The organism is Prosthecobacter sp. (assembly GCF_044222345.1).
Classification (GTDB): Bacteria; Verrucomicrobiota; Verrucomicrobiia; order Verrucomicrobiales; family Verrucomicrobiaceae; genus Prosthecobacter.
The window spans coordinates 1-57,015 of sequence record NZ_JBGANL010000029.1 but is presented as its reverse complement, the minus strand read 5'-3'; the positions used below and the strand labels follow the sequence as shown (position 1 = coordinate 57,015).

Annotated in this window: 49 protein-coding genes (1 of these 49 only partly in view); 26 read left to right on the top strand and 23 right to left on the bottom strand. The window is 60.3% G+C overall.

The window, feature by feature from the left end; translation table 11 throughout:
- Both ACILSL_RS16005 and ACILSL_RS16000 read right to left on the bottom strand, forming a co-directional pair.
- A protein-coding gene (locus tag ACILSL_RS16005; RefSeq protein WP_395733055.1) for an ArsR/SmtB family transcription factor crosses the window boundary here: on the bottom strand, positions 1-829 show its 5' portion. 149 nt of this gene lie to the left of the window's left edge; only the first 829 of its 978 coding nucleotides appear in the window; the start codon lies at positions 827-829; its stop codon lies beyond the left edge, outside the window.
- 58 nt (positions 830-887) lie between these two features.
- On the bottom strand, positions 888-1,586 hold the full coding sequence (locus ACILSL_RS16000) for a thermonuclease family protein (RefSeq protein ID WP_395733054.1): 699 nt from the start codon (positions 1,584-1,586) through the stop codon (positions 888-890).
- 158 nt (positions 1,587-1,744) lie between these two features.
- On the opposite strand from ACILSL_RS16000, the gene ACILSL_RS15995 reads away from it, so the two are divergent.
- From ACILSL_RS15995 to ACILSL_RS15965, 7 genes are read left to right on the top strand one after another with little or no spacing between them, the layout of a single operon-like run.
- The gene (locus tag ACILSL_RS15995) at positions 1,745-2,446 is read left to right on the top strand and encodes a FadR/GntR family transcriptional regulator (RefSeq protein ID WP_395733053.1); all 702 of its coding nucleotides are present in this window, start codon (positions 1,745-1,747) and stop codon (positions 2,444-2,446) included.
- On the top strand, positions 2,443-5,376 hold the full coding sequence (locus tag ACILSL_RS15990) for a DUF1553 domain-containing protein (RefSeq protein ID WP_395733052.1): 2,934 nt from the start codon (positions 2,443-2,445) through the stop codon (positions 5,374-5,376). The genes ACILSL_RS15995 and ACILSL_RS15990 overlap by 4 nt, the downstream gene beginning before the upstream one ends.
- 19 nt (positions 5,377-5,395) lie before the next feature.
- The gene (locus ACILSL_RS15985) at positions 5,396-6,754 is read left to right on the top strand and encodes a hypothetical protein (RefSeq protein ID WP_395733051.1); all 1,359 of its coding nucleotides are present in this window, start codon (positions 5,396-5,398) and stop codon (positions 6,752-6,754) included.
- 7 nt (positions 6,755-6,761) lie between these two features.
- Entirely contained in the window at positions 6,762-8,201 is a 1,440-nt protein-coding gene (locus tag ACILSL_RS15980) for a DUF1501 domain-containing protein (protein ID WP_395733050.1), read from the top strand.
- A gap of 19 nt (positions 8,202-8,220) precedes the next feature.
- The gene (locus tag ACILSL_RS15975) at positions 8,221-9,204 is read left to right on the top strand and encodes a C-terminal binding protein (protein ID WP_395733049.1); all 984 of its coding nucleotides are present in this window, start codon (positions 8,221-8,223) and stop codon (positions 9,202-9,204) included.
- 20 nt (positions 9,205-9,224) lie between these two features.
- On the top strand, positions 9,225-9,830 hold the full coding sequence (locus ACILSL_RS15970; protein ID WP_395733048.1) for a hypothetical protein: 606 nt from the start codon (positions 9,225-9,227) through the stop codon (positions 9,828-9,830).
- Positions 9,827-10,423 carry a family 16 glycoside hydrolase gene (locus ACILSL_RS15965; protein WP_395733047.1) on the top strand — a complete coding sequence of 199 codons (597 nt, stop codon included), beginning with the start codon at positions 9,827-9,829 and terminating at the stop codon, positions 10,421-10,423. Before ACILSL_RS15970 ends, ACILSL_RS15965 begins: the two co-directional genes overlap by 4 nt.
- Here the strand turns inward: ACILSL_RS15965 and ACILSL_RS15960 are convergent.
- Positions 10,413-11,036 carry a hypothetical protein gene (locus ACILSL_RS15960; RefSeq protein ID WP_395733046.1) on the bottom strand — a complete coding sequence of 208 codons (624 nt, stop codon included), beginning with the start codon at positions 11,034-11,036 and terminating at the stop codon, positions 10,413-10,415. The two genes, ACILSL_RS15965 and ACILSL_RS15960, sit on opposite strands and share 11 nt — an antisense overlap.
- A 99-nt stretch (positions 11,037-11,135) precedes the next feature.
- Between ACILSL_RS15960 and ACILSL_RS15955 the strand changes: the two genes are divergently transcribed.
- From ACILSL_RS15955 to ACILSL_RS15945, 3 genes are read left to right on the top strand one after another with little or no spacing between them, the layout of a single operon-like run.
- Positions 11,136-12,653 (top strand): glucan biosynthesis protein, encoded by a 1,518-nt coding sequence (locus ACILSL_RS15955; protein ID WP_395733045.1) that lies wholly within the window; start codon positions 11,136-11,138, stop codon positions 12,651-12,653.
- The gene (rsgA, locus tag ACILSL_RS15950; protein ID WP_395733044.1) at positions 12,641-13,765 is read left to right on the top strand and encodes a ribosome small subunit-dependent GTPase A; all 1,125 of its coding nucleotides are present in this window, start codon (positions 12,641-12,643) and stop codon (positions 13,763-13,765) included. Before ACILSL_RS15955 ends, rsgA begins: the two co-directional genes overlap by 13 nt.
- Positions 13,766-13,774: 9 nt before the next feature.
- Positions 13,775-14,527, top strand: a complete 753-nt coding sequence (locus tag ACILSL_RS15945; RefSeq protein ID WP_395733043.1) for a pseudouridine synthase — start codon at positions 13,775-13,777, stop codon at positions 14,525-14,527.
- 9 nt (positions 14,528-14,536) lie between these two features.
- Here the strand turns inward: ACILSL_RS15945 and rtcR are convergent, their stop codons facing one another.
- Entirely contained in the window at positions 14,537-16,141 is a 1,605-nt protein-coding gene (rtcR, locus tag ACILSL_RS15940; protein WP_395733042.1) for an RNA repair transcriptional activator RtcR, read from the bottom strand.
- Between the two features lie 198 nt (positions 16,142-16,339).
- Between rtcR and ACILSL_RS15935 the strand changes: the two genes are divergently transcribed.
- From ACILSL_RS15935 to rtcA, 3 genes are all read left to right on the top strand, one after another.
- Complete coding sequence (locus ACILSL_RS15935) at positions 16,340-17,908, top strand: RNA-binding protein (protein ID WP_395733041.1); 1,569 nt, start codon at positions 16,340-16,342, stop codon at positions 17,906-17,908.
- 540 nt (positions 17,909-18,448) lie between these two features.
- The gene (locus ACILSL_RS15930) at positions 18,449-19,936 is read left to right on the top strand and encodes an RtcB family protein (RefSeq protein ID WP_395733040.1); all 1,488 of its coding nucleotides are present in this window, start codon (positions 18,449-18,451) and stop codon (positions 19,934-19,936) included.
- Between the two features lie 73 nt (positions 19,937-20,009).
- Entirely contained in the window at positions 20,010-21,035 is a 1,026-nt protein-coding gene (gene rtcA / locus ACILSL_RS15925; protein ID WP_395733039.1) for an RNA 3'-terminal phosphate cyclase, read from the top strand.
- A gap of 155 nt (positions 21,036-21,190) precedes the next feature.
- On the opposite strand, the gene ACILSL_RS15920 is transcribed toward rtcA, so the two are convergent.
- The 4 genes from ACILSL_RS15920 to ACILSL_RS15905 form a co-directional block, all read right to left on the bottom strand.
- Complete coding sequence (locus tag ACILSL_RS15920) at positions 21,191-22,267, bottom strand: dipeptidase (RefSeq protein ID WP_395733038.1); 1,077 nt, start codon at positions 22,265-22,267, stop codon at positions 21,191-21,193.
- Between the two features lie 65 nt (positions 22,268-22,332).
- On the bottom strand, positions 22,333-23,016 hold the full coding sequence (locus tag ACILSL_RS15915) for a response regulator transcription factor (RefSeq protein WP_395733037.1): 684 nt from the start codon (positions 23,014-23,016) through the stop codon (positions 22,333-22,335).
- Complete coding sequence (locus ACILSL_RS15910; protein ID WP_395733036.1) at positions 23,013-24,692, bottom strand: ATP-binding protein; 1,680 nt, start codon at positions 24,690-24,692, stop codon at positions 23,013-23,015. The genes ACILSL_RS15915 and ACILSL_RS15910 overlap by 4 nt, the downstream gene beginning before the upstream one ends.
- A 374-nt stretch (positions 24,693-25,066) precedes the next feature.
- On the bottom strand, positions 25,067-26,092 hold the full coding sequence (locus ACILSL_RS15905) for an aspartate-semialdehyde dehydrogenase (protein WP_395733035.1): 1,026 nt from the start codon (positions 26,090-26,092) through the stop codon (positions 25,067-25,069).
- Positions 26,093-26,394: 302 nt separating this feature from the next.
- On the opposite strand from ACILSL_RS15905, the gene ACILSL_RS15900 reads away from it, so the two are divergent.
- From ACILSL_RS15900 to pncA, 8 genes are read left to right on the top strand one after another with little or no spacing between them, the layout of a single operon-like run.
- Positions 26,395-27,090: an NUDIX hydrolase gene (locus ACILSL_RS15900; protein WP_395733034.1), complete on the top strand. Its 696-nt coding sequence runs from the start codon at positions 26,395-26,397 to the stop codon at positions 27,088-27,090.
- Positions 27,087-27,452 carry a hypothetical protein gene (locus ACILSL_RS15895; protein ID WP_395733033.1) on the top strand — a complete coding sequence of 122 codons (366 nt, stop codon included), beginning with the start codon at positions 27,087-27,089 and terminating at the stop codon, positions 27,450-27,452. Before ACILSL_RS15900 ends, ACILSL_RS15895 begins: the two co-directional genes overlap by 4 nt.
- Positions 27,449-28,390: a DUF1152 domain-containing protein gene (locus ACILSL_RS15890; RefSeq protein WP_395733032.1), complete on the top strand. Its 942-nt coding sequence runs from the start codon at positions 27,449-27,451 to the stop codon at positions 28,388-28,390. The genes ACILSL_RS15895 and ACILSL_RS15890 overlap by 4 nt, the downstream gene beginning before the upstream one ends.
- A 3-nt stretch (positions 28,391-28,393) precedes the next feature.
- The gene (locus ACILSL_RS15885; RefSeq protein WP_395733031.1) at positions 28,394-28,900 is read left to right on the top strand and encodes an O-acetyl-ADP-ribose deacetylase; all 507 of its coding nucleotides are present in this window, start codon (positions 28,394-28,396) and stop codon (positions 28,898-28,900) included.
- The gene (locus tag ACILSL_RS15880) at positions 28,897-29,292 is read left to right on the top strand and encodes a hypothetical protein (RefSeq protein WP_395733030.1); all 396 of its coding nucleotides are present in this window, start codon (positions 28,897-28,899) and stop codon (positions 29,290-29,292) included. Before ACILSL_RS15885 ends, ACILSL_RS15880 begins: the two co-directional genes overlap by 4 nt.
- Positions 29,293-29,301: 9 nt before the next feature.
- The gene (locus ACILSL_RS15875) at positions 29,302-30,741 is read left to right on the top strand and encodes a nicotinate phosphoribosyltransferase (RefSeq protein WP_395733029.1); all 1,440 of its coding nucleotides are present in this window, start codon (positions 29,302-29,304) and stop codon (positions 30,739-30,741) included.
- Positions 30,738-31,277, top strand: a complete 540-nt coding sequence (locus ACILSL_RS15870; protein ID WP_395733028.1) for an endonuclease V — start codon at positions 30,738-30,740, stop codon at positions 31,275-31,277. Before ACILSL_RS15875 ends, ACILSL_RS15870 begins: the two co-directional genes overlap by 4 nt.
- Positions 31,274-31,873 (top strand): bifunctional nicotinamidase/pyrazinamidase, encoded by a 600-nt coding sequence (gene pncA / locus ACILSL_RS15865; protein WP_395733027.1) that lies wholly within the window; start codon positions 31,274-31,276, stop codon positions 31,871-31,873. The genes ACILSL_RS15870 and pncA overlap by 4 nt, the downstream gene beginning before the upstream one ends.
- Before the next feature lie 3 nt (positions 31,874-31,876).
- On the opposite strand, the gene ACILSL_RS15860 is transcribed toward pncA, so the two are convergent.
- The 5 genes from ACILSL_RS15860 to ACILSL_RS15840 are packed head-to-tail and all read right to left on the bottom strand — an operon-like array spanning position 31,877 to position 34,526.
- Complete coding sequence (locus ACILSL_RS15860; protein ID WP_395733026.1) at positions 31,877-32,266, bottom strand: nuclear transport factor 2 family protein; 390 nt, start codon at positions 32,264-32,266, stop codon at positions 31,877-31,879.
- A 9-nt stretch (positions 32,267-32,275) separates the two neighbouring features.
- Positions 32,276-33,037 carry a glucose 1-dehydrogenase gene (locus ACILSL_RS15855; RefSeq protein ID WP_395733025.1) on the bottom strand — a complete coding sequence of 254 codons (762 nt, stop codon included), beginning with the start codon at positions 33,035-33,037 and terminating at the stop codon, positions 32,276-32,278.
- A 45-nt stretch (positions 33,038-33,082) separates the two neighbouring features.
- Positions 33,083-33,526, bottom strand: a complete 444-nt coding sequence (locus tag ACILSL_RS15850; RefSeq protein WP_395733024.1) for a DUF5069 domain-containing protein — start codon at positions 33,524-33,526, stop codon at positions 33,083-33,085.
- Positions 33,527-33,565: 39 nt separating this feature from the next.
- Complete coding sequence (trxA, locus tag ACILSL_RS15845; protein ID WP_395733023.1) at positions 33,566-33,880, bottom strand: thioredoxin; 315 nt, start codon at positions 33,878-33,880, stop codon at positions 33,566-33,568.
- A gap of 58 nt (positions 33,881-33,938) precedes the next feature.
- On the bottom strand, positions 33,939-34,526 hold the full coding sequence (locus ACILSL_RS15840; protein WP_395733022.1) for a TetR/AcrR family transcriptional regulator: 588 nt from the start codon (positions 34,524-34,526) through the stop codon (positions 33,939-33,941).
- 119 nt (positions 34,527-34,645) lie between these two features.
- Here ACILSL_RS15840 and ACILSL_RS15835 point away from each other — a divergent pair, with 119 nt between their 5' ends.
- The gene (locus tag ACILSL_RS15835; protein WP_395733021.1) at positions 34,646-35,110 is read left to right on the top strand and encodes a L,D-transpeptidase family protein; all 465 of its coding nucleotides are present in this window, start codon (positions 34,646-34,648) and stop codon (positions 35,108-35,110) included.
- Here the strand turns inward: ACILSL_RS15835 and ACILSL_RS15830 are convergent, their stop codons facing one another.
- The 4 genes from ACILSL_RS15830 to ACILSL_RS15815 all read right to left on the bottom strand — a co-directional run bounded on the left by ACILSL_RS15830 (position 35,111) and on the right by ACILSL_RS15815 (position 39,511).
- The gene (locus tag ACILSL_RS15830) at positions 35,111-35,980 is read right to left on the bottom strand and encodes an alpha/beta hydrolase (RefSeq protein WP_395733020.1); all 870 of its coding nucleotides are present in this window, start codon (positions 35,978-35,980) and stop codon (positions 35,111-35,113) included.
- Positions 35,981-36,009: 29 nt separating this feature from the next.
- The gene (locus ACILSL_RS15825; RefSeq protein ID WP_395733019.1) at positions 36,010-37,272 is read right to left on the bottom strand and encodes a PQQ-binding-like beta-propeller repeat protein; all 1,263 of its coding nucleotides are present in this window, start codon (positions 37,270-37,272) and stop codon (positions 36,010-36,012) included.
- A gap of 138 nt (positions 37,273-37,410) precedes the next feature.
- Positions 37,411-38,769: a sulfatase-like hydrolase/transferase gene (locus ACILSL_RS15820; RefSeq protein WP_395733018.1), complete on the bottom strand. Its 1,359-nt coding sequence runs from the start codon at positions 38,767-38,769 to the stop codon at positions 37,411-37,413.
- Between the two features lie 31 nt (positions 38,770-38,800).
- Entirely contained in the window at positions 38,801-39,511 is a 711-nt protein-coding gene (locus ACILSL_RS15815) for a lysophospholipid acyltransferase family protein (protein ID WP_395733017.1), read from the bottom strand.
- 113 nt (positions 39,512-39,624) lie between these two features.
- On the opposite strand from ACILSL_RS15815, the gene ACILSL_RS15810 reads away from it, so the two are divergent.
- A complete protein-coding gene (locus ACILSL_RS15810) occupies positions 39,625-40,065 on the top strand; it encodes a 3-hydroxyacyl-ACP dehydratase FabZ family protein (protein ID WP_395733016.1) in 441 nt (146 codons plus the stop codon).
- Here the strand turns inward: ACILSL_RS15810 and ACILSL_RS15805 are convergent, their stop codons facing one another.
- The 4 genes from ACILSL_RS15805 to ACILSL_RS15790 are packed head-to-tail and all read right to left on the bottom strand — an operon-like array spanning position 40,066 to position 46,344.
- Complete coding sequence (locus ACILSL_RS15805; protein ID WP_395733015.1) at positions 40,066-42,291, bottom strand: sensor histidine kinase; 2,226 nt, start codon at positions 42,289-42,291, stop codon at positions 40,066-40,068.
- Between the two features lie 9 nt (positions 42,292-42,300).
- Positions 42,301-42,987, bottom strand: coding sequence for a response regulator transcription factor (locus tag ACILSL_RS15800; RefSeq protein ID WP_395733014.1), 687 nt, complete (start codon positions 42,985-42,987; stop codon positions 42,301-42,303).
- A gap of 16 nt (positions 42,988-43,003) precedes the next feature.
- On the bottom strand, positions 43,004-44,167 hold the full coding sequence (locus tag ACILSL_RS15795; RefSeq protein WP_395733013.1) for a VWA domain-containing protein: 1,164 nt from the start codon (positions 44,165-44,167) through the stop codon (positions 43,004-43,006).
- A 32-nt stretch (positions 44,168-44,199) separates the two neighbouring features.
- Entirely contained in the window at positions 44,200-46,344 is a 2,145-nt protein-coding gene (locus ACILSL_RS15790) for a VIT domain-containing protein (protein WP_395733012.1), read from the bottom strand.
- A 158-nt stretch (positions 46,345-46,502) separates the two neighbouring features.
- On the opposite strand from ACILSL_RS15790, the gene secG reads away from it, so the two are divergent.
- Together secG and ACILSL_RS15780 are read left to right on the top strand one after the other, a co-directional pair.
- Positions 46,503-47,114, top strand: a complete 612-nt coding sequence (gene secG / locus ACILSL_RS15785; protein ID WP_395733011.1) for a preprotein translocase subunit SecG — start codon at positions 46,503-46,505, stop codon at positions 47,112-47,114.
- Positions 47,115-47,266: 152 nt separating this feature from the next.
- Positions 47,267-52,093, top strand: coding sequence for a PVC-type heme-binding CxxCH protein (locus ACILSL_RS15780; protein ID WP_395733010.1), 4,827 nt, complete (start codon positions 47,267-47,269; stop codon positions 52,091-52,093).
- A gap of 522 nt (positions 52,094-52,615) precedes the next feature.
- On the opposite strand, the gene ACILSL_RS15775 is transcribed toward ACILSL_RS15780, so the two are convergent.
- On the bottom strand, positions 52,616-53,722 hold the full coding sequence (locus tag ACILSL_RS15775; protein ID WP_395733009.1) for an acyltransferase family protein: 1,107 nt from the start codon (positions 53,720-53,722) through the stop codon (positions 52,616-52,618).
- A 1,031-nt stretch (positions 53,723-54,753) separates the two neighbouring features.
- The gene (locus ACILSL_RS15770) at positions 54,754-55,629 is read right to left on the bottom strand and encodes an FKBP-type peptidyl-prolyl cis-trans isomerase (protein ID WP_395733008.1); all 876 of its coding nucleotides are present in this window, start codon (positions 55,627-55,629) and stop codon (positions 54,754-54,756) included.
- A 126-nt stretch (positions 55,630-55,755) separates the two neighbouring features.
- On the opposite strand from ACILSL_RS15770, the gene ilvC reads away from it, so the two are divergent.
- A complete protein-coding gene (gene ilvC / locus ACILSL_RS15765; protein ID WP_395733007.1) occupies positions 55,756-56,784 on the top strand; it encodes a ketol-acid reductoisomerase in 1,029 nt (342 codons plus the stop codon).
- Positions 56,785-57,015 lie beyond the last annotated feature (231 nt).

Sequence of the window (57,015 nt, the reverse complement as noted above, 5' to 3'; positions counted from 1 at the left end):
GATCGCTCTCGGAAAAGCCGAGCCATACATCGGCATAAAGATCCCGTGCCTGCTCAAACTGATGCTTGAGGAGATCCAGCACCACGATGCGTCCGCCCGGCCGCAGGATGGTCATCGCGGCTTTGAGTGCCTTCTCCGGATTCTGCGCATGGTGCAGCGCCTGACTGAGGAAGACCAGATCCACACTCAGCGGCGGGATTGGCGGTGCCTCGATGTCCCCTTGGCGGAACTCGAGGTTCGTAAAACCGTGCTTCTGGGCCAGCTCCGCACCATAGGCCACCATCTTTTCGCTGTTATCGACGGCGATCACTTTTTTCGCCCGCTCGGCGAGCAGTTGCGAAAGCGTTCCCTCGCCCGCGCCCAGATCGGCAATGACCAGCGGAGGCATGAGTTTGAGCAAAGTCTCGCCCAGGCCCTTCCACGAACGGCCGGGAATGTAGTGGCGGCCAAACTTGCCCGCCAGCGCATCAAAGTAGGCCTTCGCGGTTTGCACCCGTTTGCGCAGCACGATTTGCAGCGCCTCGGTGTCCTTGGTCACCTCCCGCAGTTCAGCCCCCGCCGCCTCCAGCAGCGCGAGGAAATGTTCATGGGTCGGCAGATCTTTGGCTGCGGGCTCGTCGAGCTGATACAGTCGGTTCTTCCCACTGCGGCGGTCAGTTACCAGACCTGCAGCCTTCAGTTTGGCAAGCTGGGCGGAGATATTGGACTGAGGCAGCGACAGCACCTCCTGCAACTCCGCCACACTCAGCTCTTCCTGCTTGAGCAACAAAAGCAGCCTCACCCGCGTGGGGTCGGCAATGAGACTGAGCGATTTAAGTACAGAGGCCAAGGTGAAGCCATCGTATCAACGCATCATGATACATCAATGCCAGAGTTTCGGCCGGTGTTCAGAGCTTTGAGGCCGCCCAGATGCCCGCCTTGCCCTGCTGGGCCCGACGTTTCAACTCTTGTAGCTCCAGCGCGTAGTCATTGATCGAGCGTGAATCCGCTGGCAGGCTCGAAGTCACACCCGCCACGCGGGCAAAGCCCTGCTGCACCAGCAAATCCGCCAGATACACCTGCTTGCCGGGGCTGATCTCCACCAGAATCAGCGCGTAGTAGCGGCTGAGTCCGGTCACCTCCTCCCAGCGTGTCATCACCGTGAACGGCTGCTGCTTGAGCAGCTGCGTCACATACTGCGCCGCCCTCTGCCCCTCTTCGATCACGCGCTGGCTGCTCACGCCAAAGTAGCGCGCCTGCTCCTGCACGCGCTGCGGATGAGTCAGCGAAGTGTCCGGTGCATCCACGAAGTAGAGCACGAAGATGTGCTCGTCCTCCGTGTCACTCACCTTGATGCGCAGGGTGTCCGCCTCATTGGCGCGGCTTTCGATCAGTTTGGCCTTGGGGAAGATCTTGAACTGCTGCAACGGCATACGGCTGGCATCCGACGTCGCCTGCCCCACCGCTACCTGGGCCATTGCCACTGGCAGCGCCTGCAGCGGCGCGGGACGGCTTTCTTTCAGCAATACCGCCACGAGCACGATGATCAGCACCAGCACGCAGGTGATGGCGAGATTCAGCAATGTGTCACGAAAAGGCATGCTCATGCGGTCAGGGCGGGGTCCGCCTACTGTCCAGCGTTCAGGCGGGTGCTCAAGCCGCAAAGTGCTGCGGCGGTGAGAATGCAGCCTGCCGCCACTCATGAAATCAGACACGAAAGATTATGCCATGCATCCCGTAATTGGTATGACCTCCTACCAATTTCATGACAATCACCCCGCTCAAACCCACCCCTTCGCTCGTTGAGCAGGTCTGTTCACGCCTCGCACGCCAGCTGCGTGATGAGGTTGATTCCGGTGATGGCAAGCTGCCGCCTGAGCGCCTGATGGCCGAGCGCCTCGGCGTGAGCCGCACCGTGCTGCGCGAGGCAACGAAGCGGCTCGAACTCCAGGGTCTGCTGGAAATCCGCCACGGCAGCGGTATCCGGGCGGTGAACCGTCTGCACAAGCCGCTCAGCGGTTCCTTGTCGATCCTGCTTCCCGAGTTGCAGGAGCGCCTTCGCCAGTTGAGCGAGGCCCGTGCCGCCATCGAGCCAGAGATAGCACGGCAGGCCGCCCTGAAGGCCAAAGCCTCCGATGTGAAGCAGCTGCGGGGCATTCACGAGCGCCTGCTGGCAGCTGAAGCGCACGACGAAGCCGTGGAGGCAGACATCGACTTTCACCGCACGCTCGCCCGCATCGCTGGTAACGAGATCTTGAAGCTCATGCTCGAATCGCTGGCTGACCTCGGGCGTGAAAGCCGCCGTGTCACGATTGGCCATGTCGGCAGGCAGCGCGCGATCGACCACCACGCCGCCATCCTGAACGCAGTGGCTGCGCATGATGCCAACGCTGCCGCCAAGGCGATGAAGCATCACATGGACGAAGCCGCACACGATCTGGCTGCCAAAGCGAAAACCAAACGATGAAAACCACGATCTTCATCCTCCTAGCGGCGGTTCCTGCAATCGCTGTCGATTTTGACCATGACATCCGCCCGCTGCTGCAGCAGCACTGCGTCGAGTGCCATGGCGAAAAAAAGCAGAAGGGCGAGCTGCGTCTCGATGCCAAAATCTTCGCGTTCAAAAGCGGTCACGAGGGGCAGGCCATCGTGGCGGGTGACACCGCTCAAAGCCTGCTGCTGCAAAGAATCAAATCCACCGATGACGACGAGCGCATGCCGCCGAAAGGCAGGCCTCTTTCACCCGCGCAGATCACCTTGGTGCAGGCGTGGATTCAGGCCGGAGCCGTGTGGCCTGAAAACGCCGCTGACAAGGCTGCCGCTGTGGACAAGCGCCTCCAGCATTGGTCCGTGCAGCCCGTGAGAGCAGTCAAAGGCGCCTCCATTGACTCGCTGATTCATGCGAAGCTTGCCGAGAAAAATCTCTCGATGTCGCCCGCAGCGGACCGTCGCACCTTGATCCGCCGCTTGAGCTTTGATCTGGTCGGCCTGCCTCCGACACCGGAGCGGGTGGAGCAGTTTGTGAAGGACGAGTCACCCAAGGCCTATGAAAAGCTGGTGGATGAACTGCTGCGCTCTCAGCACTACGGCGAGCGCTGGGCACGGCACTGGCTGGACATCGCGCATTACGCCGACACCCATGGCTTTGAGCGCGACCAACTGCGCCCGAATGCATGGCACTATCGCGACTACGTCATCGGTTCGCTCAATGACGACAAGCCCTACGATCAATTCATCCGCGAGCAGATCGCGGGGGATGTGATTGCGCCCAATGATCCGCAGGCCGTCATCGCCACCGGCTTCCTCGCCGCAGGGCCGTGGGACTTTGTGGGGCAGGTGGAGACCAAGAGTGACATGCTCAGGCGTGCCGCACGGGCCGGCGACCTGGATGATATGGTCACTCAGGTCATCACCTCGACCATGGGCGTCACGGTGAACTGCGCGCGCTGTCATGATCACAAGCTCGATCCCATCAAGCAGGAGGAGTACTACAGACTGTGGGCCGTTTTTGCCGGTGTGAAGCGTGGAGATCGCGAGGTGGACAGCGCAGAAGCAAAACGCATCTCTGGAGAGAAAGCGCGTCTTGCCCAGGAGCTGGCAGCAGCGCGTGCCCAGATCGCGAAACTAGCCGGCGAGGGTCTCAATCTTGCCGACATGGTGGGCGGCGGTGTCAAAGGCCGTGGCATCGACCTGCGCACCGGCAATTTGACGACCGCCAAACTTGGCTACCACCGGGACATTCAAACGAACCGCCTGCAACGCATCGAGTGGCCCGCCGAAGTGAAGGATGCAGAGCGCTTCGTCGCCTGGGTTTTCGTGCCGGATGGTCGCAATCCCGTGCCGGTGGCTCCCAAACAAGAAGTCAAAGGGCTGCCCGCCACCAGCGGCCACACCTGGGATGCCATTCGCAACGGGCCGCTGAACGCGCAGCGCAGCACGAAGATCGGCGGCGTGGATTACGCGGAGAAAGATCATTCCATCCTCGGCTTGCACGCCAACAGCGGGATCACCTTTGATCTCGCAAAGATTCGCCAGAGCAGCGGCCTCGGCATGATGCACTTCACCGCCACTCTCGGCTTTGGTGCGGATGCGAGTGCAGCAGCCTCACGCGCCGACTTCACCGTGTATGTGGATGCCGAGCGCAAGTTTCAGAAGCTTAAAATGCGCAAGGATGAGTTCACACATTTGGACATCGCCATTCCTGCCACAGCGAAAACCCTCACCCTCATCGCCACCGACGGTGGTGATGGCATCGGTAGCGACCTTTTGTTCCTCGGAGATGCACGGCTGGTGCCCGATGTGGAGCACAGCCGGCTCACGGACGCTGAGCAGGAGCAGTTGAAACAGCTGCGGATTCAAGCGGTCAAACTCGACGCCTCTCTCAAAGCTCTGCCCGAACCGGCCAAAGTCTATGCCGTCATCAGCGAAGCAAAGCCCCCCGCGATCCAGGTGCAGCGGCGTGGCAATCCTGAAGACCCGCAGCAGGAGGTGCAGCCCGGTGCTTTCGCCTGGGCCCGTCACGCCAGCATGGATTTCGGAACCCATGCGACCCCCGAAGGCGAACGCCGCCGCAAGCTTGCCGAATGGATCACTCATCCTGACAATCCTCTCACACGTCGTGTGATTGCGAACCGTCTCTGGCATCATCATTTCGGCCAGGGCATCGTCACCACACCCAGCGACTTCGGTCTCGGCGGTGACAGGCCTTCGCATCCTGAATTGCTCGACTGGCTGGCCGATGAATTTTCGCAGAGCGGCTGGTCGTTAAAGCACCTGCACAAGCTCATTGTTATGAGCGCCGCCTATCAGCAGCAGTCCGCCTCCCAAAATGAAACAGCAGCTCGTCTGGATGCCCAGAATCGTCTGCTCTGGCGGCAGAACCCCCGCCGCTTGGATGCCGAGTCCGTGCACGATGCCGTGCTGAGTGTCGCAGGCACCTTGAACCCCGCCATGGGCGGCCCCGGCTACCGTGATTTCAATTTCACCGAAGCCTACGCGCCCATCTACGACTACATCACGCCTGACAAGCCCGCACTGCTGCGCCGCAGCATCTACCGCTTTGTGGTGCGCACCACGCCGCATCAGTTCATGTCCACGCTTGACTGCCCTGATCCCGCCAATCTTACCCCAGCCCGTGCGCAAACCACCACCGCACTGCAGGCACTCACACTGAGCAACAACGAATTCATGCTGCAACAGGCCAGAAGCCTCGCCACCCGCATCGAAAATGAAACGGACTCTCGTGAATCGGCCATCCGCCGAGCCTTCGCTCTTTGTTTCCAGCGTCCCCCCACGGACGAAGAGCTCACTGCTTCCACTCGCCTCGTCGCCGAACAAAACCTCTTCGCTCTCTGCCGCATGCTCATCAATGCGAATGAATTCGTCTACCTCGACTGATTTGGTCAGCCCGTTTCCCATGATGAAATCAATCATTCCACTTCTATTCGGACTGCTTGCGCCGCTCGCTGCCGCTGAGGTGGATGCATCGCTGACGCATGCTTCCACCTGGACCGAATCCTGGCCCGACACGGGACCTCTCGAAGTCAAAGGTGCAATTTGGAACGACGCCATTCAGGCCGTCCTCGACAAAGACAACGCCGTCCATCTGCCGAAGCGCGATCAGCCCTACTACCTCGATGGCCCGCTCATCCTGAAGTCCGGTCAGAAACTCACGGCAGATGCAGACGCCGAGATCCGGCTGAAACCCGGCAGCAACACCTGCATGGTGCGCAATGAGCACATGGTCGGTTTTGCGGACCAACCTGTGCCTGAAGACACCAAGCCCGACACCAGCATCACCATCGAAGGCGGCATCTGGACGACACTGGCGAATGGTGTGAAGGACAGTAATGGCAACCAACGTGGCGCATCGTCAAAGAAAGATCCAGTGCCCGGGACGCATGGCGTTATCCTTCTCCACAACGTGCGTCATGTGACGGTGCGTAATATCACCGTGCGCCAGAGCCGCGCCTTCGCGGTGCATTTGGCCAACGTCACTGATTTCACCGTTGATGGCGTCACGCTGGATCGTCACGGACGCGACGGAGTGCACGTGAACGCTCCGGCCAGCCATGGACTCATCCGTCGCGTGAGCGGCGTTTCACATGACGACACCGTCGCTCTGAACGCCTGGGAATGGAAAAACTACGCTCCCAGCTTTGGGGCCATTCATCACATCGTCATCGAAGATGTGCATGGCTCGCCTGAGGGCGTGCCGTCGGCAAATTCCATCCGGCTGCTTCCCGGCGTGAAGCGCTTCAGTGATGGCACCACGCTCGACTGCCCCATCCACGACATCACTTTGCGCCACATTGCCGACATCCGTGACTTCAAGCTCTACGATCAGCCGAATCTCGAAATTGGACGCGACAAAGACGCCAGCGCAGGCATCGGCACGCTGCGCGGTATCGTCTTCGAAAACCTCACCTTCAAACGTCCCGGCAGCATCCAGGTCCACGCCAACGCTGACGGCCTGAGCGTCCGCGCCGTGAAGCTCAACTTCCCGCTCGCAGCAGATTTCCGCCTCATCGAACTCGGCCCCAAATCGCAGACCTACAAACGTAAGGCGGACGATCCGGCCACCTGGACCGAAATCTTTTCCCCCGACCTCAACTGCACGGTGCGCAATCTGAGCGTCTCCGGCGTTCGCCAGCGGGAGGCAACGACCGATTTGCCCGTCGATCAGGTCGTCAAAGTCATCGAGCTGAAGCCCAATCCTGACTATCCCAAGACCACGCCCCAGGGAGGCTCTGGAAAAGGCATTTGGATTCGCTAATTCCCCTATGAGCACTCACTTCACAGGCCCCTCACGCCGCGACTTCCTCCAAAAAATCGGCGGCGGTTTCGGCAGCATCGCCCTCGCTTCCTTGCTGGATCAGGACGCTCAGGCCGCGACAAATCCGCTCTCCGCCAAACGACCTCCCTTGCCAGCCAAGGCTCGTGCGGTGATCCAGATTTTCTGTCCCGGGGGGCTCAGCCATGTGGACTCCTGGGACTACAAGCCTGAGCTGGCAAAGCGCAGCGGCAAGCCCTTCGATCCGGATGGCAAGATGCAGTTTTTCGCCTCCAAGCCCGGCAACTGCCAGGGCAGCTACTGGCCCTTTCGCCAGCACGGCCAGTGCGGCCGCTGGATCAGCGATCTCTTCCCGCAGCTCGCGACCTGTGTCGATGACATGGCCTTCATTCACTCCATGCAGAGCAAAAGCGCGCTGCATGGCCCCGCGATGTTCATGGCCAACACCGGCTTCATCCTGCCCGGCTTCCCCAGCATGGGCGCATGGGTTACCTACGGTCTCGGCAGCGAAAGCGAAAACCTCCCCGCCTTTGTGGTGCTGCCGGATCAGCGCGGCCTGCCGCCCGGGGGCGTGATCAACTGGGGCGCTGGCTTTCTTCCCGCCGTGCATCAGGGCACGACTTTGCAGACCGATGCCGAAAAGCCGCCCATCGCCGATCTGTTTCCGCCCAAAAGCTTCGCGCAACTGCGTGGCGATACCGAGCAGACCAGCCGCGATTTTCTGCAATCCCTCAATCGCGCCCACGCAGCCGAGCGTGCGGGCAACACGGAACTCGAAGCCCGCATCGCTGCGTATGAACTCGCCGCACGCCTGCAGCTCAGCGCTCCCGAAGTCACCGACCTGCGTGGCGAAACGGACGTCACCAAGCAGCTCTACCAGCTCGATCACGAAGACATCGGTCCCTTTGGCCGCCAGTGTCTTCTCGCCCGTCGCCTTGTCGAGCGCGGCGTGCGCTTTGTGCAGATCTACTGCGGCGCAGAAAACACCACGGCCAAAAAAATCCGTCCGAACTGGGACAGCCACGAGGACCTGGTGCGTGACCACGGCTACTGGGGCCAGGTGCTCGACACTGGCGCTGCAGCCTTGCTGCGCGATCTGAAATCACGCGGCATGCTGGACAGCACGCTTGTCATTTGCACCAGCGAATTCGGCCGCCAGCCTGCCGCGCAGGGCAAGGGGCGCGACCACAATCCCGGCGCCTTCACCGCCTGGATGGCCGGGGGAGGCATTCAGGGCGGCACCGCGTATGGCACCACCGACGACCTCGGCTCCAAGGCCGCAGAAAACCCCGCCTACTGCTACGACCTCCACGCCACCGCATTGCATCAGCTCGGCATTGACCACGAAAAACTAACCTTCTACAACAACGGCATCAACCGTCGGCTCACCGACGTGCATGGACACGTCATCAAAGATATTCTCGCATAGGTTCTCACTGCATTTCCACATGTCCCAACCCCACATCGCCATCATTGACTGGACCACCTCTCCACAAGGTGATCCTGAATCCACCATCGAACGCCAGATCATCGGCGGAGCCGCACGCGTCACCCGCACGCTCTGCGAAACCGACGCCGATTTGACCGACGAGGTCTGCGACGCCGACGCCATCATCATCTGGCACAACATGCCGCTCACGGCCCAGGGCATCGCCCGGCTGAAGAACTGCCGCGCCATCATCCGCAACGGTGTCGGCTTCGACAGCGTGGACGTCGCTGCCGCACGAGAGCGTGGCATCGCCGTGTGCAACGTGCCGGATTACGGTACCGAAGAAGTCGCTGATCATGCCATCGCTCTCGCCATGGCGCTTTGTCGGCAAATCCTGCCGCTGGATGCCGAAGCCAAGCAGCTCGGCTGGAACATCCGCGTCACGCCAAAGCTTCGCCGCCTCAGCACTCTCACCTTCGGCATCGTCGGGCTGGGGCGCATCGGCACCGCAACGGCCCTCCGCGCCAAAGCCCTCGGCTTTCGCGTCATCTTCCACGACCCCTATCTTCCCAATGGAGCTGACAAAGCTGTCGGCATCACTCGCGTGCGCACCCTCGACGAACTTCTCACGCAAACGGATGTTCTCTCGCTGCACTGCCCGTTGAATGAGGAAACACGGCACCTCATTGCCGAGCGTGAACTCGCCCTGCTCAAACCCTCCGCTTTTGTCGTGAACACCGCCCGTGGTGGCGTCATCAAAAAAACCGCCATCCTCGCTGCGCTGCGCGAAAATCGCATCGCTGGTGCAGGTCTCGATGTCATCGAAGACGAGCCCCTCCGCACTGCAGACGAAGCCGCCACGCCCAATCTCATCGCCACTTGCCACGCCGCGTTTTGCAGCGTGGAGAGCAAGATCGAAATGCGCAGCACCTCCGCCCGAATCGCCCTCGCAGCTGTGCGCAATGAGGCGCTAGAAAATGTGGTGAATGGCGTTTGCTCCTGAGTAGTCCCCCCCGAACCCTTATGAATCTCCGCTCCTTTCTCGCTGCTTCACTTGCGCTGTCCATGGCTTCAGCCGCTCTGGCCCAGGAAACCAAATCGCTGCTGCACGATCACGTCCTGCCAGTCCTCGCCACGCCTGATTTCAAAGGTCCGCTGGACTCCAGTTTCAGCATTGCCAAAGGCAAATGGACACCCGAAGGCGGCGTGCTGAGCGTGCTGGATCTGCCCGAGCAGAAGCACATTCCCGTGCTTCATCACAAAGTGGGCCTCGCCAGCGCCACCATCGAGGTGGAGTTCCTGATCGAAGGCCCGGGCAGCTTTCTCGTGGGCTGTGATTCCAGCAAACATGTGGGCCGTGTGGTTGTCGGTGCCGCAGGTTTGAGCATCGCGGAAGACTCCGTGGCGCCCTCGCACACCATTGCCAAGCTCCCCATGGCGGTGAAGCCAAACGAATGGCACAAGCTGCGCGTCGAATGGCAGGGCGATCAAATGGCCGCCAATCTCGATGGCCAGGAACTCAAGGCACAGCATCCGTATTTTGCGACATCGAAGGCCCGAAGCTGGCTGGCCGCCGGTAAGTCCGTGAAGGTGCGCAATCTCAAAATCAGCGGAGAGACGAAGCCATGAGGCAGCTTGTGTGTTTGATGCTTTTGCTGGGCATTCAGCTCCATGGGGCCGAAGTGAAGACTTTGCTCGAAGAGAGCTTTGCTGATGGCCTGTCCAAAGACTGGTACTGGGGCCTGGGCACCTGGACGGCCAAGGGTGGCATCCTGCGCGGTTTTGAGTCAGGCCCGCGCCGCCATGGACCTCTGAAGGTGCGCAAATTTCCGCTCAAGGATGGCATCGTCGAGTGCGAGTTCCGCCTGGAGGGAAAAGCCCAGTTTGCCGGCATCATCTTCAATGGTGCCCAGGACCGTGGGCACATCGTGCACCTGGTCATGAGCATCCGTGAGCTGCGCATCCTGGCGCACCCGAAGAAAGGTGAGAGCACCGAGCTGCTGAAGCAGTCCAATGCTCTGGCTGCTGGCGTGTGGCATCAGGTGAAAATCGTGTTCAAAGGGGAAACCATCACCGCCACGGTCGATGGCAAGACCATCACCGCAGCCCATCCCTGCATCGCCGAGGAAAAGTTGACCTTTGGCCTGGGTGGCGAGTCTGGCGGTCCTGAGGGCGAAAAAGCCGGGGCCTTGGAGTTTCGCGGGCTCAAGATCAGCGGCTGATTCGGTAGCGGCAGCGGATGATCACCGCCGCGATCGTGGCCCCCACCAAGTTTGAAACAAGGTCCCAGCCCGTGTTTTCATAGCCGCCGACATTGGTGTTGGGAATCGTCAGCACGGCGATGAACTCGATCACTTCGTTCAGCGCGCCAAAGCCCATGCCCGCTGCCGCGCAAAGAGTGAGGATGCCGAACGTTGGGCGCACAGCCCCGCCATCTGGCTGCCGCAGCGCATGGCTCAAAATGTGCCAGCAGGCCCAGGTGGTGATGCCAAAGCCGTAGGCATGTACGATCTGGTCGTATTTCAGCAGGTTGGGGATGAGCCACGCACTGTAGAGCACCTCATTGTCGCCATTGTAGGGCCAGCCGGAGGGCAGGGGGCACAGGCCTCCGGCCATGTGGGCCAGACCCCACAGCGAAAAGGCCCACAGCAGGGGCGTGGTCAGCCTCACGCTGCGGTGGACGGCGCCGATGACGCTGATCAGCACAAGCATGACCACGATGTAAAAAATGAACTCGCGGTTGCCTTGAACCACGGCTCCCACAACGGCGGCGAGCATGTAGGCGGCGTTGAAAAGGATGACTGGCAGCAGCTTCACTTGGGCGGCGGAGGACATGCAGTAAAGATGCAAGACTGGCCCGGCCTTTGGCAAGACCTTCCTGCTACACAGGTTGACTGGCACTCTGTGTGCTGCATCCTAGCGCACCCCTCCCGCATGAAATTCATCCTTCCGTTTGCCGCCTTGGTTCTTTCCGCTTCGCCGAGCCAGGCTCAAACCACTCTGGAATCCGTCAAAAGCTTTGCCGACCTCGAAAAAGTGGCCGCACAGCTGGCTCTGCAGCCCTATCAGGCGCCCACGCAGCAGCTTGATCCGTTTTTCGAAGGGCTGAAATACGATGGTCACCGGCAGATCCGGTTCCTGCGTGACAAAGCCTTGTTTGCCGAGCAGGGCGATGCATTCCGTGTCGAGTTCTTCCACCCAGGCTGGATGTTCAAAAAGCCGGTCGTCTTTTACAACATCAAGGAACCCCAGACCGTGGGTGTGCCGTTTGATGGCAGCCACTTCGACTATGGGGACCTCAAGGTGCCTGCAGGTGCGAAGAATCCCGTCGGCTATGCCGGCTTCCGCGTGCTGGCGCCCGACTCCCTGGTGAAGCGGCCCTTCGAGTTCATGGTGTTCATGGGGGCCAGTTACTACCGTGCTGTCACGACGCAGCTTGGTTACGGCATCTCCGCGCGCGGCGTGGCGGTGAACACGATCGGCGGCGAACCCGAAGAATTCCCCGACTTCACCCATTTCTGGTTCAAGGAGCCCAAGGCTGGGGAGAAGTCGTTCAAACTGCTCGCGCTGCTCAATGGCCCGAGCATCACCGGCGCTTATGAATTTGAATCCACGCCCGGAATCAGCACCGAGATGAGGATCAAAGCCGCGTTGCACCTGCGCAAGCCGGTCAAGATGCTGGGCATCGCACCCTTTTCGAGCATGTTCTGGTTCGGCGAGAACTCGCATCCAAAGCCCTACGACTTCCGTCCCGAGGTGCATGATTCGGACGGTTTGCAGGTCGAGATCAAGGACGGACCGTCCATCTGGCGTCCGCTGGATGTCAGCCGTGACATGCGCCTGAGCATTTTTGAAACGGACAACCTCAAGGGCTTTGGCCTCGCTGAGCGGGATCGTGACTTCAACAACTTCCAGGATCTCGAAGCCAACTACCATCGCCGTCCGGCGGTGTGGGTGGAACCGGTGAGCGGATTTGGCAAAGGTGCCGTGACGCTCGTCGAACTCTCCAGCGGTGAAGAGACTTGGGACAACATCGTCGCCATGTGGAAGCCCGCGCACCTGCCCGCGACACCTGCAGAGCCGCTCAAAGTCGAGTACAAGCTCCATTGGCTCGATCAGCATTTACCGGGCGCGCTGTGCAGAGTTATCAGCTCACGCCGTGGCTTTGTGATGGACTCAGACGATCATCTTTACGTCGTGGATTTTGCCAAAGGTGCCGAGAATGGCACGGCCAAACCCAAGGACTGGACGCCTGACATTGATGTCGTGCTCAGTGCCGGCGAGGGCAAGGTCCTGGACAAGCGTGTGATGCGCAACAACGAGACCGGCGGCTGGCGTGCCTTTTTCAAGCTCGACATCCCCGAGACCACCAACCTGCTGGAAATCATGATGGAGCTGAAAAACGAGAAGCAGGTCATTTCTGAACGCTGGATGTACCAATGGCGTCGCTAAGTCTCATTGACCTCGGCTGGAACGAGTTCTTCGCGAAACACTTTGAGCCGTTTCGTGCGCAGGGCTGGAAACCCGCGCGCCTGATCCGTGACAACAAGATCAGCTACGGCGCACTGCTTGAAGATGGCACGAATGGCTTCGATGAATTCGAGGTCATCCTCGGTGGCAAAGTTTATCACGAAGCCGAAACCGACGCCGATCTGCCCGCCGTAGGCGACTGGGTGGCTCTGGAAGTCGGTGGCGAGGACGGTGACAACATCATTCGCGCCCGCCTGCCAAGGCAGACCTGCTTCTCACGCAAAGCCTCCGGCTTCAGTGCCGAGGAGCAGGTCATCGCCGCGAATGTGGATGCCGTGATCGTCGTCACCGATTCCGGCCCGGACTACAGCCTGCGCCGCATGGAGCGCTACTTCACCCTCATCTCCCGCAGTGGTGCGAAGGCGGTCGTGCTGGTGAACAAGGCCGATCTCTATCCCGACAAGCAGAACCAGGAGGCCGCCGAGGCCATTCGTGCGCTCAATGCCGATGCCGACGTGCATGTGACCAGCGTGAAGAAGCGCAAAGGCCTCAAGGTGCTGAAAGACTACCTCAAGCGTGGCCAAAGCGTGGCCGTGATCGGCTCCAGTGGTGTGGGCAAGTCCGCGCTCGTCAATCTCCTGCTAGGTGAAGACTGGCAGTGGGTGGATGAGGTGAACGAAGTCACCGGCAAAGGCCGCCACACCACCACCGCACGCGAACTGCTCGTGCTCGACAGGGGCGGCATCCTCATCGACAACCCTGGCATCAAAGAGGTGCAGATGTGGACGAATGAAACCACGCTGCGTGAACGCTTTGCCGACATCGAAGAACTCGCCCAGCGCTGCAAATACGGTGACTGCAAACACGGCACCGATGCCGGCTGCGCCATCCGCACCGCCGTGGAGTCCGGAGCCCTGGATGCAGAGCGCTACGAAGGCTATCTAAAGCTGGAGGATGAAATCGCCAAGCTGCGCAAACAGCGCAAAAAGCGCCAGATGACCGTCGAACGCCGCAACAAGCGCGATCACAAAATCAAGGCGCGCAATCGCGTCGATCGCGAGGATATCGAGCGCGATTTGAAGCCACGCAAGTAATCTGCACCCATGCCTCCCCAGCCCCCTCCCACCCGCACCGGACTCGCACGCGCCATGTCCAAGCTCGGCTTCTGCTCACGCAGCCGCGCCACCGAGTTGATTCGCATGGGCAAGGTGAAGGTGAACCTCGTCGTGCGGAAAAATCCCGAGTTCCCTGTGATCCTCAAAAAGGACGTCATCATCATGGACGACGTCAGCATCAATCAGGCACCTCGCCTCTACGTCATGCTCAACAAGCCGCGTGGTCTCGTCACCAGCGCCTCGGACGAGCTCGGCCGTGAGACTGTCTTCTCCTGCTTTGAAAATTCCAAGCTCCCCCATCTCTCTCCCGTGGGCCGGCTCGACAAGGCCAGCGAAGGCATGCTGCTCTTCACCAATGACAACGTCTGGGCGGACACCATCACCAATCCCGACACCCACCTCGACAAAACCTACCACGTCCAAATCAGCGGCACCATCGATGAAAAACGTCTCGCGCAGATCAGAGAAGGCGTCGTCGATGAGGAGCTGGGCGATCACCTCTCCGCCAAGGTCATCAAAATCCTCCGCCGCGGTGAGAAGAACATGTGGCTGGAAGTCGTCCTCGATGAAGGCCGCAACCGCCACATCCGCCGCCTTCTCGAAGCCTTCAACATCGAAGTCCTGCGTCTGGTGCGTGTCAAAATCGGCATGCTCGTTCTCGGAAATCTGCCCAAAGGCCAGTGGCGTGAGCTCACGAAGTACGAAGTCCTGAAATCACGCGAGCCGCAGGAACTGCGGTAAGCCGCAGCATCACTTCGCCAGCAGATCCCAGCTTAGTTTAAAGCGTGCCAGATATTTTTTGAGACGGTCGGCATCGTTCATTTTGCTGCGCTTCGTGCGTGAGACAGCGAAGAGCTTCCGTCCCGCATCAGAGAGCGTCTTGCTTTCCCGGCACACCTGCAAAACAAACTCCAGCTGCGCCAGATCAAAGGGATCTATCTCCTCCCTCTGCGCCTTGGTGAGCACGTCGCTCCCTTGGCTGGATGCTTGGTCACCAGCATCCCGCCAGCCTTCACGCAGTCGCGCCGCCTCCGTCTCCACGCACGCCACCGTGATCCTGCCTCGGGGCGCCAGCGTGGCCATGCGCGTCACCGCCGCATTCAGGTCACGGAAATTGGCGCTCCATTTCGCCTCCGGACTCCGGGCAAATTTGAGGAAAGCCTCGCGCGCTTCCTTGTTCATCCGCACCTGACGCCGGTGCGACTTCGCGAAGCGTTCCAGCTCGAAATCAAGATTCGCGGCGATGTCTTCCCGCCGCTCCGCCAGACTCGGCAGCGTGAAGGTCCACAAATTGATGCGCGCCAGCAGATCATCGCGAAACTTGCCCGCTGCGACTTGTGTTCGCAGATCGCGGTTCGTTCCCGCCACAAGCTGGAAATCGCTCTGGACCGCCTTGTCAGCCCCGAGCGGCAGGAAGGTCTTGTCTTCGAGCGCCCGCAGCAGCATCGCCTGCTCGTCGAGCCCAAGCTCGCCGATTTCATCCAGAAAGATAAGTCCCTTGTCCGCCTCCTTCAGCAATCCTGGTCTGTCCGACTGCGCACCCGTGAAGGATCCGCGTTTGTGCCCAAAGAGTGCGGACATCGCATGATCCCCGCGCAGCGTGGCGCAGTTCACTTCCACAAACTTGCCGCCAAGCCCCGCGCGCGAACGCCGCAGATCATAGATGCGGCTCGCCAGCATCGATTTTCCAGCGCCCGTCGGACCCATGATGAGGATCGGCGCTTTGGAGTTAACGGCCACCAGTTCAATCTGCTCGATGAGTTTGTTGAAGCCCTTGCTCTTCGTCGCGATGCCGCTCTTCAGAAAGTCCAGCGTGCGCTCCTGCTCCTGCGCAAAGCGCGTGGAAAGCCGGTCATACTTCGAGAGATCTATATCGATGATCTCATACCTCCCCGATGCTGTCGCATCGCGCCCGCCTTCGCGTGAGGGCGAGGTTTGAAGCAGCCGCGCCGGAATGAAGTTCGCCTCGTTCAGCAGGAACCAGCAGATCTGCGCCACATGCGTTCCAGTCGTGAGATGGATCAAGTAGTCCGCCTTCTCAGGATCAAAGCTGTACCCTCGCACGAAGTCATAGAGCCTCTCATACACCTCCTGGAAATCCCACGGATCAAGCAGCGCAAACTCATGCACCACCACCGTTGTCTCCGGCGATACCTTCTCGATGTCCGCCTTCACCTGCCGCGCCAGCTCCGCAAACTTCGGCTCCACCAGCAGTTCCAGCCGCGCAATCAGCAAGTCCTCCTGCTGACACATCGCCACCGTAGGCCGCCATTTCGACCATCTTTCCGGCCCTGAAGCGCGGTCCAAGTTCGAACCGAGGAATCCGAAAGTGATGATTGGCTTGGTGGCTGGCATTAGAGATAAAAAGCTATCCAAAAAGATAAACAAATAGAATTTAATGATTGAGCCAAATCGAGGGCTAAAAATACGAAAAAACTTTCTTTGCCTGATTCTACAAGGCCTCCAGCCTCATCGGAACCTGCCATTCCAGATCTTGGCACGCTGCTAGCAATAGGTATTGGCACACACAAACGACCAACCCAAACCAACACCATGGCTAGCAAATCTCTCTTTTCGACCCTCCGCGGCGCTCTGGCTCCCAAGGCTGACAGCTTCAATGAAGCCGGTGGCCAGGCCTATCAGCTCACGCCACGTCATGCGCTGGCTCAGTATGCGGCCACGGGTTGCCTGAACCGCACCTATTACGCCACGGCGGAAGATCAGCTCCAGCAGGTGCTGAAGCTGTGCGAGAAAGTCCCGACCGACTTCATCGCCCGCACGGCGCTTCATTGCCGCCAGAAGGGTTTCATGAAGGATGTGCCGGCGCTGCTATGCGCCGTGCTGGCCGCCCGTGATGCCGAACGTCTGGAACTCATCTTTGATCGTGTGATCGATGACGCCAAGATGCTGCGCAACTTCGTGCAGATCCTTCGCTCCGGGGTGACCGGCCGCAAATCGCTCGGCTCTCTGCCAAAGCGCCTCGTGCGCCGCTGGTTCGAGACTCGTTCGGATGAGGCCATCTTCCGTGCAGACGTGGGTCAGTCGCCTTCGCTGGCGGACATCGTGAAAATGGTGCATCCGCATCCTGCCACGAAAAGCCGCGAGGCGCTGTATGGCTACCTCATCGGTCGCCAGCATGATGCCTCGGCTCTGCCACGCATCGTGCGTGAGTTCGAAGCTTGGAAGGCCGATCCTCAGGGAGCTCCTCCCGACGTGCCGTTCCAGATGCTCACCGCACTGCCTTTGACGGCGGAGCATTGGCAGGCCATCGCCCGTCGTGCTCCATGGCAGATGACGCGCATGAACCTGAACACCTTCGCCCGCCACGGCGTGTTCTCCATCAAGGAGATCACCCGCCTGGTGGCCAGCCGTCTGCGCCATGAGGATCAGGTGCGCCGTGCCAAGGTGTTCCCATATCAGCTCCTGGCCGCCTATTTGAACGTCGGCGCGGAAGTCCCGCACGAAGTGAAGGATGCCCTGCAGGATGCCATGGAGATTTCGATCTCCAATGTGCCCGTGGTCTCTGGAAAAGTGATCGTAGCTCCGGACGTCTCCGGGTCCATGCACTCCGCTGTGACCGGTGTCCGCAAGGGGGCCACCAGCAAAGTGCGCTGCATTGATGTCGCCGCCCTGGTGGCCGCCGCCTTCCTGCGTCAGAACCGTGATGCCGAAGTGCTGCCGTTTGAGACCAACGTGGTTCGTGTATCGCTCAATCCCCGTGATTCCGTGATGACGAACGCGCAGAAGCTCATGGCCCTGCCTTGCGGTGGCACAAACTGCAGCGCCGTGCTCATCGATCTCAATGCCCGCAAGGTGCAGGCGGATCTGGTGATCTACGTCTCCGACAACGAATCGTGGATCGACACTCCCTATCACGGCCACTTCGGTGGTTCGTCCACTCGCACAATGAGCGAATGGACGATCTTCAAACAGCGCAATCCGAAAGCCCGTCTCGTGTGCCTGGACATCCAGCCCTACGCGACGACTCAGGCCAAAGAGCGCGAGGACATCCTCAACATCGGTGGTTTCTCGGATGCCGTGTTCAACGTCATCGCCGCCTTTGCCCGTGGCGAACTCACCAGCGCCCACTGGCTCGGCGAGATCGAAAAAACACCCCTATAAACAACCCACACTTTGGAGCCTGGTGAATGCTGGAGCGGACTACATTTCCAACTGTCACGTCTCTCCGACTTCTTGTCACCAGGCTCCATCCCACCTCTTTCTCAAATGATGGCGAATGCCCTGAGGAACTACATTGAATCAATCGGTCGCAGGTTCGATCCCTGCCTGTCATGCGCGAGCGTGGCAGTAGCTCAGTCTCGGTAGAGCAATTGAAATGTTTCTCACCCACCTTGTCGCCGTCACCCTTTTAACCCCTCATCTCAAATCTTGGCGAATGCCGGAGCGGACTACATCGGTAACCAGCGGGTTCGATTCCCGCCCCGCAGCAATGCGGAGAAGTCTCTCCACCCTTGTCGTCACTCTCTTTCATAACCCAATCACTCAAATGGTGACGAATGCCGATGGAACTACATGGCTATTCACCCTCCGGTCGTGGGTTCGAATCCCACCGGTCCCACATTTACGGGACCGTAGCTCAGCCTGGTAGAGCAGAGAACGTTTCATCACACCCTTGTCGTCACCACCTTTTTAAACACAACCATGACATCCCCATTCCACATCACCAACGAAGCCGAAGCCTTCCTTCCCGCCCGCAACAACGCCGGTAAACCGATCACCGTGATCGGTACAGAAGCCATCCGTTCCGGCTTTGACCAGACCTGCATCGACCAAGCTCTCAACTCGCGCTCCGCTCCGGGCGTGACCGATCTCGTGCTCAATCCTGATGCGCATGCCGGTTACGGCGCTCCGGTCGGCTGCGTGATGGTTTCGCCAACCCACATCTACCCAGGTCCTGTGGGCGTGGACATCAAGTGCTCCATGTCCCTCCTGCAGATGAACGTCCCTGCCGATGCGATTGTGGACAAAGCGGTTCGTCGTCAGCTCATCGACGCCATCTTGCTCCGCACCCCCACCGGCGCAGGTCGTGGTCAGCGCGAGGCAAAAAAATCGCGCCGCGTGTCCGAGGCTCTCGGTGTGCAGGTGTGCACTGAAGGTGCCAGCAAAAGCGTGTGCGAAGCCCTCGGCATCCCGCCCGAGTGGGCGCTGCGCTGCGAGGACAGCGCGCACCTCGGCCACGATGGAAACGTCTCCACGCTCCACGAGCGCCTGGACAAGATGCGCTCGTTCAACGGCTTCGCCGGTTTCGAAAACAAAATGATGCAGCTCGGCTCCTACGGTGGTGGAAACCACTTCGGTGAGTGCGAGGTCGTGCAGCTTGCCGATGACGCTGCGATGCGCTCCACCGCCGAGGTCTTCGGTCTGCAGGACAACCACGTCGCCTTCCTCAGCCACTGCGGATCGCGCGGTTTCGGCAACATCCTGGCGCAGCGCCAGTTCAAGGCGCTGGAAGGCTTCTTCCGCACCTGGGGCCTGTCCTTTCCTGCCGAAGACAAACAGCTCGTCTATGCCCCACTCGGCACTCCCGAGGCGGACGCCTATCTCGATGACATGGCTCTCGGGGCCAACTTCGCCACCGTGAATCACATGCTCATCAACGCCCTCGTGCTGGAGGCCTTCCAGGAAGTGCTGCCAGGAACGACAGGCCAGCTCGTGTACTTCATCAGCCACAATATTGCCCGTCAAGAGGTCGTGGACAACCAGCTCGCCTGGGTCCACCGCAAAGGCGCCACCCGTGCCTTTCCAGGTGGCCACCACGCCCTCAAAGACACCCCTTTCGCCGACACCGGGCACCCAATCCTGCTGCCCGGAAATCCGCGCGATGGCTCCGTGGTGATGGTCGCCAAACCCGATGCTGTGAAAAGCTGCTACAGCGTGAACCACGGCGCCGGCCGCTGCATGGGCCGCAAAGCCGCTGCTCGCACGCTCGATCAAAAGAGCGTCGATGCCGATTTCGAAACCCACGACATCCTCTACAACGCCCGCCAGTACCCGATCGACGAAGCCCCCAACGCCTACAAGGATTTCAAAGAAGTCCTCCGCAGCGTCGAAGCCGCCGGTCTCGCCCAGCAGGTCTGCAAACTCAAAGCCCGCTTCGTCATCAAAGACGCCGCGGAGGCCGATGATTAAGCGCTCTCGCATGCCCATTGCTACCCGTGGGGTATGCATCTCTTTATGACCTAGTACCTTTTGTTTACTCTTTGTGAAATCCTCCCCCCTCCTCCAAATCTCCGGCGACTCCGGCGGCGGCCAGCTCCTGCGTTCCTCTCTCTCCCTGTCACTTGCCACCGGTCAGCCCTTCCGTATGACCAACATCCGCGGCAAGCGACCCAAGCCCGGCCTCATGCGCCAGCACCTCACCTGCGTGAAAGCAGCGGCAGCAGTCTGCGACGCCAGCGTCGATGGCGCAGAACTTGGCTCAGTGGAGCTTGTGTTCCGCCCCGGCAAAGTCATGAGCGGCGACTACTCCTTCGCCATCGGCTCCGGCGGCAGCACCACCCTCGTCTTGCAGACCCTGCTTCCCGCACTTTTGCACGCAGAAAAGCCCAGTACCCTGCGCATCGAAGGAGGCACGCACAATCCCATGGCCCCACCCTTCGAGTTCATCGAGCAGTGCTACCTGCCCGTGATTCAAAGCATGGGCGTGAAAGCCACCGCAATTTTGGAGCGCCCTGGATTCATGCAGGCAGGCGGCGGCGTGATCACCGCCGAGATTCATCCCATCAAGAAATGGAAAAAGCTCAAACTCACTGAGCGCGGCGATGCCATGGAAACCTTTGGCCGCGTCCTCCACGCCCATCTGCATCGCGACATCGCGGAGCGCGAAATTGCCACCGCCACCCATCTCCTGGAATGGCCGGCAAATCACATCGAACTGCGCTACGCCAATGACAGCACCGGCCCCGGCAATGCGATCCTGCTCGGCGCTCGTTTCGCCAACGTCTGTGAAATCACCAGCGGCATCGCGCAGCAGGGCAAATCCTCTGAGTCCGTGGCCACAGGCGCGGCGAAAAGCCTGCACTCCTACCTGGCGTCGTCCGCGCCCGTGGGCGCTCATCTCGCGGATCAACTCCTCCTGCCAATGGCCTTGGCAGGCGGTGGCCTCTTTCACACCCTCACCATCACCGACCACACCCGCACAAACATTGCCCTCATCGAGCAGTTCCTGCCCGTGAAGTTCACCGTCGAAGAACTACACCCCGGCGTGAAGCAAATCCGCTGCGGCTGATGCTTGCGAAATCATTGGGTGGTCGATAAATCCAAGGCCGCCAAAAGCGGCCTTCCCTCGCCCCGCCCCTGAGATGCGCTGACAACAAACACTGTCCTTCAGGGAGAGGGGCGGGAGTATGCTTCGTCAGCATTTCCCCGTAGCGACACACACCATCACTCCGCCCACGCCTCACGCAGCAGGCGCAGGTAGTTGCCATGCATGATGTTGGCGATGTCCGCCTCCTTATACCCACGCTTCTGCAGCATCGCAGGAATACGCGAGAGATCCGCGATGGTGTCCAGATCCTCCGGCGTCTGCTCGGTGCCGTAGCCACCATCCAGATCCGTGCCGATGCCGCTGTGCAAAGCATTCCCCGCGAGCTGGCAGACGTGGTCAATGTGATCACAAATGACTTCGAGTTTGAGGCCGGCTTCTTTCGGCGTGGTTTTGCCGCGCACCCAGCCCGGGACCATCATCCACGCATCCAGCGCCGCACCCATGACCCCACCGCGCTCGATCAGGGCCTTGATCTGGTCATCCGAAAACTGGCGTGGATCAGGCACCAGCGCACGGCAGTTGCTGTGGCTGGCCCAGACTGTGCCTTGGTGAATCTCCAGCGCCTGCCAGAAGCATCCGTCGCTGAGATGCGTGACGTCGAGGATCATGCCCAGACGGTCCATCTCCTGGATCAATTCTTTGCCACCCGCAGGCAGGGGTCCCACCTGATCATGGCCCAGCGCGTAACGGCACACGCCATAATGAGCCGGCCCCATCGCACGCAGTCCCTGCTCCCAGGCCTTTTCCAAATGGCCGACGGTGCGGATCGAGTCAGCCCCTTCGAGGCTGAGAATGTAGCCAATGGCTTTTTCGTCATCAGGAATCGAGGTGTCGTTCCAGAGCGCGATCATCTCATCCAGCTCGCGCACATTCGTGATCTGCCGCATCTCACCCGCCTCCTCCATGGCCCGGTACCACGAAAGCTGCCCCTGCGTTTCCGCCCAGGCCTGCTCCGCAGACATCCATCCTGCGATAGGCGATGGCCCCGGCATGCAACCCGCAAGCTGCGTGGCCACGCAGAGCCCCACCTTGCCACGCCGCATGTCCGGAAAGGCGGTAGTGCCACGCGCACGGCCTTTTCCTGTCATCCCTTCCTCGCGCCGGCGAATCTCATGCACAGGCAGGCGCAGGTCGCGATTGAATCCGCCGAGGGCGTTGAGGCTGAGGTCTAGGTGGGCGTCGAAGGTGAGCATGGGAATGGGTGACGAATGATGGAATGACGATGGAGAGAGGCATTCTACGCAGGCGAAATCACATGTCATTCAAAGCGATAGCCTGCACCGTGCACAGTGCGAATAATTCTCGGCTGAGCCGGGTCTTTTTCGATCCGCTTGCGCAGCTGTGAGATGTGCTGGTCCAGCGCGCGGCTTTCCGGGAAATAATCCACCCCCCACACCTCGTCCGCGAGAGTATTGCGATCAATGACCTTCCCACGGCGGTCATAGAGCAGCCGCAGCACCTTCACATCCCGCGGGCTCAGGGCCAGTTCCACCTTGTCCCGGTAGGCCCGCAGCTCCGTCGGGACGATGCGCAGGTCATCCATCGTGAAGTCATCATCGATTCTGCCGCCGCCACGAGACGCCGTGCGGCGAAGAATGGCGCGGATGCGGGCGATGATCTCCTTCACTCCGAAAGGCTTGGTCATGTAGTCATCCGCCCCCAGCTCCAGACCGAGAACTGTGTCGATCTCCTCGGCTTTGGCAGTGAGGAAAAGAATGGGCACTTTTTCATCCTGACGGCGGATCTGTTTGCACACCTCATAGCCGTTGAGGCCGGGCATCATCACATCCAGGCAGACAAAGTCGGGGTTTTCAGCGCGGAAAAAATCGACCGCCTGCAGACCATCGCTGGCGGGGATGACTTGGTAGCCCTCCATGGTCAGCACTTCGCGCAGGGCATCACGCGTATGGTCGTCGTCTTCGGCGATGAGTATTTTGGTCATGACTGGTTGGGGAGGGTGAGAATGAAACGTGCGCCGTCGCGATAATTAGGACATACCGTAAGAGAACCGCCATGCAATTGTGCCAGTTCGCGTGAGATGGTCAATCCGATGCCGGTCCCGCTCACGCCTTCAGCAAGGTCGGAGCGCAGACGTTCAAAAGGCTCGAAAACCGTGCGGCGTTTGCCGGATGGGATGCCGGGCCCATGATCCTCCACAATGATCCGGGTATTGCGCTCATCATGCTCGGTATGAATGGCGATCCACTTGCCGGCATTGGCGTATTTGTCGACATTCGAAATCAGGTTGCCGAGGATCTGTTCGATGGCGTCGGGGTCAGCCATGATGGTTTCCGGCCCGTTAAAGGAGGTGACGATTTCAAACCCCTTCGTCTCCAGCAGCGGCTTCCAAAATTCGGCAATGCGCGAAACGTTTTGGTCCAGTGCCAGCGCCTTGGGCTGAATGGTCAGCTTGTCACGCTGCTGCCTCGCGTAGTTCAGTACGTTTTGGATCAGACGGTCAAGCCGGCACGTTTCAGCCTCCACCACACCGAGCTGCCGTTTCGCGATGCTGTCTCCCTGCGATTCCGCACGATGCGCCGCCATCTCCGCATAGAGGCGGATGTTCGTCAGCGGCGTCTTCAGCTCATGAGAGATCTGATTCACGAACGTCACGCGCTGCTGCGCCACCCGGATCTCACTGGCGCTCTCATGGAAATAGAGCCATCCGACCACAAAGACGAGCACAATGCCGGAACTGACACCGAGCAGAATCGGGAAAAGGTAGGGCTTAGGAAACTCCTCATTCGCGGGCGTGTAGGCCATCTCCCACTGCGAGAGCGGCTCCGAACAGGCCCGGTGAGCCGCTGGCGGGCGCTCAGACCCGGGCAAACGCTTGCCCCATTCGTGCAGCGGGATGCCTTTCACCGTTGTCAGCATCATGCGGCCGGGCGGGATGGCCAGCCCAGGCTGCGGCAGGCGCTGAAACAAGGAGTTCATCAGCATCTGCGGGTTCAGCAAGGCACAGCTCAGGCTGCCGTCGGCAAACCGGTGCCAGTACATGAAAACGGAGTCGCCCACATGCCAGCCGCTCCAGGACATGGGGGCCTCGGCCTGCACCGGACGGTCGTCGATGTGGTAGCCAAATAGTTTGAGGTAGGTCATCCACTCAGATGAGCGCCGATGAAGGGCTGAAGGCTTGCTGGGAACAAAGACACGCTGAAACGGCGGGCCGCCATCCTCCAGGACTGACACAAACTGCGGCATGCTGTCGGGGTTCCGCGTGGACTCTAGAATGGCTTTGATACGGTCTCCGGCTTTGAAAATCTCTCCCGGCTGATAACCGGCCAGGCCCTCGAAAGACTCCACAGGCGCGGTTTCATCTTCGCTAGTCACGGACCAAGTCTGGGCAATCCATGGGTGCTTGGCCAGCCGCTGGGACATCAGACGGGCGGATCCAATGCTCTGCGCCCCCCAGATATCCAGCCGGTCGGTAAGCTGTCGCATGTCATGCAGAAGGTGCTGGTCTGCGGAGCTAAGGCGCTCAGCCAGAATGGCCTGCATGGAGGCGTCGGTGCGCTTTTCTGCATCGCGAATGAGATACGTCCCCAGCCATGCCAGCAGAGCTAGCGGCAGGATCACCAGGATGATGAATAGGATCGTGGAACGGCGTTGAAGCATGCGCGAGACGTTTAATTTAGCCTCACGATTTATCCGGTCATCTAAAATTTATAAAAACCATAAAAAGAACCGGGGCGGACCTTTGGAGTCCGCCCCGGTGATTCGTAGAGTTTCCAACAGCCAGAAGGATAACCACACTTGAGAAAAGGGTGATCATGAGGTCCGGGCCCCTGCCGCGTTCCTTAGATCTGGTGCCACATTCCCACGAACGGGAAAAATTGAGTCAGCCGCTTGTGAGTACGTTGTAAGGAAATTGTAAGGCGTTTTTTTCGTCGGCCCAAATCAGAAAAAATGGCTTTAATTCCGCCGCAAAAAAAGAGCGGGACCTCAGCGGCCCCGCTCTCCTTAAATTTCGCGCATTTTCCCCGGTGGAATTACAGCAGGCACTCCGCGATCTGCACCGCGTTCAGCGCCGCCCCTTTGAGGAGCTGATCACCCACGACCCAGAAGGCCAGCCCATTGTCCAGCGCGCAGTCCATGCGGATGCGGCCCACGGCGCAGTTGTCGCGTCCCGCGATGTCCAGGGCCAGCGGATACTGCTTGGCGGCAGGATCATCCAGCACATCCAGGCCCGGCGCTTTGCTCAGCACTGCACGTGCAGCTTCCACCGTCACAGGCTTTTCAAACTCCGCGCTGATCGCGATGCTGTGCGCGCGGAAGACCGGGATGCGCACGCAGGTCACGGACGCACGGAACTTGTCGTGGTGCATGATCTTGCGGCCCTCGTTCTCCATCTTCATCTCTTCCTTGGTGTAACCGGATTCGAGGAAGGAATCCACGTGCGGGATCGCGTTGAAGGCGATCTGGTGCGGGTACACGTGCGGCTTGCTGTCCAGCTTCGCTGCGTCCCACGCACGGTTTTCACTCGCCCATTCACGGGACTGGTTCGCCAGTTCTTCAATCGCCTGCGCGCCCGTGCCGGACACCGCCTGGTAGCTGGAGGCAAAGATGCGCTTCACTCCAAAGGCCTGGTGCAGCGGATACAGCGCCATCAAGGAGATCGCCGTCGTGCAGTTCGGGTTCGCGATGATGCCCTTGTGGTTCTTCACATCGGCCGCATTGATCTCCGGCACCACCAGCGGCACGGTTGGGTCCTGGCGGAAGAAGGAGGAGTTGTCCACCACCACGGCACCGGCTTTCACCGCATGCGGGGCAAAATCACGCGAGATGCCGCCACCCGCGCTGAACAGCGCGATGTCGATGCCCTTGAAGGAATCCGGCGTCAGCTCCTGAATGGTGATGTCCTCACCCTTGAACTTCAGCTTCTTCCCGGCGCTGCGTGCGGAGGCGAGGAGGGTCAGCTGGCCCACGGGAAACTTGCGCTCTTCCAGGCAGCGGATCATCTCCGCGCCCACAGCGCCTGTGGCTCCGACGATGGCGACATTCTTCAGGGTGCTCATGGTATTCTGACGGTTCTAACGAGGGGGTTGGTTCAAAGGGGGCTGCGATACTACCCCCTCCAGCCGGGGATGCAAGGACCGGGTAAAGAGGGCAACTGCCCTCCCCAATCCTGCTCCTCCTCCCGGGTCCCCAAGAATCGTCCTCGATCCTTCCGCTCCGCTATTTCCAAAATCGCCGCAACGCCCTCAGCCCTCTGCTTTGACGCACAACAGCGCACCCTGACGCACCTGCGCCGTCTTTGACTGTCCCTCACCCAAATTCCCACCTTGACTTCGTGTCAAAAACACACATTACTTCGTGTGTGAAACACACTTACGAATACCCGCGCGCCGCGCTCACCGTGGACTGCGTCGTCTTCGGTTTCGACAGCGCGCAGGCCGCCCTCCAGGTCCTCTTGATCCGCCGTGGCCTCGCCCCCTTCAAAGACCACTGGGCCCTCCCCGGCGGCTTCGTCCGCGTCGAAGAAACCCTCGATGAAGCCGCCCGCCGCGAGCTCGAAGAAGAAACCGGCCTCAAGGACCTCTTCCTCGAACAGCTCTACACCTTCGGCACCGTCAACCGCGATCCCCGCGAGCGTGTCGTCAGCGTCGCCTATTACGCATTAACCAAACCCACCGACCACACCACCACCGCCTCCACAGACGCCGCCGAGGCCCGCTGGTTCCCCGTCACCACCCTCCCCGCACTCGCCTTCGACCACGCCACCATCCTCGACACCGCCCTCGCCCGCTTGCGCGGAAAGCTCACCTACCAGCCCATCGGCTTTGAGCTCCTGCCACCGAAGTTCACCCTCACCCAGCTCCAGCGCCTTTACGAGAGCGTCCTCGGCACCCCGCTCGACAAGCGCAACTTCCGCAAAAAAGTCCTCAGCCACGACCTCCTCCTCCCCCTCAAAGAAACCCACCGCGAAGGCACCCACCGCCCCGCCCAGCTCTTCCGCTTCGATCCCGTGCGGTACGAGAAGCTCAGGAAAAAGGGATTTTTGTTTGAGATATGAAAACCACGACCCTCTACCGCCCTGTTGGCCCTAAAGAGCTGGCCCTGATTGAAGCTTCCGACTGGAAAGCGTTTCCGCCGCGTCTGCCAGAGCAGCCCATTTTTTATCCGGTGATGAACGAAGAATACGCCATCCAGATCGCACGCGACTGGAATGTGCCAGCTTCGGGCTCGGGCTATGTCACCCGCTTTGAGGTGGAGACAGAGTTCCTTACCCGCTATCAAGAGCAGGTCGTCGGTGGTGCCATGCATCGCGAACTGTGGGTGCCTGCAGAGGAGCTGGAGGAGTTCAACAAGCACATTGTGGGTCAGATCAAAGTCACTCAGAGTTTTGGAGCCATTCAGAAACCAAAAATGACATGAACCTGCCTTTCTTCCAAAAGTTGGCGGATTCACGTTCGGTGCTCATCGCTGGTGCTGGAGGTGGGTTTGATGTCTTTGCAGGACTGCCTCTCTATTTCTGGCTCAAACAACAGGGTAAAGCGGTTCATCTCGCCAACTGGTCTTTCGCTGATCTGTCATATTGTGAAGACAGGCCCATGCCCGAAATCGCGCGGGTGAGCCCCAATACATCAGGTTCTACTTCATATTTTCCTGAGCTCTATTTAGCACAATGGCTCGATTCACAGGGCTACGACTCTTCTGTGCATGCTATCCAGCCTGGCGGTGTGCGCCCGGTGAAGTCAGCCTATGCTTGGCTGGCCAAGTCTTTGGCTTTTGACACAATCATTCTCGTGGACGGTGGAACTGACATTCTCATGCGCGGAGATGAAAGTGGTCTCGGAACGCCGCAGGAGGATATCGCATCGCTGGCGGCTGCTCATTCGCTGCCTGCCGAGATTCGTAAATTCGTCGTATGTCTTGGGTTGGGAGTGGACACTTATCACGGTGTCTGCCACGCGCATTTTCTGGAAAATGCGGCGGCTCTTTCGGCCAAGGGTGCTCATTTCGGCACCTGGAGTCTGCTGTGGGAAATGGAGGAGGCGCGGAAGTATGCAGCCGCAGTGGAATATGCCCACGAGCGCATGCCGCGCCGTAGCAGCATTGTAAACAGCAGCATCGTTAATGCGGTGAAGGGGCTGTTCGGAGATGTCCATGCGAGTGATCGCACCCGAGGCTCAAGGCTCTTCATCAATCCACTGATGAGCCAGTACTGGGCCTTTGACCTTGATGCTGTGGCTAAAAACAACCGCTACCTTGATCGCATTCAGACCACGGACACTTACGCCGAGCTGACCCATCGGATTGCCAACTACCACAATCAGCAAAAGCTCCGTCCATGGACGGACATCCCCATCTGAATCATGAAAACCACCCTCGAAGCCCTCCAGGCCGACATCACCACCCTTGACGTGGATGCCATCGTCAACGCCGCCAATTCCTCCCTTCTCGGTGGCGGCGGTGTGGACGGCGCGATCCATCGTGCGGCGGGCGAGGAACTGACCCGTGAATGCATGGGCCTCGATGGCTGCGAAACCGGGCAGGCCAAGATGACTCAGGGCTATCACTTGAAAGCCCGGCACGTCATTCACACCGTTGGCCCTGTCTGGCATGGGGGCAGCCATGGCGAGCCGGAGCTGCTGCGGGCGTGCTATGCGAACTCGCTGAAACTCGCTGCGAAACACGGCCTGAAAAGCATCGCCTTCCCCTGCATTTCCACCGGTGTGTATCGCTTCCCACCAGATCAGGCCGCGCAGATCGCGGTGCAGGCAGTGCGGGAATTCCTCGCCGATCCTTCCTCAATTGAGCGCGTGATCTTCTGCTGCTTTGGCCGGGACGATCTGACACGTTATCAAACCCTGCTCGCATGAAACAAGCGCTCCGCACAGCTCGACACCACGGCTTCCGGCTCTCATTCGTTGACGCCCTGGTGTTGGTGACAGGCGCGGTCTTGAGCGGGTGGCTGGCGAAAATGGATTTTCCTCTCTGGTGGATCGTCCCTGCTGCAGTTGGTCACTTCTTCCTCTTCTGCAATGTCTTCCTCGTCTGGCGACGCTGGGAACTGCTCTGGGCCGCTGCGTTTATCTTCAATGTGGCGGGGCATTTCTCTTTGGAGACATACACTGCCACCCCGGTGCTTCTCTGGCAGGCTCCTGCGACAATCTTGGTGATTGTGTTTCAGATGCGCTCGCCGTGGTATCACGGAATTTTCGCGCGCCAGATCAACCCCCGCCTTGCCGACTACCTCAACGACACTCTTTAATCATTTCCCATGACCACCAGCCCCCTCCTCACCGACCTCTATCAGCTCACCATGGCCGCCGGATACTGGAAATGCGGCAAGGCGGAGCAGGAGGCGGTGTTTCATTTGTTCTTTCGCAAGCTGCCCTTCTCCGGCGGCTACGCCATCGCGGCGGGGTTGGGGGATGTGGTCAAGTGGCTGCAAGGTTTCCACTTCAGCACTGCAGAGCTGGACTATCTCGCCACGCTGCCAGGACGGGATGGAAAGCCGCTCTTCGAGCGCGGCTTTCTCGACTACCTTGCCACCCTCGAATGGCGCTGTGATGTCGATGCCATGCCAGAGGGCACGGTGGTTTTTCCGCACGAGCCGCTGCTGCGCATTCGCGGCCCCCTCATTCATGCCCAGCTCGTGGAAACGGCCTTGCTGAACATGATCAATTTCCAAACGCTCATCGCCACCAAGTCAGCACGTGTGTGTCTGGCAGCACAAGGCGAGCCCGTGCTGGAGTTCGGCCTGCGCCGAGCCCAAGGCCCCGATGGTGCAGTCATGGCCAGCCGCGCCGCCTTCATCGGCGGTTGCGCCTCCACCTCGAATGTCCTCGCAGGCATGACCCACGGCATCCCCGTACGCGGCACGCATGCCCACTCATGGGTCATGTCCTTCGACACCGAACTCGAAGCTTTTGAGGCCTACGCCGAAGCATTGCCCAACAACTGCGTCTTCCTCGTGGACACCTACGACACCCTCGAAGGCGTGCGCCATGCCGTGGCAGTTGGCAAACGTCTTCGCGAGCGCGGCCATGAACTCGCTGGCATCCGCCTCGACTCCGGCGATCTCGCCTGGCTCAGCGTCGAGGCGCGTCGCATTCTGGACGAAGGCGGATTCCCAGACGCCCTCATCGTCGCCAGCAACGACCTCGACGAGCACCTCATTGAAAGCCTCAAGCATCAGGGCGCAAAGATCGGCGTGTGGGGTGTCGGCACGCAAATGGTCACCGGCGGTGCACAGCCGGCGCTGGGCGGCGTGTACAAGCTCGGTGCCATCCGCAACGAGCACGGTGAATGGGAGCCCAAGATCAAGCTCAGCGAGAATGCGGTGAAGGTGAGCAATCCCGGCATCCAGCAGGTGCGCCGCTTCAGCCTGAATGGCGAATTTCGCGGAGATGCCATCTACGATGAGGAGCACGGCTGCCCCGCCCAGGTGGAGATCGTGCATCCCAGCGATGCCTCGCGCAGCAAGCACCCGCCGCAGGGGGCCACGTACGAAGACCTGCTGCAGCCCGTCTTCCGCGCCGGGGCGCTCGTGGCATCTCTCCCCACGCTGCCGCAGATCCAAAACCGTTGCCGCGCGCAGCTCGCCCATCTGCATGCCACGGTGAAACGTCTTCAGCATCCGCATGAGTACCCGGCAGGTGTGGAGAGAACACTGCATGACCGGAAGGTGCAGCTTATTCAAAAAGCGAAATCGTGAATGCTTCCACCGCATTGATCGCCGCCGTGGACGTGTGCTACCACGACCATGGGGCGACCGCCGCCGCCATCCTGTTTGCGGACTGGGCGGACGATCATGCCTTGGCGCAGCATCTCTGCCACATCCCACAAGTGGCCGAGTATCAGCCCGGGCAGTTTTACCGCAGGGAGCTGCCATGCGTGCTGGCGATTTTAAAGCAATTACCGCAGCAGCCTTCACTGATTGTCATCGACGGCCATGTCTGGCTTCGGCCCGGCGAGCCAGGTCTGGGGTGGCATCTTCATGAAGCCACAGGAATCCCGGTGATCGGCGTGGCAAAGACTTCCTTCGACCAGTCCCCGCATGCGGCGCATGTGTTTCGTGGCGAGAGCATGAAGCCCCTCTTTGTCACCGCCATCGGCTTGGATCAGCAGGATGCCGCACGCCAAATCGAATCCATGCACGGCGCGTTTCGTCTGCCCACCTTGCTGAAGCTGGTCGATCACCTCTGCCGCAGCGGCGCTCCAGCGACACCCTCTGACCATCCTCCCGCATGAAAACGCTTCTGCTCATCGACATCCAAAACGACTTCATGCCCGGCGGCGCGCTGGCCGTCTCAGGCGGGGATAAAATCATTCCGCTCGTCAATGCCCTCATTCCACAGTTTGAGCTGATCGTTGCCACGCAGGACTGGCATCCCGCAGAGCATGGCAGTTTCGCGGCGAATCATGCAGGTAAAAGTCCTTTTGAGCCAATCGATCTAGACGGCCTGCCGCAGACACTGTGGCCGGTGCATTGCGTGCAAAATACAGGCGGCGCGCTTTTTGCACCCGGCCTCGACACCCGGCGCATCGATCGTGTGTTCACCAAGGGCATGAATCCGCGCATCGACAGCTACAGCGGCTTTTACGACAACGGCCATCGCGCCTCCACCGGCATGGGAGAGTGGCTGAAAGTCCAGGGCATTATTGAACTCAGCATCGCCGGAGTGGCAACGGACTACTGCGTGAAGTTCACCGTCTTAGACGCCTTGAAAGAAGGCTTCCGTGTGAATCTGATCGCATCTGCCTGTCGCGGAGTGAATCTCCAGCTCGGCGATGTGGATCGTGCCCTGGCAGAGATGCAGGCGGCGGGTGCGGTTATTCAGTCCTGAAGACTACGCAGACAGCGCCTCCCACATCGGGTGGGTGTCCGCAAACATGCGGAAGCGGCAGATTTTGCCTTCCCTCAGATCATACACATGCGCCACAGCGGCGCGCATGGCCTTGCCGGTGGCGGGGGAGGTGCCGCTGTAGTGGCCCAGCACGACCACGCGGCTGCTGGTGCCAAAGATTTCCTCCTCGGTAAAACTGAAGCCGGTCCAGCGCTTGGCATTGGCACGGAAGACATTCTCAATCACCGCGGTGGCCCCTTGCCAGGTGGAGCCGCCGGGAAACCCCGCGCTCTGCTGCCAGACGAGATCGTCGGTGCAGAGCGCGGTGAAGCCTGCATCATCTCCCGCGCGCATGGCGCGATACACTTCGCGGACGGTTTCGAGCGGGGTCATGAAAGCCTGTTACTGTGCCAGCAGACCGCCGTCAATGTTCAGCGAGACGCCGGTAATGAAGGACGCTGCATCGCTGGCCAGGAAGAGCACCGGATTGGCGATTTCCTCCGAGCGCCCCAAACGGCCCACGGGATGCAGTGAGCGCATGTAGTTCAGCGCCTCCTCATTTCCGCCGCCAGTGAAGCGGTTCATCATGTCCGTCTCGATGGCCGCTGGCGCCACCGCGTTTACACGGATGCCGTGCTTGGCATACTCCAGCGCAGCGGCTTTCGTGAGACCTTCCACCGCATGCTTGCTGGCGACATACACGCTCGCGCCGCCCATGCCCACGTGTCCTGCCACGCTGCTCGTATTGATGATCACCCCGCCGCCCTGCTTGAGCATCACCGGAATCTCATGCTTCATGGAGGTCAGCACACCCCAGACGTTGATGTCAAAGACGCGTCGGTAATCAGCCTCGTTGGCATCCACGATGGACCCGGTCAGTTCGACGCCCGCGTTGTTAAAAGCGACGTCGAGTCGGCCATACGTGGCCACAGTCTTCGCCACCAGCGCCGCCACGTCAGCCTCCACGGCCACGTCCGCTTTCACAAAAGTGGCCTCGCCACCGGTGGCTTTGATTTCAGCCACCACCGCCTGGCCTTCGGTTCCACGTCGGCCGCTGACGATGACCTTGGCTCCGGCTTTGGCGAATGCGAGAGCACTGACTTTGCCGATGCCGCTGGTGGCTCCGGTGATGAGTACGACTTTGTTTTGGAATGAGGTTTGCATAGGGATTGGGTCTTGAGGGATGGAGTGTGGGAGAGAGATATGAGGTCAAGCTTTGCCGCCGAAGGAGACGTAGTCGTCGAAATCGAGGAAATCGAACCAAGTGCCGATGTCTTCACGAGCAGACCCGCCCGCCTTGGCAATCTGCGCGCTGATGTACTCGCGGCTTTCGTTGTCAGCAGGCACGGCGGCTTCACGGTACTCGCTCCAGTGGGCGATTTCGTAGTCGCTGCGTTTATGCAGAGCGGTCTTCTCGATCCAGGAGAACATGTCGCCGTCTCCCAGGCCCTTGGCGGCCTCGGCCTTCAGCGCCTCATGGTCGATGCCGGTGAAGCTCAGAAAGCGCTGATCGAGCGGGCAGTTGTAGTGGTACTCTCCGTTCTTGCCGGCGATTTCCGCGCGGCATTTGTCGAGCAGGCGGGGCAGGATCACATAACCGCCGAGGCGGACACGGGGACTGCGCGGGGGGCGTTGAGTGAGGTCGATGGACATGGGCGGGGGTTTTGGTTTGATTTAGGTTTTGGGGATAAATCAGGCGGTCAGGGCGGCTTCGAGGAAGCCCTTGCTCTTCACGCCGGTGATCGTGTTCACGGGCTGACCGTTTTTGAAGACGATCAGCGTGGGGATTGCGCGGATGCCAAAGCGCGCCTGGAGGTCAGGGAAGGCGTCCACATCCACCTTGGCGATGGTGGCACGTCCGGCCTGTTCAGCGGCCAGCTGGTCGAGGATGGGCGACATCATTTTACAGGGGCCGCACCACTCCGCCCAGAAGTCCACGAGGACGGGCTGGTCGGTGCCGGAGAGAGTGGCATCAAAAGTTTCAGAGGTGAGGGCGATGGGTTTCATAGGGTGTGTATGCGGGTTTAGATTAGACCGGTCGGTTTATTTGCGATCAAAAAGAAAATCAGGGTTCAAGAAGTGCGCGGAAAAATTCCAGAGCCTCGCGCGGCGGGCTGACGTCACGACACACGATGGAGCGCTGCATGGCCCCATTCCACAGGTCGTGGATGATCCGGGCCGTTTCGGCAGGACGGACGGACTTGGAGATCTTGTTTTTCTCGATCCCCTCCTGCAGCACCTGCTCCAGAATGGCGATGGCTTCGCGATTTCCTTCCGCCAGCACCTCGCGCATCGGCTCGCTCATGTCAGAGACTTCGGCCGACAGCTTGAGCACCAGGCAGGGGCATTTGCCCTTGGTTTCCAGCACACGGCAGATCGTTCCCTCGCACATGCTCAGCAGCCTGCGCAGCGGATCCGGCTCGGGTGTGGGGGAGAGCAGCATCTGCCTCTTGTAGGCTGTGGAGTTGGCCACGTAGTGCTTCAGCATCTCCACGCCAAATTGCTCCTTGGATTTGAAGTGGTGATAAAAAGACCCCTTGGGCACCTTCACGGCATCAAGGATCTCTGTCAGCCCGACCGAATGAAAGCTCTTCTCAAGCATCAGCCCTTCGGCTGCGTCGAGAATGCGCTCTTTGGTCGTGCGTTCGCTCATGATAATGGAATGATTAGACCAATCGGTCTAATGAGTCAAGTGTATTTTTTGCCCCATGCATTTCCGTTCGCAGCTGTTAAGAAACGTAGTCCTCACGTACCGTCGATCATTCCATCCCCATGAATCTCACCCACCCCCATCTCGAAGTCAGCATTGGCACTCAGCGGCTGCGCTTGTTTGACGACAGGCGCTTGATTCGCGAGTGGGCGTGCAGCACGTCAAAATTTGGCATCGGCTTCACCGAAGGCAGCAACAAGACCCCGCTGGGCCGTTTTGTGGTGAAGGAAAAGCACGGCGATGGCTCGGCCAGCGGCACCATTTTCAAGTCACGTCAGCCTGTGGGGCATTGGCAGCCTGGCATGGAGACAAAGTCCGATCTCGTGCTCACACGCATTCTCTGGCTGCATGGCACCGAGCCACGCAATGCCAACACCTACCAGCGCTACATCTACATTCACGGCACCAACGACGAAAAATCCATCGGCCGCCCCGCCAGCCACGGCTGCGTGCGCCTGCGCAATCGCGAAGTGATCGAGTTGTTTGATCTCGTGCCGGTGGGGACGCCGGTATGGATCGAGGAATGATCAGTTCAGCAGCCCGAGCGACTTCAGAAACACATTCGTCTTCTGCAGGGTGTCGTCAAAGAGCACCTTGCTGCGCATGAGGTAGCCATGGGCGCCGCCTTCGTTGATGTCGAGTTCGCAGCGGTTGCCCGCCTTGAGCATGGCTTTATGAAAGGCATTGGCTCCTGCAAAGGGCGTGACCGTGTCCCCTGTGCCGTGGAAGATGATCGTGGGTGGCAGGCCTGCGCGCACGTGGTGGACAGGAGACAGCTCCTCCCAGTGCTCGCCGATCTTCGCATTCCCATAACCCTCCTTGGAAGTGTCGATCACAGGAAACAGCAGCACCAGCGCGTTCGGGGCAGGTGAGACTTTGAGGTCGTCGCTGTCTTCGTTCACGTTGTCAAAAAGGGCCGTGGCCGCGGCGAGGTGGCCGCCTGCCGAACCTCCGCTGACGATGATCTTCTGCGGATTGATGCCCAGCTCAGGCGCATGGGCGCGGATGTAGCGCACGGCAGAGCGCGCATCCTTCACGCAGTCAAAGACGCTAACGCCCGTTTTCGCGCTGTGCAGCCGGTACTGCATGCTGATGCTCACGAGGCCGAGCTTGGCGTAATGCGCTGCAAAAGGGTACATGCGCTGCGGTATGCCGCCTGTCCAGCCACCGCCGTGAATGATCAGGTAGCAGGCGCGCTGATCACCGTCTTTGAGACCTTCCGGCTCAAACACGTGCATCTCCAGTTCACGGCCTGCGACCTTTTTGTAAACGAGGGTGCGCGAGGGTTTGAGGTTCGCTCCGAGCTTGTCCACCGCATCAGGCGCTTTCGTTTGAGCGGGAGTCTGCGCGTGAAGCGTTGCTGCAAGGAGCAGGGAAAGGAGGACGAAGCATTTCATGAGAGGAAGGAAACAGAAGATCAGGGTTTTTACTGCCTCCCGAAGCAATAGGCGTACTGATTTGAGCGCAGAAAAATCTGGCCATCGCTGACGCCGGGACTGGCGTTGGTGATGCTGGTGTCGTCTGCGATAACGTTGGTGGCGAGAAGTTCGAACCGGGGCTTCGCGGCGAGGACGTAGGTGCCGGTTTCGCGGCCCACGCAGTACAGCCGGTCTCCCGCGAGCAATGGGGTGGAATACCAGCGGTCACGTTTCTGGCGCGACGCGAGCGGCTGCTCGTAAACTACGGCACCGGTCTTCGCGTCGAGGCAGGTGGCGACGCCGCGTGAGTCGTTGATGAAGTAGAGATGCCCGTCTTTATAAACGGGCGAGCCGACGTTGCTGCCCTTTTGCGCCTGCCATAGCAGGTGAGTGGCGCTGACATCGCCCGAGCCACCGGCGCGCACGGCCTGGCTTTGACCTCCGGGATGGCCGAGCACAAAGATGATGCCGTCATGCGCGACGATGCTGGGGCAAAGCTCGGCTGCCTTGATGCTGCTGCAGAACCAGAGTTCCCGGCCGTTCGCAGGATCAAAGGCGCGGAGCTTGCCGTTCGAGTTCACGACGAGTTCGTCATGCCCATTGACCTTGACGAGCGCCGGCGTGTTCCAGGACGCGGGAAAGCCGCTGACGCTCCACACGGTCTTTCCGGTTTTGCGATCAAGCGCGAGAAGCTGATTGCTTTCGTGTGCCGCATTCACGATGAGCAGATCTCCATAAAGAATGGGCGAAGAACCGGCACCCCAATCGTGCGCCTTTTCACCGACGCTGACATTCCAGACGGGTTTGCCATCGACGGTGTAGGCAAACACGCCAGCGTTTCCCATGAAAAAGAACACGCTTTTGCCATCCGTGACAGCCGAGCTCGATGCGTAGCCGTGCGTGGTGATGTAGGTGCCGGTGAAGGGTTTGTTCGGCAAATCCGTCGCAATCTCATGATTCCAAAGAATCTTGCCCGACTGTCTGTCCAGGCACAATGCGTGGCGCCTCAGGTTCTTCATGTCGCCAGGATTCTTCACGTCGATGCCGTAGCCGCTGTAACAGGTGAGGAAGACCTTGCCGCTGCTGATGACCGGGCTCGATGAACCTGGCCCCGGCAGTTTCGTGCGCCAGACGAGATTCTCCTTCTCACTCCACGTCAGCGGCAGATTGGTGTCCGTGGTGACGCCGTCGGCGGTGAGACCTCGAAACTGCGGCCAGTCAGAGGCGTGAATGGAAACAACAGCTGCGGCGAGGAAAATGAGCGGCTTCATGGATGTCAGCAAACGCCACCAGACAGCACCTCATTGCATGTAGGCAGGTATCGAGCGCATTGAAGGCGGTAATCTGGCCTTGTCGTAAGTACAACAGAAGCGGACAAGGATCCAGGCGCACGGGGAGATGATGCCGGATCATAAATCCGGATCACCCTGCTCTCGCCGCCAGGTCTCCAGCCGGGCTTTCAAGTCGTTCCTTGTCGTTTTGTGAGCAGGCTCTCCGCTGAGGTCGTGCATCTCGTCGGGGTCGGTCTGCAAATCAAAGAGCTGCTCCCTTCCCGCCTTCGGGTACAGCACCAGCTTCCAGCGCTCATCACAGATCATGCGCTGAGTATCCGTGAAAGCACCGGTGACAAAATCATGCACCCGCCCGGTTTGATGCCGCAGCAGCGGCGCAAGACTCTTCGAGTGCACCGTGGAAGGAACCGCAATGCCCGCGAGATCACAAAGCGTGGGGAAAAGATCGCTCAGGTTCACCAGAGCGGCGCAGCGCTCGTTTTTCGGCAGCCCGGGCCCGCAGATGATCAGCGGGCTGCGGATGCTGTGCTCATACTCGTTCTGTTTGCCGATCAGGCCATGGCTGCCGAGTGCCAGCCCTTGGTCGCTGGTGAAAATGATGATCGTCTCATCACACGCTGGCAGCGCATCCAGGATGCGCCCGAGCTGCGCATCAAGATCCGTGATCATGGCGTAGTAAATCGCCAGCTCCTCGCTTGCAATGCGCGGCGTCGGCAGCAACAGCTCATCGCGCCCGCCGAGGTTGCCATGATCAAAAGGATGCTGCGGTGCGAAGTTGGCTGGCAGTGGCATTTTCGCGGCAGTGTAGCGGTCCTTCATGCCCGCCGGCCACTGGCGCGGATCATGCGGAAAGGCAAAATTCACATGCAGAAACAGCGGTTTTCCTTTCGGTGCCGTTTGAATCACACGAATGGCCCCATCAGCGATGTGCCGGCTGTTGTCAGGCTGAAGGCCCACGCCTTTGTCCAGTTCTGCCTGGTTGTTTTCATCCTTGAAGGTCCAGCCGCGATACCCCGTGAGCGGGCGGCCACGATCATCGCTGTCAGGCTGTGTCACGCCCTTGCCGCCACCGCTCGAATACAGACCGCTCGTGGTGGTGTAGCCGCGCTGTTTAGGGTGGCCGTCGTTGTGCCATTTGCCGGTGTAGCAGGTGTGGTAGCCAGCCTTCTGCAGCGTGCCGCCCAGCGTCGCCAGGGTGGGATCAATCGCTCCTCCGGGATACTTGGGCAGCGCCCTGAAGGCTGGGTTGCCGGTCAGGATCTGCGCCCGGCTCACATGGCAGATGGGATACCCCGCATACGCACGGGAAAAAGCTGTGCCACGGGCGGCGAGCCGGTCCAGATTCGGTGTGTCGATCACGGCATTCCCCAGCGCGCGGATCGTGTCCGGCCGCTGGTCATCCGCGACAATGAGAAGAATGTTCGGTGCGGCGTAAAGACGGGTGCCGAGCGTCAGAATGATGAGCAGAAGGCGCATGCGATGATAACGCTGCGAATCCTGCCGCCCATCAAGCTTTTGGGCGGTTGCCCAGCGCTGCCAGAAATACCTCGTGCAGGCGTTTGGTGAACTCTGTCGCACTCTCATCCGGCGGGCTGGCCAGCGGTTCACCCAGCGTGATGCGCATACGGATCTTTTTGTCCGGCAGATGCCACAGCGGCCAGCCCTTGGAGAGGTAGTCGCTGTTGGTTTCGATGAACACCGGCCACACCGGCGCGCTCGACTGCGTGGCGATGATCCCCAGGCCGCCCTGAAGCGTATTGATGCAGCTTTCCAGCTTCCGTGTGCGTGTTCCTTCCGGGAAAAACAGCAGCCGGTCGCCCTGGCGCAGCGCTTCGATGGAGTTTTGTAGCATCTTGTGAGCGGGCTTGTTGGGAATGAAGCCCGCCAGTTTGGATGCGCCCCGCAGAAACGGATTGTGCATCAATGACGCCTTCAAAATGCAGCGCAGGCCGTGAATCTTGGAGAGGATAAAGACGGCATCCCACAGCGCCGGATGGTTGGGCGCGATGATCAGCCCGCCTTTGACATCCTTCAGCGCATCGAAACCGATGTATTCGCACTCATACACACCGCACAAGCGCAGGAAGGTGAGGAAGGCTCGGAAGGCCAAGCTCAGCAGCCATTGGCCCAGAGAGCGGGATTTTTCCACCGGCAGCACCGGCACCAGCACAGCACCTGCCAGCACAAACAGAATGCCACCGACGGCCCAATAAATCATGCTCAGCAGAAGCACGAATACATGCCATATCTGAATGAGCACACGACAGATCATCGGCGCTCGCGCGCATCTTGGTGTTTGCTCTGTGGGTGAATCGTGAATAAGACCGCAGCATGTCATCTCCCACAGACCTAATTCAAGCGCTTTCCTCCCTGCCGCACGGTTCTGAGTTTCGTTTTATTGACGAACTTGTTGAACTGAATCCTGGGGTGTCTGCCAAAGCGGTATGGAAGCTCAAGGGGGATGAGGAATTTCTGCGCGGCCATTTTCCCGGTGCCCCGCTCATGCCCGGGGTGCTGATGATCGAGGCGCTGGCCCAGCTCGGCGGCATTCTCGTTCAAACCCGCCCTGGGGAGGCTCCGCTCAAAAACCTCCGCCTCACTGCGGTGCGGCAGATCAAAATTCTCGGCAGCATCACCCCCGGTCAGTCGCTTCACCTCAGTGGCGCGCTGCAGGGCATGCTCGGCACCCTCGGGCAGGTCAGCGGTGAAATCCGCGATGATGTGGGCCAGGTCATCCTCACAGGGGCTGTCACCCTTGCCGGAGAGAACTGATTACTTGGGCAGGCGCAGCATGAAGCAGGCGCCGTCCTTGTGCGTGGCATCCAGTGTGATCGCGCCGCCCAGCGCCGTGGCCAGTCTGCGGCACAGCGCCAGACCCAGCCCCACGCCGGGAGCCGAATGCGCGGCCTGATCGGCGCTTTTGTGAAAGGGGTGGAAAATCCGCCGCCGCTCGCCGCGGGAGATGCCACCGCCGTGGTCACGCACGCGCAGCATGGCAAACTTGCCGCTGGTGTCCGCCTCCACATGGATCACCGGCTCTGCGGAGCGCGGGGCCGCGTATTTGCAGGCGTTGTCCACGAGGTTGAAAAGGATCTGCTCCACCGCTCCGGCGTCCACATGCAGCTGCGTTTTGCGGTCTGTTTCCGTGGCTTGCACACGCACCGTCATGCCGCAGTCATCCGCACGCTGCTGCAGGCGCGGCAGGATGCGGTCCAGCAGCTCGCCAATGGTGATGTTCTCGGCTCGCGCTTTCGCACTGCCACGCTCAAGCCGGGCATAGGCCAGTACGTTTTCGACGAGATGGCTCAATCGGCCCGCTTCACCGGTCAGGGTGTCCAGATAGGTCTTCCGCTGCGCCTCATCGGTCACCATGCCGTCCGCCAGCATTTCGGAGTAGAGGCGAAAAGTCGTCAGCGGTGTGCGCAGCTCATGCGTCACGGCGGAAACGAAATCGGCCCGGCGCTCGCTAAGGGCGACTGTGCCAAACAGCACCACCCCCACCGCCATGGCTGCGAGCAGCACGCAGGTCAGCGCGATTCCCAGAGATCGGCGCAGCGGCGTCCAGAACGGCAGGGGGGGGAGCTGGATGGCTCCCGGCACCAGCCGTACCGGCAGCGCGGCAAAGCGCAGCGGATCGTCATTCGGCCGTGTGCCTGCGGAGGCATTCGCTGCGGGCTCCAGTTTCGCATCAGGGAACAAATCCGTGATCTCACGCAGCAGAGATTCGCGCAGCGCGGGCCAGTCCAGCCACACTCCCTGGACCATGCGCACCCCATCCACGAAAGCTTCCCGCGTCAGCATCAGGTGGCTGCCGATCCACACGCCTTGAAAGGGCCGCGAGCTGTTCGCCGTGGAGGCATTTTTGAGTGGTCGCTGCACACTAGAAGGAATGGCTGGAGTGGTGGATGATTGATTGCCCAAGGCCACGGCAGCACCATCCGCTTTGGAATCCAAAGGCACCGGTGCGGGAGCTGCCGCAGGGGCCGGATCCTGTGGTTGCTGGCGGGATGACATGGGCTTGGCATCCATCTCCTTTGCCGCTGGTTCTGAGGCGGCAGCGAGGCTGGATCCATTGCTGCTGCCTGCCGGTTGCGCGGATTCTTTTTTCAGAGCCTTCGCTGGTGCCGGCTTGGCCTCGGCCATTTTTTCCTTGGAATACACCAGCGTGCCGGATCCTGCCTTCAGCTTGATCTGCGGCTGCTGTTTGATCGCCTCCTCGGCCTGCAGGTTGACGGCACGGTTGCGTGAGAAGTTCTCCGTGCTGTTCAGCACCATCTGCTGGGCCGCCCCCTGGCCCTGCTGGGTATTCCAGGCCGGATTGCGCGGCTGATTGGCATCTTTGGCTTCGGCCGCTTTCGAGTCGTCAATGTCAAAGCGGGCCACGCAGGCCACCTCCGCAAGAAGCTGGCGGTTGAGCGCGGTGCTTGGCGCAGGGGCGGGCGGAGCCGCACGGGTGCTGCGCCAGAGGGAAGACTCCCGTCTTGCAGGTGGTGCAGTCACGTTCACAGGCTTGGCCAGCAGTTCGCGCAGACCGCCCAGGCGTTGCTCGCTGCGAGTCAGGTCATCCGCATTGATGAACTGCGCCAGCGCCAGCGTGCGCTCGTCGTTTTGCGGCACCTGTGGGGACAAAACCTGACCGCGCGAATCCATCTGGAAATACAGCAGCACATGTTCAGGAATTTCCGCCAGCAGCGGCGATGGCACCAGCACCTCCCCCTTCGCCACATTGTCGTACGCTTTGTTGATCAGGCCTTCCGGTGAATGGAAGGGCCGGAAATCATAGGGCGGCCGCGCATTCTCGCGGATCATGAGCGCGCTCGCCTGGAAATCGAGCCGCCACAGCGCCAGCCGCACGCGCTCCTGCTGGTCGGCTTCACGCGCCGCTGTTTCACGCTCACGCTCCAGAGCCAGCGTGTGCCAGCTCACCCACGCCATCGCCGCGAGCAGCAGCCCGAGGCAGGCGATGAAGGTGATCCAGATGTGCAGCGGTTTGCGCATGGTTTGAAATCAGGCGAGCTGGTAGCCTTTGCCGCGTACGGTGACGATCACACGCGGAGACTCTGCATCATCTCGCAGCTTGTGGCGCAGATTGGCAATGTGCATGTCCACCGTGCGTGTTTCCGTCTGCTGGTTCTCGATGTGCCATACGCGTTGCAGCAGCTCATCTCGTGACACCGGCCTGCCGCGATTCAGCGCAAGATAACGCAGCACATCACGCTCGCGCTCGGAAAGCTCCGCGCTCTCTCCATTACCAAAACTTGCCACGCTCTTTCCAAAATCAATCGTCGCGGCGGAGAGCGTCAGCGTCTCGCTCACCGGCTGGCGTTCGGGCGCACGGCGCAGCACCGCCTCCACGCGGGCGAGCAGCTCCCGCACGCTGAACGGCTTCACCACATAGTCATCCGCGCCCAGCCGCAGGCCGCGCACACGGTCATTTTCCTCGCCACGTGCCGAGAGGATGATCACCGGTGTGCCGGGCCGTTCCCGCCGCAGGGCTTTCAGGATGTCAAAGCCGCTCGCATGGGGCAGCACCAGATCCAGCAGCATGAGGTCGAAGGTAGAACTCAGGGCCAGCTTCATTCCCTTTTCGCCATCGCTCGCCTCCAGCGTCGTATGACCGGCGAACTTGAGCGCATCCAGGACGCCGCGACGGATCGCGGCGTCGTCTTCAACAACAAGGATGGTGGAAGGCATGGCGAAGTTTAAAGGTTCATTTCTCCCATGCGATGCCTTTTTTCTCCGCCTGGGACCGCAGGGCCTTGGTCATGGCGGTGTCGAGGGTGTCGGTCTTGGCGGATTCCTTGCGTTTCGTGGTCACGTAGGCCTCACGTTCCTTGTTCAAGGCCAGCACCTGTTTCTGAATCTCCGTACGTTCGGCGATTTTCTTTTCAAGGTAGGCCTTGCGTTCTTCGGCGCTCATTTTCTTCATTTCCTCCGGAAGATCGGCCTCTTTGACCTTTGTGATGTCGAAGTCCTTCTGCTTGCTGGCATCCACGAGATCCCAGCCGGTGTTGCTGTAGTTGGCGCTGGCCTTGCTGATGATGCGCTGAACCTGAGCGCCGGATTCGGCCTTGGCGGCGGCATTGCCATCCTGTGCCATCTGCCGTGCCTTGGCCATGGGAGCCTCCTTCCCGTAGGAGATGTAGGTGCTGTTCAACTGTTCGTTGAGTTTCACGATCTCCTTGTCCTGCGGCGCCTCGATGTGAACGATGGCCTGGTTCTGGTCGATCACGAGGTATTTGCCGTCCGCGAGCAGCGCGCCCTGATTCCAGTGCTCCGCGATGCCCTGGGATTCGCTGCCGCAGTGGATCGTATTTACAATGATGCCCTTGGCGATGGCATTCTGGCAGCTCTTTTTGGAATCTACGGGTCCTTGTGTGAAGGGTTCGTTTCCGGCGATGAAGATCGCCTTATACACCTTCGGGTTCGCATCCCAGGCGAGGTCTTTCGTCGCACGTTCAATCACTGCGCCGCAGTATTCGTCACCGCCGTTTGTCGTCAGGGCGAAGAGCTCTTCAGAGACCTTGTCGAGATCGCGGGTGAGGGGTTGAATCTGGCGAATCCACCTTTCCTCCGCCCGTAGCGATGATTTGCCATATTCATACAGCGCCACCTGCACGACGGGTGTTTTGCCGTCCTGCTTGGCGGTGATGAATTCATTCACCAGCTTCCAGAGCTGGGTCTTAGCCTGCTCGATCAGGCCGCTCATGCTGCTGCTGGTGTCCAGCAGCACGGCGATCTGCACCAGCGGGGTGTCAGCGGCGGCGGTTTCGACTTTGGCGATCTCCGCCACGGGGGCGGGTGGTTGGGCATCTTTGGCGATGGCGAGGCACACGGTCAAAGCCGTGGCGATGAGGATATGTTTCGTTTTCATGGATGTTATGGGTGGTTGAGTTAGTGGGAAATTCAGCGGATGAGGACCAGCTGGCCGCGATGCTGCAGCAGCAGTTCACCCCGCAGGGCCAGCAGGCTCTGGCGGTTGTCCTCGGCGAGTTCATCGACAAGGCGGCCAAACTCTGCGCTGCCGATCTCAATGATGCGCTCAGGTGCGCGTTCGTCCTTGGCGGCGCTGGCATCGGTCCAGCGGTTGCCTTTGTTGAAGAGGGCTCCGGCCTGGCACTGCTGCACGCTGGTGATCTCGATGGCCTGCATCTTGGCATCGAGGAAGCGATTGCGGACGTTGAGCTGCTTGGATTCCACGGCTTTCTTCAAATTGCCTTCCTGCGAGACGGAGGCGGCTCCGCTGCGAATCTTCATCGCCCTGTCGTTGTAATTGAAGGCAGCCTTGCTGGCATTGGCCGGCGCGGCGGCGAGGGAGGTTCCTTCTTCAGCCAGGAAGGCGGTGTATTCGGTGAGAATGCCGAACTGCGTGGAAAGGCGCACGATTTCATTCACCAACTCCGTCGTTCCACCCGTTGCACCATCGGCGCCCAAGTCACGGATCGCCTCGCTGAGCACGGCGATTTTGTTGCTGGCCCAAAGTCGGGCCACAAAGGCATTCGCGGTGCTGGCCTTGTCGAGATTGAACGTGAAATCGAACTTCCGTTCTCCCCCGGCGGCAGCGCCCGTGAGCTGGAAATGCAGCGGTGCCTCGCCACGGTAGGTGCCGGACAGGAGAATCTGCTCTCCCTCAAACACATCGGGCAGGGGAGCGGGGATGAGATCGCTCACACGGCTCGGATCATCCGCCCGCACGGCCGGCTTCGTGAGCAGCGGCCCCCGCAGGCGATCAAACACACGGCCCACTTTGACCTCCACATCCTCCTTGGGCAGCACAAACTCCGCGCTGCCCCGGGTTTCACGGGCGATGCGGGAGAGCAGCGGCGTGTTCACATCCACACCCACGCCGAAGGTGAACACACGACGCTGATGCGGATTTCCCTTGGCCACGGTCTCACGGATCGCCTTCTCCGAAGTCTGGCCAATGGTTGGCAGACCGTCGGTGAGGAAAAGCACGATGGGCAGCATGCCTGCGAGCGGCTTCTGGCGCAGCGCCTCGACCACGGAATCATGGATGTTCGTGCCACCGCTCACCCGCAGCGCGCTGATGTAGTCGCGGGCCTGTTTCGTGGTTTCGGCATTTTTGATCACCGGCTGCGCCGCAAACATCTCTACTGCCTCATTATAAACGATGAGGTTGAAGCCCTCGCCGTCGTTCAGGCCTTCGATCACCTGCAAGGCGGCCGCTTTGACCTGATCGAGCTTCGGTCCTGCCATGCTACCGCTGCGGTCGATGACGAGGGTGACCTCCCGCAGGATGGGTTTGGCCTCCGCCTGGGGCTTCGGCGGTGCGATCATCACCAGGAAATAGCCGCCGCCGATCTTGGGGTCCGGGTAGGCCAGCAGGGAGGCGGTCATTTCATCCTTCGTTTCGCGCAGCAGCGACACCCGGAAAGCACCCGGGTCCTTGGTTTCACAAGAGAGAGTGGCGGTGTGGCCATCCGGCTGTTTGGCGGCGATCTCGTGACTGGCAGAGTAGAGCGAGGCGATGCGTGACGTGGAATGGACGCGCATGGAGAGCTTCCACGGCACCGCATATTCCACCGCCTCTGAGCGGGGCAGGACGTAATCGAGCCGCGCGCCATCGGCTTCAAGCAACTGCTCATAGGTTACCCGCACTTTCTGCGTGCCGTTGGCCGGGACGGGGAAGACGCTCGATTTCACGACCGCGTTGCCGACGAACTCCAGCAGGGCTGGATCGCGCGTCTGTGCCACGATGGTGTCGTAAATGCGTCGGGCTTCCTCACGCGGCAGCAGTTTGGCCGTGCCTTCGGAATTGCCACCCTCAAAGGCGAAGGACTTCAGAACCGCCCCGCTCGGCACCGGGACGAGGAGTTCGGACTCCTGCGGGCGGCCGGTCGGATTGCGCAGGGCGATGTCGAGGGTCGTCGTGGCGTGCTGATCCGCGATGTCGATGCGGGCATCCACCTGGGTCACCTGTACCGGCTGTGAGTGAATGATGCGCGAACTGGGGGAAATCCAGCCACGTGGGTGGAAATCCTGCGCCATCAGGGGCGCGACGAAGAAAAGGGCACAAAGAAGCGTCTTCATGCCGCCAAAGTGGTTCAGGCGGCTGGCGGCGTCTGTAAACGACCTGTAAAGGGCAGGAAAACGCCCTGGCTGGCCCTAGACAAGGCGGTGAATCGGCCTGCTGAACTGGAACTCCCCCTTGCCAAGCCGGGAAGTCCCCCCATATTCGCGCCCCTTTTATGGACATCTTCATTGGAATTCTTACCGTAGTCGAAGTCATCGTCTGCCTTCTGCTCATCCTCGTCGTGCTTATGCAGCGCCCCCGCCAGGAAGGCCTGGGCGCCTCCTTCGGCGACGCCGCCGCCAGCCAGGTCTGGGGCGCACAGACGACGAACGTGCTGCAGAAGTTCACTGTCTATCTGGCCATCTTTCTTTTTGCCCTGACCATTCTCCTGGCCGTGCTGGTGAGCCGTCACCAGACGGGCAGCAAGGCCCCGTCTATCTATGGAGATGCCAAGCCTGAGGCAGCAGCCCCTGCCGCTCCTACGGCTGATGAGCAGGCCAAGGCCAAGATTCTGGAGAAAATCCAGGAAGCTGTGAAAAAGGATGCGGCCAAGCCAGCTGAACCTGCCAAGGCAGCCGAAGCTCCGAAAGCCGATGCCAAGAAAGCCGCTCCTGCAGCACCAGCTCCGGTGAAGACCGAGCCAGCCAAGGCTCCTGAAGCACCCAAGGCCGCAGCTCCGGCACCTGCCGCGACACCAGCGCCTGCACCTAAGCCAGCTCCGGCTCCTGCGGCAGCGCCAGTTCCGACGCCTGCCCCTGCTCCGGCTCCCGCAGCACAGCCGAAGTAAGCGATAGTTTGCTTTGAATTTCCCACGAAGGGCACGACGCGAGTCGTGCCTTTCGTTTTTTCAGGCGGGGATGGCATGTGCATTTCCGATAGTGTGCCGTGCGAAAACGGGCTTCACATCATGCGTTGGTTCTGCCTACCATCGAACCCACCATGAAACGTTTCCTTTTCTGTCTCGCGCTTGCTGCGTCTTGCGTTGTTCCGCACTCATCCATTGCGGCGGAGCCGCTGCGGGTGTTTATCCGGTCGGGGCCGAAGTCCCACGGTCCGGGGGCGCATGATCATCCTTCCTTTCTGCGGGACTGGGTGCCGTTGCTGAATGAACGGGGTGCGAAGGCGACTGGAGGTGATTCATTCCCCACCAAGGAGCAGCTGGATGCAACGGATGTCCTGATTCTGCATCTGGACAGCGGTGGTGACATCAAGATCGGGCAGGAAAGGAAGGACCTGATGGAGTATTTGCAGCGGGGAGGCGGCATTGTGACGATCCATGCGGCCTCGGTTTCGAAGGACCATGACTGGTTCAAGGGGATCATCGGCGGGTCGTGGCACCATGGGCAGACGAAATGGCGGGAGGGGCCGATGCATTTGTACTTCACGGATCATGAGAATCCGATCACGAAAGATGTGTCGAATTTCGCAATGGATGACGAAATTTACTACGACATGGATGTATTGCCGGACTGCCGTATTTTGGCCGGGGCTTACACGCCGAAGCCGGCGGGGGCGCGGAATGAGAAAGCCGCGAAGCGGGCGACGGAGATCACGAAGGGGGGCAAAGAGGTCAGTATTTATGACATCCAGCCGCAGGTCTGGACCTATGAGAAGGATAACTACCGTTCCTTTGTCAGCATCCCGGGGCACTACTATGCGAACTTCAGCCGGCCGAATTTCCGGGCGCTGCTGCTGAGGGGGATCGCGTGGGCGGGGAAGCGGGAGAATGTGGACGAGCTGTGCAAGCCGGAGGAGCTGGGGGACAACCTGCGCTATGTGGAAGGCGGACCGACGCGGCCGGAGAAGGCGGCGGAGAAGATCGAGGTGCATCCGGAGTTTGACATCTCGCTGGTGGCCGCCGAGCCGCTGATCAACAAGGTCATGAATGTGGACTGGGACGAGAAGGGGCGCCTGTGGGTCTGTGAAACGCCGGAGTATCCGAATGGTCGCCGTGAGCTGAATGTGGAGAAGTGGAAGGACAGCGGCTCGTGGACGAAAAAGTACGACCGTGATCCGATTGATCGGATTTCAATCTTGTCTGACACGAACGGTGACGGGGTGATGGACAAGAAGCATGTGTTTGCGGACAAGCTGGAGCTCGTGACGAGCTTCTGCTTCTACAAGAAGGGCGTCATCGCCTGTGCGGCGCCGGACATCTGGTATCTTGAAGACACGGACGGCGATGAGACGGCAGACAAGCGGACGAAACTTTACACGGGACTCGGAACGGGAGACACGCATGCGGTGATCAACAACCTGCGCTGGGGTTTGGATGGCTGGGTGTATGCCACGCATGGGTATAGCTCCGGGCATGTGACCTCGCCGGATGGTAAGCAGGATTTTGGCACGGACGGCAGTGGGGTGGTGAGGTTCAAGCCGGATGGCAGCGCGTTTGAGCAGTATGCCTCACGCGGCGGAAACACCTGGGGACTGGACATCACCACGGACGGGCAGGTGTTTTTCACGCAGCCGACGAGTGGGAATCATTTCCTGCATGTGGTGCTGCCTGAGTATGTGCTGGCGAAGGGCAAGCTGCCCGGGGTGATGGGCACGAACGGCATGCTGCCGAAGGAGCCGACGTATCCGCTGATGTCCTGGCCGGAGCAGGCGTATGTGCAGATTGATCAGGTGGGGAGCTATACGGCTGCCGCCGGTTGTGCAATCTATGAAGGCGGGGCGTGGCCGGCGAAGTGGAACTACAGCTACTTCACCACCGAGCCGACGCTGAACATTGTGAGCCACTTCTTCGTCGAGAAAGACGGCGTGACTTACAAGGCTCATCGTGAGGCAGGGCGTGAGAAGACGGAATTCATTCGCAGCAAGGATCTGTGGTTCCGGCCGATTGAGAATCGTGTGGGGCCGGATGGTGCGCTGTATGTGGTGGATTTTTACAATCAGGCGGTCATTCACAATGACACGCGTGGCCCGGTCCATGGCCCGGCCAATGCGGCGGTGCGACCTGACCGTGACCATTACTTTGGCCGCATCTGGAAGGTGCAGCACAAGCAGGCGACGAAGGCGGTGAAGCAGAGCAAGAATCCCAACGCCAGGATGGGAAGCGACGCGCTCAAAGCCTATGAGACCGCTGAAAAAGCGGTGAAGACCGGGGCAGGACGTGAGCAGGTGCTGAAGGACTACGCGGCTGCCAAAGAGGACTGGAGCCGCTCGGCATTGATCGCCGCCTGTGCTGACGAAGCGCAGCCCATGATTGAAGCAGCGCTGGCGCATGGAGCGCCGGAAGCCTTTGTTTCAGCCATGCTTCCACAGGCCCTGCCAGCAGGTGCTGACAAACTGATCAGCGCCTGTGCCAATGCCGATGCGAAAGCAGACGGGCTTAAAGTCGTGATCCTGCAGGGCATCGCTCAGCAGATGAATGATGGGCCCGCACTCACGCCGGAACTGACGGGTTCTTTGAAGAAGCTGCTGGGGCAGCCAAACCTGGCGGCGGCGGCGCTGCCGCTGGTGGTGAAATGGGACAAGCCGGGGACGCTGGCGGCTGAGGTGAAGGCGCAGATTGCCAGTCTGACGGCCAAGCTGGAGGACAAGAAGGCGGTGATCGGGGATCGCATCACGGCTGCCAAAGCCCTGGTCGGCATCGGGGGCGATGCGAGTGCGCAGGTGGTGGGTGTTCTTTCCCGTGAGGATTCTCCGAACGCGCTGCAGGCTGCGATCATCACGGCCATGGATGAGAAGGGCCGTGTCACGGATCTGGTGGGCAACCTGAACGGGCTGAAGGCCGAACTGCGAACGCAGGCGTTTGATGCGATCTTGAAGCGGCCCGAGGCTGCGCTGGCGCTGCTGAATGCGATTCAGAACGGGAAGATTGATCCGAAGGAAATCGGGCCGGGAAATATTGCGCGGCTGCGGACGCATCCGAACAAGCAGGTGGCGAAGCAGGCGAATGCGATGATCGAAAAGCTGAACCCGAATGCGAAGGCGAAGAACGAACTGCTGGTGCAGCTGACGCCGGAGGTGGAGAAGCCGGGAGATGCGGTGAAGGGCAAGATGATGTTTACCGCGGCCTGTGCGGTGTGTCACAAGCTGGGAGATGTGGGGCTGCGTGATGTGGGACCGCAGCTCACGGGCATGGGGGCGCATGGTCCGGCGGAGCTGCTGGTGCACATTGTGGATCCGAACCGTGAGGTGGATCCGAGCTTCTGGGCCTGGAACATCACGACGAAGAAGGGCGAGACGCTGGCGGGTGTGATCATCACGGAGAACCAGGCGAGCCTGACGCTGCGCAATCAGGTGGGTGATTTTGAGATCAAGAAGGACGATATCGCCACGCGGGAAAACACGCGGCGCAGCCTGATGCCGGAAGGACTGGAGGCGCTGGGGGCGGAGACGCTGCGGGACATCCTGAGCTTCATCTGCGGCGGGGAGCAGAAGTTCCGGGTGCTGGATCTGCGCACGGCCTACAATGCCGACAGCCGTGCCGGCATCTTCGCGAAGGAGGATGCGAAGGATCAGACGGTGACGCTGCACAAGTTTGGCAATGTGACGGTGCATGGCGTGCCGTTCTTTGTGATGGATCCGGAGAAGTCGCAGACTGGCGCGAGCCTCATCGCTCTCAAAGGTGGTGGCAAAGGCACGGTGGCTGATAGCTTTCCGGAGAAGATCGAGATCGCGACGAGCGCCACGGCCGCCAGCCTGCATTTCCTGGGCGGTGTTGCGGGCTGGGGCTGGCCCTTCGGCGGGGACAAGGCACGCGGGCAGCCTGCGATGACGGTCCACGTGGAATTTGCCGACGGTGACAAGGACAGCATCGTGCTCAAAAATGGCGAGCACTTTGCCGACTACATCGGCAAGGCGGAAGTGCCGCTGAGTGATGATGCGGGTGACTTCACACGGCGCGGGCAGCTTCGGTATTTCGCGATCAACTTGAAGAAGCGGGGCGCGCTGAAGAAGATCACGCTGGAGACCAGCGGCAGCATCGTGACGCCCTGCACGGTGGCGATCACGGCGAGCATGGAGCCTGCTAAAGTGGAGACGGCGGCGAAGCCTAAAGCCAATGCGCAGGCAGCGGGTGCGGCAGATACCGGGCCGAAGGAAGGTGGCAAAGGCGACGGGCCGCTGGTGGCTGCGACGCCGGTGCAGTGGGAGGCTGGGAAGACGAAGGTGCTCGTCATTGGCGGCGGGTCATCGCACAACTTTGCGAAGTTCTTTGGCGAGACGGATGTGGCGACGCTGAAGGGCGCGGGGTTCACGGTGCATTACACGGAGGACCGTGATCAGGCGGCGGCTGAGCTGGCGAATGCGGACGTGGCGGTGATCAGTGTGAACCGGAAGTTTTTCGACACGGCGGTGTATCGCAAGGCGCTGTTTGATTTCGCAGCGGCAGGCAAGGGGATCATCATGCTGCATCCTGGCACGTGGTACGGCTTTGGCGGATGGCCTGAGCTGAATGCGCAGATCGTGGGCGGCGGCGCGCGCGGGCATGACCGGATTCATCCGTTTGAAGTGAAGGCGGTGAAGGCGGAGCATGCGATCATGGCTGGTGTGCCTGCGAGCTTTACGGTGGAGGACGAGTTGTACTATGTGAATGCGGAGCCGGAGAAGATTCCTGCGGGGACGGCGAAGATTACCGTTTTGGCGGAGACGAGCCCGAGCGACAAGTACAAGGCGGGGCATCCGAGCGTGTGGATCACGGAGCATCCGAAGGCGCGGGTCGTGGGCATCGCACTCGGGCATGATGCGCGGGTGCATGACCTGAAGCCGTATCAGCAAATCCTGACGAATGCGGTGAAGTGGGCGAGCGGGAAGTAGGCGGTGGGGATTTTATGTGCGGAGCACTTCGAGGGACGGGGTGCCGGGGATTGTAAATTGAGAACTGAAAACTGAGAATTGTAAATTGGGAAGAGGAGCATGCGTTCCCTATGAGAGAGGCAGAGAGGCAGAGAGGCAGAGAGGCAGAGAGGCAGAGAGGCAGAGAGGCGCTTGCAGTTTTTTTGCGAGCGCTAGGTGGGTGAAGGCTTCTCGCATACCTTCGGCATGCGGCCTTGAGATATGCGTGATCCTTGTGGCAATCCGGTGGTTCTCGCTCGGCAAGCCTCGCTTCACCACCGGCTAATTTCCGTGCTTTGCCTTCGGCTGTCTCCGCTTCGCTACGGCTCTCCGGGAGCCAGACAGAATCAACGCGAGAGAAGTAGAGTGCATCTATCTCGTCACAGCGCTGACCTTGTTATGTGAGCCTCAATCAAATGGACTCTGTCGGAGTGCAATGGACACTTTTTGTTGGTCTGGGGGGTGAGAGCGCGCTGATCGACAGACAGGAGAGTATGTCGTACTTCAAACCTTGAGGAAGATCTGTTTTTTGTGGAGCCAGCGGGCGGTGGCGAGCATGAGGGCGAAGGTCAGGGCGGAGGGGAGCCAGTCGTAGGGTGGAGGTGGTGTGGTGGCGAGGCGCTCGCTGATGGTGCGGAAGAAGCCGAAACCGGAGGCGAGATAGAGGGCGATGGGATTGGAGCCGACCCAGAGGAAGGGGGCAAGGCCGCGGCGGAAGCCGAGGACATCGACGATGAAGTAGAAGAGGCCGAGGAGGAGGGCGCTCCAGCCTCCGGCGACGAGGACGAAGCTGGAAGACCAGATTTTTTTGATGACGGGGAAGAAGGGATGCCAAGACCAGCCGAGGGCGAGCATGAGGAGTCCGGCGGCGATGAGACCGGCTGCTTTGCGGAATGGGACGGCGTCTGAAGTGATCCATTTGCCTGCCAGGAGGCCGATGAGCGCGGTGGCGATGGCGGGGAGGGTGCTGAGGATGCCTTCGGGGTCGTGGTTGCCGTTGTATTTGCGGCCGGGGAGCCAGATGCTGTCGAGGTAGTTGGTGAGGTTCATGCCTTCGGCAAAGTTTCCTGCGCCGACGCCGGGGACCGGAACGAAACGCAGGAGCAGGAAGTAGCCGATGAGGAGGGTGGCGGCTGCCAGCGTCAAGCCGCGGGTCTTCAGAAACAGCGAAAGCAAGCCGGCGGCTGCTGAGGCGATGCCGATGCGCTGAAGGACGCCGAGCCAGCGGATTTGATCCCAGCCGTTTTTCACGCCGCCGGAGAAAATGACGCCGAGGGCCACCAGGATGGCCGCACGTGCAAGGAGGTGGCGAATGGTCGCGCCCCGGCCTTCACGCGCCACACGCCGTGGCAGTGCGATGGCGAGCGAGACTCCGGCGAGAAAGAGGAAGAGGGGGAAGATGAGGTCATAGAAACGAAAGCCGGCCCAGTCCACGTGCTTGAACTGCGTGGTGATGCTGGTGACGGCCTCGGATTGCGGGAAGGCGCGATTGAGGATCTGGGAGACGACGGTGGAGAGACCGAGAATCCAGCACATGTCGAAACCGCGCAGGGCATCGAGCGAGAGCAGACGTGTCGAGGAGGCGGTGGGTGGAAGCGGGGCGGGGGACATGGGTGAGGGGAGTGGCAGGAGTGATACGGAGTGAACCTCACAAATGATCAGAGACGTGAATGGTGCTCTGGCTGATGAGCTTTGGAAGCCGTGGGGTCGTTCGGTTTTGCCGCAGAGGAGCGGAGAGGCAGAGGGGGCGGAGGGATCAAGGGGATCTCTCTCCGGCTGGAGGTGGGGGGTGTGTTGCGTGGCTTTACTTGGAACCAGACAGCAACAGCCACAAGCGCCACCCATCCCATAGGCCCAACCCCACAAACGCCACTATCGTGGACAATAGGAGGAGAAAATGAACTGTCTTGGATTTTCCTTTTGAAGAGCGGAACTGCCTCACAAACTTCAGAATCACAAAAGGTCCTCCGGCAACGATAGAAATCGAAAGCAAAAGAGAGAGGCCCATATCTGATAAGATTGTGATTAGAGTCGAGCGATCAAGTCATTAGAGAACGCTTTGAAAACCGGATTTGAACCACGGAAGAGGGATCAGAGGTGACGTATGCGCAAAAGGGGGTGCTGCTTTTGGCAAAGGAATGAGCAGACCTGATATTGGTGATGTCGTGGAGGTGCTGCGAGGAGGCAAGGTGGGGACAAAAGAGAACGGATGAGACGATTGTGCAGGCATCGCTGCGCGATGCGAGTCGTGGAAGTCATGAAGACTCTTGAACGAGGGGTGTCACTGATATCAACCTCTCGCTACAGGCTGAGATGGCTGCGCCATCGGTGGAACGCTCCTTCGGAGGGCGAAGAATGATCCGATGGACTTGGGCGCCTCGCGGGCCTCGTGCTGCAGAAGGCTGAAGGGACGGCGCACCTTTTTGGATTGCCTGCGGGTGGTGCAGACCCGAAAACAGGGACGCGCGCAACGCGTCCCTACCAGCGCTGGGTCTGCGTGGAGGGAAGGAGCATTGGGAAATCAGTTTCGCCAACCGCCATGGGTCCATTTGAACTGGCGATTGCCTCCATGCCTTGGGGCGAAATGAAAAAGGGCAGGTCCGAAGACCTGCCCTTTGGGGATTCGATGCTGAATCGAACGATTACTTCACGATGCCGAGGAGCTCGACTTCGAAGATGAGAGGGACGCCTGGGCCAATGCCGCCGCTGGGGCTGCCGCTGTCGCCGTAGGCGAGATCGGAGGGGATGGCGAATTTCCACTTGGAGCCGACGGGCATGAGCTGAAGACCTTCGGTCCAGCCTTTGATGACTTCCTGCAGGCCGAAGGTGGCGGGCATGCCGCGCTCGACGGAGCTGTCGAAGACGGTGCCGTTCACGAGGGTGCCGTGGTAGTGAACGCTGACGGTGTCGGTGATGGCGGGCTTGGGTCCGGTGCCGGCCTTGATGATCTCATACTGGAGGCCGCTCTTGGTGGTGGTGACTTCCTTACGCTTGCCGTTGGCTTCGAGGAATTTGACGCCCTCTTCCTTGGCGGCGGCCATTTTCTGCTTCACGGCGGCCTGTTCAGCGCGCTGCTCAGGCGTCATGTTGGCTTCAGCCTTGGCCTTCATGAAGATCTCGAAGGAGGCCATGGCGGTGGTGAGTTCTTCCTCGGTGTAAGCGGGCTTGTCAGAGCCGGGCTTCACGGTGTGGGTGATGCCGGCGATGAATTTTTCAATGTCGATCGGGATGCCTTCGCTGGCGAACTGCTGGCCGAGGCCGGTGCCCATGGAGTAGCTGGAGCTTTTCTTGGAGGTGAGAGCGTCCTTGACGCCTTCGGCGAATTCCTTGATGTCAATTTTCTCCTGTTGCTTGAGGATGGAATTGCCGACGTTTTTGCCGATGAAGTAGCTGACTTTGTCCATGGGTAGGGAGGATGCGGCGGGTTTTTCGGCCGACTGTGCGGGTTTGACTTCCTGGGCTTGGATGAGAGGTGCCGCAGCAAGTGCGGTGCAGAGCAGGGCGATGGTGGGTTTCATATTGGAGGGCCGGAGACTACCCAGTGCCCCCATGCGGTCAATGACAGCCTTGACGGGCCGGGAAAAAGCCGTTTGACCCCGCCCCCCCCTTGAAGCACTGTCGCCGCCCTTCAAACCAGAACCTATATGCCCGCGAAAATCTATACTGAAAAAGACGCCAGCCTTGCACCGCTCAAAGGCAAGACCTGCGCAGTGATCGGCTTCGGCTCCCAAGGCCACGCCCACGCCCTGAACCTCAAAGAGAGCGGCGTCAATGTGATCATCGGCCTCTACCCCGGCAGCAAGAGCCGCAAGGTGGCTGAAGAAAAGGGCCTCAAGGTCTATGACACCGCCGAAGCCGTCAAGAAGGCCGACGTGATCTTCGTGGCCGTGCCAGACACAAAAATCCCTGACGTTTTCAACAAGGACATCAAGCCAAACCTGGTGAAGGGCAAGACCCTGCTGTTCAGCCACGGCTTCGCCATCCACTTCAAGACGATCATCGTTCCAACGGACGTGAACGTGATCATGGTGGCCCCGAAAGGCCCAGGCCACATCGTGCGCCGTCAATACACCGAAGGCAAAGGCGTCCCCGCCCTGATCGCCATCTATCAGAACGCTGACAAGCAGGCCAAGAAGATCGCCCTTGCCTGGGCGCACGGCATCGGCGGCACCCGTGGTGGTGTCCTCGAGACCACCTTCAAGGAAGAAACTGAAACCGATCTCTTCGGCGAGCAGACCGTGCTTTGCGGCGGCGCGAGCGCGCTGGTGCAGGCCGGCTTTGAAGTGCTGGTGGAAGCCGGCTACGCCCCTGAGATGGCCTACTTCGAGTGCTTGCACGAACTGAAGCTCATCGTCGATCTGATGAACGAGTCCGGCATCGCGGGCATGCGTTTCTCGATCTCCGAAACCGCCAAGTGGGGCGACGTGAAAGTCGGTCCGAAAATCATCGACAAGTCGGTGAAGAAGCGCATGAAGGAAGCCCTCAAGGACATCCAGACCGGCAAGTTTGCCAAGGAGTGGATCCGCGAAACGAAGACCGGCTACAAGAAGTTCAACAAGCTGCTCAAGGACGGCGAGAAGCACCCGATCGAGAAGACCGGCGCACGCCTCCGCAGCCTGATGCCGTGGATCAAGAAGCGCGACATCAAGGGCCAGCAGGCCAGCTACTCGTAAGAGTGGCGGAAGGCGGTGCCGGTTTCGGGATCGTCAAAGAATCAAGAAGGGCGCGGACTGGAAACGGTCCGCGCTTTTTTTTGGCCCTGTGGGAGGCGGGGGAGTGGAGAGGTGGAGTGGGGAGGTGTGCTGGCTTATGAGTTTTGAAAGCTGGGGGCGTCCGGTTTTGCCGCAGAGGGGCAGGGAGGCGGAGGAGGCGGAGGAGGCGGAGGAGGCGGAGGAGGCGGAGGA

Bases quoted from the DNA above. Each gene is read 5' to 3' on its own strand.
- ACILSL_RS16000 (WP_395733054.1), bottom strand. From the start codon at position 1,586: ATGAGCATGCCTTTTCGTGACACATTGCTGAATCTCGCCATCACCTGC.
- ACILSL_RS15995 (WP_395733053.1), top strand. From the start codon at position 1,745: ATGACAATCACCCCGCTCAAACCCACCCCTTCGCTCGTTGAGCAGGTC.
- ACILSL_RS15990 (WP_395733052.1), top strand. From the start codon at position 2,443: ATGAAAACCACGATCTTCATCCTCCTAGCGGCGGTTCCTGCAATCGCT.
- ACILSL_RS15985 (WP_395733051.1), top strand. From the start codon at position 5,396: ATGATGAAATCAATCATTCCACTTCTATTCGGACTGCTTGCGCCGCTC.
- ACILSL_RS15980 (WP_395733050.1), top strand. From the start codon at position 6,762: ATGAGCACTCACTTCACAGGCCCCTCACGCCGCGACTTCCTCCAAAAA.
- ACILSL_RS15975 (WP_395733049.1), top strand. From the start codon at position 8,221: ATGTCCCAACCCCACATCGCCATCATTGACTGGACCACCTCTCCACAA.
- ACILSL_RS15970 (WP_395733048.1), top strand. From the start codon at position 9,225: ATGAATCTCCGCTCCTTTCTCGCTGCTTCACTTGCGCTGTCCATGGCT.
- ACILSL_RS15965 (WP_395733047.1), top strand. From the start codon at position 9,827: ATGAGGCAGCTTGTGTGTTTGATGCTTTTGCTGGGCATTCAGCTCCAT.
- ACILSL_RS15960 (WP_395733046.1), bottom strand. From the start codon at position 11,036: ATGTCCTCCGCCGCCCAAGTGAAGCTGCTGCCAGTCATCCTTTTCAAC.
- ACILSL_RS15955 (WP_395733045.1), top strand. From the start codon at position 11,136: ATGAAATTCATCCTTCCGTTTGCCGCCTTGGTTCTTTCCGCTTCGCCG.
- rsgA (WP_395733044.1), top strand. From the start codon at position 12,641: ATGGCGTCGCTAAGTCTCATTGACCTCGGCTGGAACGAGTTCTTCGCG.
- ACILSL_RS15945 (WP_395733043.1), top strand. From the start codon at position 13,775: ATGCCTCCCCAGCCCCCTCCCACCCGCACCGGACTCGCACGCGCCATG.
- rtcR (WP_395733042.1), bottom strand. From the start codon at position 16,141: ATGCCAGCCACCAAGCCAATCATCACTTTCGGATTCCTCGGTTCGAAC.
- ACILSL_RS15935 (WP_395733041.1), top strand. From the start codon at position 16,340: ATGGCTAGCAAATCTCTCTTTTCGACCCTCCGCGGCGCTCTGGCTCCC.
- ACILSL_RS15930 (WP_395733040.1), top strand. From the start codon at position 18,449: ATGACATCCCCATTCCACATCACCAACGAAGCCGAAGCCTTCCTTCCC.
- ACILSL_RS15920 (WP_395733038.1), bottom strand. From the start codon at position 22,267: ATGCTCACCTTCGACGCCCACCTAGACCTCAGCCTCAACGCCCTCGGC.
- ACILSL_RS15915 (WP_395733037.1), bottom strand. From the start codon at position 23,016: ATGACCAAAATACTCATCGCCGAAGACGACGACCATACGCGTGATGCC.
- ACILSL_RS15910 (WP_395733036.1), bottom strand. From the start codon at position 24,692: ATGCTTCAACGCCGTTCCACGATCCTATTCATCATCCTGGTGATCCTG.
- ACILSL_RS15905 (WP_395733035.1), bottom strand. From the start codon at position 26,092: ATGAGCACCCTGAAGAATGTCGCCATCGTCGGAGCCACAGGCGCTGTG.
- ACILSL_RS15895 (WP_395733033.1), top strand. From the start codon at position 27,087: ATGAAAACCACGACCCTCTACCGCCCTGTTGGCCCTAAAGAGCTGGCC.
- ACILSL_RS15890 (WP_395733032.1), top strand. From the start codon at position 27,449: ATGAACCTGCCTTTCTTCCAAAAGTTGGCGGATTCACGTTCGGTGCTC.
- ACILSL_RS15885 (WP_395733031.1), top strand. From the start codon at position 28,394: ATGAAAACCACCCTCGAAGCCCTCCAGGCCGACATCACCACCCTTGAC.
- ACILSL_RS15880 (WP_395733030.1), top strand. From the start codon at position 28,897: ATGAAACAAGCGCTCCGCACAGCTCGACACCACGGCTTCCGGCTCTCA.
- ACILSL_RS15875 (WP_395733029.1), top strand. From the start codon at position 29,302: ATGACCACCAGCCCCCTCCTCACCGACCTCTATCAGCTCACCATGGCC.
- pncA (WP_395733027.1), top strand. From the start codon at position 31,274: ATGAAAACGCTTCTGCTCATCGACATCCAAAACGACTTCATGCCCGGC.
- ACILSL_RS15860 (WP_395733026.1), bottom strand. From the start codon at position 32,266: ATGACCCCGCTCGAAACCGTCCGCGAAGTGTATCGCGCCATGCGCGCG.
- ACILSL_RS15855 (WP_395733025.1), bottom strand. From the start codon at position 33,037: ATGCAAACCTCATTCCAAAACAAAGTCGTACTCATCACCGGAGCCACC.
- ACILSL_RS15850 (WP_395733024.1), bottom strand. From the start codon at position 33,526: ATGTCCATCGACCTCACTCAACGCCCCCCGCGCAGTCCCCGTGTCCGC.
- trxA (WP_395733023.1), bottom strand. From the start codon at position 33,880: ATGAAACCCATCGCCCTCACCTCTGAAACTTTTGATGCCACTCTCTCC.
- ACILSL_RS15840 (WP_395733022.1), bottom strand. From the start codon at position 34,526: ATGAGCGAACGCACGACCAAAGAGCGCATTCTCGACGCAGCCGAAGGG.
- ACILSL_RS15835 (WP_395733021.1), top strand. From the start codon at position 34,646: ATGAATCTCACCCACCCCCATCTCGAAGTCAGCATTGGCACTCAGCGG.
- ACILSL_RS15830 (WP_395733020.1), bottom strand. From the start codon at position 35,980: ATGAAATGCTTCGTCCTCCTTTCCCTGCTCCTTGCAGCAACGCTTCAC.
- ACILSL_RS15825 (WP_395733019.1), bottom strand. From the start codon at position 37,272: ATGAAGCCGCTCATTTTCCTCGCCGCAGCTGTTGTTTCCATTCACGCC.
- ACILSL_RS15820 (WP_395733018.1), bottom strand. From the start codon at position 38,769: ATGCGCCTTCTGCTCATCATTCTGACGCTCGGCACCCGTCTTTACGCC.
- ACILSL_RS15815 (WP_395733017.1), bottom strand. From the start codon at position 39,511: ATGATTTATTGGGCCGTCGGTGGCATTCTGTTTGTGCTGGCAGGTGCT.
- ACILSL_RS15810 (WP_395733016.1), top strand. From the start codon at position 39,625: ATGTCATCTCCCACAGACCTAATTCAAGCGCTTTCCTCCCTGCCGCAC.
- ACILSL_RS15805 (WP_395733015.1), bottom strand. From the start codon at position 42,291: ATGCGCAAACCGCTGCACATCTGGATCACCTTCATCGCCTGCCTCGGG.
- ACILSL_RS15800 (WP_395733014.1), bottom strand. From the start codon at position 42,987: ATGCCTTCCACCATCCTTGTTGTTGAAGACGACGCCGCGATCCGTCGC.
- ACILSL_RS15795 (WP_395733013.1), bottom strand. From the start codon at position 44,167: ATGAAAACGAAACATATCCTCATCGCCACGGCTTTGACCGTGTGCCTC.
- ACILSL_RS15790 (WP_395733012.1), bottom strand. From the start codon at position 46,344: ATGAAGACGCTTCTTTGTGCCCTTTTCTTCGTCGCGCCCCTGATGGCG.
- secG (WP_395733011.1), top strand. From the start codon at position 46,503: ATGGACATCTTCATTGGAATTCTTACCGTAGTCGAAGTCATCGTCTGC.
- ACILSL_RS15780 (WP_395733010.1), top strand. From the start codon at position 47,267: ATGAAACGTTTCCTTTTCTGTCTCGCGCTTGCTGCGTCTTGCGTTGTT.
- ACILSL_RS15775 (WP_395733009.1), bottom strand. From the start codon at position 53,722: ATGTCCCCCGCCCCGCTTCCACCCACCGCCTCCTCGACACGTCTGCTC.
- ACILSL_RS15770 (WP_395733008.1), bottom strand. From the start codon at position 55,629: ATGAAACCCACCATCGCCCTGCTCTGCACCGCACTTGCTGCGGCACCT.
- ilvC (WP_395733007.1), top strand. From the start codon at position 55,756: ATGCCCGCGAAAATCTATACTGAAAAAGACGCCAGCCTTGCACCGCTC.